Source organism: Marinobacter sp. R17, assembly GCF_003789045.1.
Taxonomy (GTDB): Bacteria; Pseudomonadota; Gammaproteobacteria; order Pseudomonadales; family Oleiphilaceae; genus Marinobacter_A; species Marinobacter_A mangrovi.
Window position 1 is genome coordinate 1 of record NZ_RHGZ01000030.1, and the last position, 57671, is coordinate 57671.

A 57671-nucleotide genomic window follows, 5' to 3' on the forward strand; every position below is an offset into this window, starting at 1 on the left:
CCTGCCGCCAGCGTTCAATCTGAGCCATGATCAAACTCTTCAGTTTAAATCAAGCAGAAGCCGAAGCTTCTAAATCTGCTCAAGACAACACTCAAATTCATCCTCTCAAAAGAGAGTCTGACAGGTCGCTGCCTCGATATCTCTTGCCGAAATACCTCAGTCAGCGCCCACACGAATTACTTGGTCAATTTTTTAAAGAGCCGGGCTGTTGCCCTGTTGAGGCCGCGTATTCTACCGCTTCGCTCAACCTTGTCAACCGTTATTTTTCAGCGCTTTCGATGCTTCCGAAAGCCGCCGAGTCGTGCCGGCTGACCCGTTCAAGGTGGCGCGCATTCTACACTGCTTTGCCACCCTGTCAACCGCTGTTTTTAAGAAATCTGAAACTCGAAATTCTTAAGCAAAACAATCGGTTGCCTTTCGATTCCGAGCCCGCCTCAGTGGCGCACCCCTCGAAAGAGATGCGCATTCTACAGACCCCAGCGGACCTGTAAAGCCCTTTTTAAAGCTTTTTAGTCAAAGTCTCGGTTTTCCGAAAGGAACTGTTCAGAAGACGACCAGATAACCCTCGAATCCGATCAACAAACAACCAGAGCCAAGAGCGATACCGCCATTCGGCGCCCCGCCCTACCTCTCACAAGATGAGGGCGACCTCTTCTCAACTCAATACGACCATAAAAAAGAGGCCATTCCCGATGAAGGAATGGCCTCTTCTATACCAACAAGACGGATTATCCGCCCATCTTCTTTCTCATCAGCCATCGCCAACGGCTAAATGCCTCTACCTATAAAGGCATTCAATCGACAATCACAACCCGGGCAATCTTCTTCTTGCCCGCCTGGATGACGACATCCTCCCCCCGGGCAAACATGCGATCATCTTTCAACTGCTCGCCATTGATGTAAACAGCACCCCGACCGAAGACATCTTTGGCCGCCTTGCCGTTCTGGGCCAGCCCCGCCTCTTTGAGCAGCGACACAATATGGATGCTGTCGCGATCACCCAGAGACACAGAGACCTCCGGCACATTTTCCGGAATCTCCCCCAGCGCGACCTGGTTACCCGCCGACTTATGCGCATTTTTTGCGGCTTCTTCATCATGGAAGCGGGCGATAATCTCTTCGGCCAATACCCGCTTGTAGTCCTGCGGGTTCGCACCACCTTCAACAGCTTTGCGGAACTCTTCCACTTCGGCCAAAGGGCGGAAGCTCAGCAATTCAAAATAACGCCACATCAGACTGTCCGGGATCGACAGCAATTTGGTAAACATCTCACCCGGCGAGTCGTTGACGCCAACGTAATTGCCAAGCGACTTGGACATCTTCTGCACACCATCCAGGCCCTCGAGGATCGGCATCGTCAGAATGACCTGCGGTTCCTGATCGTAACGGCTCTGAATCGTACGCCCCATTCCCAGGTTAAAACGCTGGTCCGTACCCCCCAGCTCAACATCCGCTTTCAGGGCCACGGAGTCATAGCCCTGTACCAGCGGGTAAAGGAACTCATGAATGGCGATCGGCTGATTACCCTCATAGCGCTTGGAGAAGTCATCCCGCTCCAGCATCCGTGCCACCGTGCTCTGACCTGCCAACTGAATCATGTCCGCAGCGGACATCTTGTTCATCCAGTCCGAGTTGAACGCAACCGTCGTCTTCTCCGGATCGAGGATCTTGAAGACCTGCTCTTTATAGGTCTGCGCATTCCGGGATACCTGCTCCGGTGTCAGCGGCGGCCGAGTGGCGCTCTTGCCGGTCGGATCACCAATCATGCCGGTAAAGTCCCCGATCAGGAAAATCACCTCATGCCCCAGATCCTGGAAGTGACGCAGCTTGTTAATCAGGACGGTATGACCGAGATGGAGATCCGGCGCCGTGGGATCAAAACCCGCCTTGATACGCAGACGACGGCCAGACTTCAGCTTTTCGATCAGCTCGTCTTCCGGCAGAAGATCATCAACGCCTCGCTTGATCAGCGCCAGGGCATCATCGATTGCGGTCATTCATCCTTCCTCTATTACCAGTCGGTTTTAACAAAGCTCAACACAACACTGCAGAGCGTTACCTGCTGACTTGATACAGTTCTCACTGTTCAGTTTTTGGCCAGCTCATACTAGAATCCAGCGTTTTGGCCGGCACGGGCGCCGCATTATATCAAGGACGCCCCGGTTTCGCCGGCCGGGATTTGTACGGCTAAAGCCGTTTGCAAGGGCTGTTGCCAGCCGTTTGGCATGCACTATACTTCGGACTAACTTTAACTATTTGGCACAACATCCAGTTGCGTCAGGGAAAACAGGTTTCAACGTGCTCAAGACATTCCCCAAAAAACACCTGATCGCTGCGGGCACGCTCAGCGCCGTTGTCGGCCTCGCTTTTGTGTTGAGCCCAGGCGATCCCGCGGAAGCCGGCCGTACATCGGTATCTCTCGACCAGGCCGATTCCAAACCTGAAGAGAAAGCACAACCCGAGACGGCGCCCGTGTCCGACTCGGTGGTGGCGTCATCGCAACCGGAGGCACAGCGCCCATCGGACAAGCCGGAAGAGATTGCCAAAGCCGACCAGCCAGCGCAAGAGACGGCGTCTGCCCCTGTGACGCCGGCTGAACCGGAGCTGGACTGGCAGCGCTTCACCATTAAAAGTGGCGATTCTCTGACCACGCTCTTCAAGAAAGCCGGATTCAACAGCTCCCTGATGTTCTCGGTGATCCACGGAGAGGGTGACGCGGATAAACTGGAGCGCTTGTACGCCGGCGAATCCATCGCTTTTGCCACCGATGACAGCGGCGAGTTGCAGCAGGTCGAGTTGACCCGCAATCGCCTGGAGTCCCTGCACATCGAACGTCAGGATGAAGGCTTCGCCGGACAGATCGTCACGCGCGAGCCGGAACCCCGCCCGGTTTATCGGCACGGCGTGATTGACGATTCGCTCTACCTGTCGGCTCGCGACGCGGGCCTGGACGACCGGCTGACCATGGAGATGGCAGGCATCTTCGGCTGGGATATCGATTTCGTCTACGACATCCGGAAGGGCGACAAGTTTGAAGTGCTCTACCAGGACCTCTACCTGGACGACGAGAAGATCGACACCGGCAACATCCTGGCCGCCAAGTTCATCAATCGCGGCAAAGAGACCATTGCCCTGCGCTACACCGACGAGAACGGCGACACCGACTACTACACCCCCGATGGCCACAGCCTGCGCAAAGCCATCCTGCGCACGCCGATCAATGCCCGCGTCTCGTCGCCGTTCAACCTGCAGCGCCGTCATCCGGTGCTGGGCGTCGTCCGCCCTCACGAGGGCACAGATTACGCAGCGCCGCCGGGAACGCCCATCAAGGCCGCTGGCAATGGTCGCGTCGTCTCCGCCGGCTGGAAAGGCGGGTACGGGCGCGCCGTCGTGATCCAGCATGGCGACAATATCTCCACGCTGTACGCCCACATGCGCGCCATTGCCAAAGGCATGCGCAGCGGCGTCCGCGTCAAGCAGGGGCAGACCATCGGCTACCTGGGCTCGTCCGGCCTGGCCACCGGACCGCATCTGCATTATGAATTCCGGATTAACGGCGTTCCGCGCAATTCCCGCTCCGTCAAACTGCCGGATGCCAGTCCTGTGCCGAAAGCGGAAATGGCGCGCTTCCAGGCGAAGACCCAAACACTGCTGACCGCACTCAACGAGGCTCGAGGCGAAAGACAGATTGCCCTGGGCCCGGAGAGTGAGTGAATCGATGACCGAACCGGCCTACATCGGGCTCATGTCCGGAACCAGCATGGACGGTATCGATGCGGTGTTGGCGTCATTTCCCGGTGATCGCGTGGACATCCACGGCACCTACTCACTGCCGTATACCGACACGCTCCGCCAGCGCTTGACCCGCGCCTGCCAGAACCAGGCGACGCCGGATGAGGTCGGAGAATTGGACCATGAACTCGGTGCACTTTTCGGCGAGGCAGCGAGTGGTGTGATCGAGGCCGCGGACTGGCCCCGGGCATCGATCGTCGCCATCGGCAGCCATGGCCAAACGATCCGGCATCAGCCGTCGGGCAAGCACCCCTTCACCACACAGATTGGCGACCCCAACCTCATCGCGGAAGCCACGGGCATCACGACCGTCGCCGACTTCCGTCGGCGCGATCTGGCAGCGGGCGGCCAGGGAGCACCTCTGGTCCCGGCCTTCCATCGCGCTTTTTTTGGGAATGACCAGGCAAACCGCTGCATCGTCAACATTGGTGGCATAGCCAACATTACCTGGCTGCCACACGCCGAACCAGACCAGGCGCTGGGCTTCGACACCGGACCGGGCAATGCGCTGCTCGACGCCTGGTGTCTCAAGCAGACCGGACGCCCCTATGACGACAATGGCCACTGGGCCCAAACCGGCAAGATAAACCAGGCCCTGCTTACCGACATGCTCAGCGACGCCTATTTCCGGCGCCCGGCCCCCAAGAGCACCGGCAAGGAACGCTTCAACCTGTCCTGGATTGAGACCGTCATTGCACGCCACCCGGACATCCCTGCCAACGACGTGCAGTGCACGCTGGTGGAACTGACGGCCCGCTCACTCGCCATGCAGCTTCCCCAATCGGCGGATATCTCGTTGTATATTTGCGGTGGTGGCGCGCGCAACCGGTTCCTGATGGAGCGCATCGAGACCGTCCTGCCAGACGCCACCATCGAAACGACGGCCGCCCTGGGTCTGGATCCGCAATGGGTGGAAGGGGTAGCGTTTGCCTGGCTGGCCAAGCGCACGCTGGATCAGCAAACCGGCAACCTGCCGGCTGTGACCGGAGCGCGTGGCGAGAGAATCCTGGGGGCCATTTACCAGGGCTAGAACGCAAAAAGGCCTGCTTCCAAAAGCAGGCCTTTTCAGCGAAACCCAACCGATCCTAGATCGAAAACGACGATCCACAGCCGCAGGTCGTCGTGGCATTCGGGTTCTGGACCATGAACTGCGCCCCCTGCAACCCTTCCTGGTAGTCAATCGTCGCACCGATCAGGTACTGGTAACTCATGGGGTCGACCAGCAGCGTGACGCCATCCTTTTCGATGATGGTATCGTCCTCTTCCTGGGCTTCGTCAAAGGAAAAGCCATACTGGAAGCCGGAGCAACCGCCGCCGGTCACAAAGACGCGAAGCTTCAGATCGGGATTTTCCTCTTCCTCGACCAGCTCCCGAACTTTGGCCACAGCGTTGTCGCTGACAAACATGGGTGTGGCTACCTGTTCCTGAACTGCACTCAAGGGTCGCCTCCTGGGTAAAAAAAAAGCAGCTACCGGTGGATTATCCAATTCCCGACTAAAACAGTCAATTATTCAGACCGCTCCTCCGCGGATTCGGCGTCCGCCTCATTCTGCGACGCCGGATTGGCTTCCAGTGCCTCCCGCGACTGGCGCAGCAGGCCGACCGGCTCCTTCTGGTGGACCAGGTTGCCGTTGACTTCGGCGCCCATCGCCATCTGGATCAGGCTGTAGTAGACATTCCCGTTAATGGAGGCTTTCTGGGCCAGTTCAAGGTGCTCCGAAGCGTACACATCGCCGTGTACCGTGCCGTTGATGATCACGTGCGGAGCGACGATATCACCCTCCACCGCGCCGATTTCGGAAACACGCAGGATGGCCGAGGTGCCCTCCTCAGCCATCACCTTACCGCGGACGCGTCCGTCGATATGCAGACCGCCGGAGAATTCGACATCGCCGGAAATCGCGGTCTTGCTGGAAATCAGGGTATCGAAATGCCCCGTGGTCGGTTTACGCGATTTCTGCTTCTTGTTGCCGAGCATGCCTTATTTCTCCATCACCGATTGCCATTCAAACGTTCGTTCACTCTGGGTCGCCTTTCGCCCTTCCGCTTTCGCCACCACTTGCACTTCCAGCGGCTCGAAGCCATCGGGCAGCGTCATGACACCCTCAATATCCTGGAAATACCGGTATCGAAACCGGATCCCCAGGTCTTCGATATCTTTCGACAAGTCGCGTAGCGCCACCACCTGCCGTTTGCCGTCCTGCTCGCCGATGACGTTCACCGCCACGTTGCCGGCAATATAGCTGCGATTGTCACCCACCTGCGTCAACACCAGCTTGAAACGAACCGCCCGGTCACCGGGGCGCTGCTCCAGCTCCAGTCGCTGGATCGTCAGCCCGTTGTCGGATTCCGACGGCGCCATGATGTTCTTGTAGAACGTCAGATCCGCCTTGACGGAACTCAGCCGGTCTTCCAGTCGCGAGATCGTATGCCGCGCCTGGGACAGAGCTTGCTGATCAATCTTGCGACCACGCTCCAGGTTGATCATCTGCTGCTGCAGGTCCGTTTGCTGCGTGCGCATGGCCGAGAGCTCACCGCTCAGATCCGGCCCGGGTTCGGCCTCCGTCGTAAACCGGAAACCACCTTGTGCCATACCGGCAAGATAGCCCACACCCGCGAAAATCAAACTGACGACCAGCAGAATCAACCATCGCTTATACCGCTGCCCCGGCTGATAGCGGACAACAATGTACTCACCCTGTTTCTTGCGATCGGAAGCCAACGATCGGCCTCCGTTACGGCAACAGGGCCGGCGCTGCCAGCCCCGCGGTTTCTTCGAGACCGAACATGATGTTCATGTTCTGGACCGCCTGGCCGGCCGCGCCCTTGACCAGATTATCGATCACCGAGGACACGATGATCACCGGGCTGTCCTCCTGACGGTGCAGGGCCATCCGGCAATGGTTGGCACCGCGTACACTGCGGGTTTCGGGATGAGCACCGAACGGCATGACGTCGACAAACGGCTCGTTTTCGTAGCGCTTCTCGAACAGGCCCTGCAGGGTGTCAAAGGACACCGGATCCCGCACTTCCGCATACAGGGTGGCTTCGATGCCACGGATCATCGGCAGCAGATGCGGCACGAAGGTCACGCCAACGTTGCCACCGGCGGCCAGCTCCAGCCCCTGACGGATTTCCGGCAGGTGGCGGTGGCCGGAGGCGCCATAGGCCTTGAAGCTCTCGCCAATCTCGCCATGCAGCATGCCGATCTTGCCCTGACGACCGGCACCGCTGGCGCCGGACTTGGCGTCCGCCACCAGGTGAGCGGGATTCACCAGACCGTTCTCCAGCAGCGGCAGGAAACCCAGCTGGACCGCGGTGGGATAACAGCCGGGATTGGCCACCAGCTGGGCCTCGCGAATCTGCTCCCGGAATACCTCCGGCAGACCGTAGACGGCTTTTTCGGCCCAGTCGGCCGACTCATGGGGCATGCCGTACCACTTGGCCCAGACGTCCAGGTCCCGGATCCGGAAGTCCGCGGACAGGTCGACGACCCGCGTGCCAGCAGCGATCAAACCGGGCACCATGCGCATGGCCACACCGTGAGGCGTGGCAAAGAACACCAGGTCGCATTGAGCCAGGGCGGCTTCGTCCGGCTCAGTGAAAGTCAGATCAAAGTAGCCGCGCAGGTTTGGGTACATATCGGCAACGGGCTGGCCTGCCTCGGATCGCGAGGTGGTCATGGCCACTTCCACGTCCGGATGGGTTGCCAGAATCCGCAGCAGTTCCACCCCGGTGTACCCGGTTCCGCCGACAATACCTACCTTGATCAATGCTCTGTCCTCCTCGCTGCCCGGTTGCAGGGCGACCGTCTTGAATCGGCGGACAGTCTAACATGATATTGATCAGGCTTTTGGCACGCTGTGTAGCGCCAATTACAATAGAATAAGTCATTGTTACGTTTGACATACACACGGCCCCGGAGTCCGTCAGCCGCCCCACAACCAGAACAGGAAGGCCTCGCTGGCAGCCGGGACGCCCCTACAAAAGGCATTCCTACGCATGAGCAGACTGAGGCAACGCATTGTTGACGAGCTGATCCCCCTTTTCCGGAGACGCTTGTCGGGCGTGGATGCTTTGCCCCAGCTGTCCATCCTCGGGCTGATCTCCGGGATTATCACAGGCCTGGTGATCCTGCTGTTTCGTCTGGCCATCGAGTGGCCGCTTTCGGAATTCCTGCCGGGCGGGCACAACGAATCGTTCGAGAGTCTGGACTGGGTCGTTCGGGGCTTGCTGCCACTGTGCGGCGCCCTGCTGCTGGGCCTGTTGATGCACGGGCTGGTCATTTCCGATCGCAAGGTCGGCGTCACCTACGTCATGGAACGCCTGAACTACCACCAGGGTTACATTTCCCTGCGCAGTGCCATCGTGCAGTTCATTCTCGGCGTGGGCACCGTGGTTACCGGCCAGTCATCCGGCCGGGAAGGCCCGGCGGTGCATCTTGGGGCGGCTTTCTCCAGCCTGCTGGGTCAATGGATGAAGCTGCCCAACAACAGCATCCGTACCCTGGTGGCCTGTGGCTGTGCGGGGGCCATCTCCGCGTCGTTCAATACGCCGATCGCCGGCGTCATCTTCGCGATGGAAGTGGTGATGATGGAATACACCATTGCCGGATTTACCCCGGTGATCCTGACTTCGGTCAGTGCCGGGGTGGTGACCCAGGCCGTTTATGGCTCGGCACCGGCGTTTACCGTGCCACCACTGACCATGAACTCCCTGCTGGAAATCCCCTGGATCCTGGTGATCGCCGTGGTCATCGGCGTGGCCTCGGCGGGATTTGTCCGTCTCCTCGTGCTGTCCACCCGCTTCAATGACAAGCCGATCCTGTTGCGCATGGCGGCCGCCGGCCTGCTGATGGTGCCGGTAGCCATCCTGGTGCCGGAAATCATGGGCATCGGCTATGACACCGTCAGTGAGACCATCCACGACCAGATCCCGCTTCTGCTGCTGCTCGCCATCGCGCTGACCAAGCTGGTGATCACCGCCATTACGATCGGCCTCGGCATGCCCAGCGGCCTGATCGGCCCGACGATTTTCATCGGTGCCACGCTGGGCGGCGCGATGGGCCTGGTGGGGGCCGCCGTGGCGCCGGACATCGCCTCCAGTACCGGGTTCTACGCCATGCTGGGGATGGGCGCGATGATGGGATCCGTCCTGCAGGCGCCGTTGGCCGCGCTCATGGCGCTGATTGAGTTGACTCGCAACCCCAACATCATCCTGCCGGGCATGCTGATCGTGACCGTCTCCAGCCTGGTGGCCAGCGAAGTGTTCGGTCAACGTTCGATCTTCCTGTCGGTGCTTAAGAGCCAGGGATTGAGCTACCAGAACTCGCCGGTGATCCAGGCACTGCGTCGGGTCTCTGTGGGCGCCATCATGGAGCGCAGTCTCCGGCGGGTGCAGCGCCGTATCGGTCCGGAGATCGCCAAGGAAATCCTCAAGACCGAACCCCGCTGGCTGATCGTCGATGGCCAGAATGGGCCCACCGCCCTGCTGCCGTCGGTGGACCTCGCGCGCTATCTGGAGGATCATGCCGAGAAGCTGGAGCCGGACCCGGAGGATCCCGAGAAAAATCCCGAGATCGACCTGATGGAAATTCCGGCCAACCGCCGGGATCTGGCGCCGATTCCCTATCAGGCAACCCTTGAGGAAGCCATGGCCCAGTTCAACGACAGTCGGGCCGAAGCGCTCTACGTGCAGCGCCATGTGGCCCCCATGATTCAGCGGATCATCGGTGTCGTACTGAAATCGGAAATCGAACACTACTACCAATACCGTAAGGAATAAGCCTCCATGCTTTGGGTTAAAGCCTTCCACATCATTGCGGTGGTGTGCTGGTTCGCCGCTATTTTTTATTTGCCCCGACTGTTCGTCTACCACGCCAGCTGCGAGGACGAGGCAGGTCGCGAGCGTTTCAAGATCATGGAACGCAAGCTGTACCGGGGCATCGGCACCCCGTCGATGATTGCGACGATTGTGCTCGGCCTGTGGCTGATCAGCTACAGCCCTTCGGCCTATTTAAGCCAGGGCTGGCTGCATGCGAAACTGGCGCTCGTGGCGCTACTGGTCGTCTATCACGTTTACTGCGGCCACCTGGTCAAGGTTTTCCGGGACGATGCCAACCAGCGGAGCCACGTGTTTTATCGCTGGTTCAATGAACTGCCGGTGCTGGTTCTGGTCGCCGTGGTGATCCTGGTCACCGTCAAGCCGTTCTGATTCACTGAAACATTCAGGTCACGCTATGCATCAACGCCCCCACGTCCTCATTCTCTCGGGTCTCGATCCGTCCGGCGGTGCCGGCATCCAGGCCGACATCCAGGCGGTGACCGCACTCGGTTGCCACCCGCTGCCGGTCATCAGTTGCCTGACCGTCCAGGACACGTGCAACGTCCACGGCGCCGAGGCGATCGATCCGGCCCTGGTTCGCCAGCAGCTGGAATGCCTGGCGAAGGACGTTCCCATCCACGCGGTGAAAACCGGGGCGCTCGGCAGCGCGGCCATCGTCGACGTACTGGTGGATTTCATGCGGGACCGCACGGGGATTCCCCTGGTGGTCGATCCCGTCATCAAGGCCGCCGGCGGCGGTGACCTGGCCGACGATGAACTGATTCAGGCCATGACCGCTCGCCTGTTCCAACTCGCCGACGTCATCACACCAAACGGCATCGAACTGGCCCAACTGGGCGAGGATGACGATACCGAAGCTGCCGCCAGAAGATTACTGGAAGCCGGTTGCCCCGCGGTCCTCGCGACCGGCGGCCACGGCACCGGCCCGCAGATCATCAACCGGCTATTCCGGGCCGGTACGGATACGAAGGAATGGCACATCGATCGATTGGGCGGTGAATACCATGGTTCCGGCTGCACGCTGGCTGCCGGCATCGCCGCCGGTCGCGCCAAGGGCCTGTCGCTGGAAGACGCGATTGAACGCTCCCAGTATCTGGTCGCCCGGGCCATCGACCAGGCGCTGACCGTGGGCAAGGGCCAGCCAGTGCCGGATCGCAGTGTCGCGATGGTGTCATCATGAACCCCGGGGAAACGCTTCGACCGGGGCTCTATGCCATCACCGATCCCGACCTGTTGCCGGGCGACCAACTGGTGCCGGCGGTCGAAGCCGCCATCCGCGGGGGCGCGGTGCTGGTCCAGTACCGCGACAAACAGGCGACGGATACGGAGCGCCTGATGCGGGCGCGGGATCTGGTCAGCGTCTGCGCCAGCCACCAGGTTCCCCTGCTGATCAATGACGACGCTGCCCTGGCAAAACGGGTGGGCGCGGCCGGCGCTCATCTCGGCCAGGAAGATGGCAACATCGCCGAAGCCCGCGCGCTGCTGGGGCCGGACGCCATTCTCGGCAAGACCTGCCACGCCAGCCTCGAACTGGCTCAGGCAGCCCGCGAAGCCGGGGCCGATTACCTGGCCTTTGGCCGTTTTTTCCCATCCATGACCAAGCCAGGTGCGCCGGCAGCGACGCCGGACATCCTGCAACAGGCGCAGTCGTTGGGACTTCCCCTGAGTGCCATCGGTGGCATCAGCCTGGAAAATGCCCCGCTATTGATTGCCAAGGGCGCGGACCTGCTGGCTGTCATCGGTGGCCTGTTTGGAACCGATGACATCGAAACCCGCGCCCGTGCCTTTACCGACCTTTTTGCCAAGACCACCGAACAGGAGTCCTCCTGATGACCCAGTCCGAAACCCTTTTCAAAAACGCCCAGCAGTACATCCCCGGCGGCGTGAACTCGCCGGTGCGGGCGTTCAAGGGCGTTGGCGGCACCCCCATCTTTATCAAGACCGCCAAAGGCGCCTACCTCTATGACGAGGACGACAATCGCTACATCGACTACATCGGTTCCTGGGGGCCCATGATTCTCGGCCACCGCGACCAGCGGGTGATTGATGCACTGCACGCCCAGATCGACGTGGGCGTGGGCTACGGCGCGCCGACGGCGATCGAAACCGCCATGGCCAAGAAAATCTGCGAGCTGGTGCCCTCCATCGACCTGGTGCGCATGGTCAACTCCGGCACCGAAGCCACCATGAGCACCATTCGCCTGGCCCGGGGCTACACCGGTCGGGACAAGATCGTGAAGTTTGAGGGCTGTTACCACGGCCACGTGGATTCGCTGCTGGTTAAAGCCGGTTCCGGCGCCCTGACGCTGGGTGTGCCCAACTCCCCGGGCATTCCCGCCAGCCTGGCCGAACACACGCTGACAGTGCCGTTCAATGACATCGAGAGCGTGCGCAAGGTGTTCGCCGAAATGGGCGACGAGATTGCGGCCGTTATCGTTGAGCCGGTCGCCGGCAACATGAACTGCATCCCGCCGGTACCGGGGTTCCTCGAAGGACTGCGCAACGTCTGCGACCAGCACGGCAGCGTGCTGATTTTCGACGAGGTGATGACCGGCTTCCGCGTCTCCCTGGGCGGCGCCCAGGAGCACTATGGCGTCACCCCGGACCTGACGGCACTGGGCAAGGTGATCGGCGGCGGGCTTCCGGTCGGCGCATTTGGCGGCAAGCGCGAGATCATGTCACACATTTCACCGCTGGGCCCGGTTTACCAGGCGGGCACCCTGTCCGGTAACCCGCTGGCGATGCGCGCGGGCCTGACCACGCTGGAAGCCATCTCCGAACCCGGCTTCCACGATCGCCTGACCGAGAAGACCAACACCCTGCGTGACGGTTTCAAGCGTGCCGCCAATGCCGCCGGTGTGCCGCTCGTCGTGCAGAGCGCCGGGGCGATGTTCGGCTTCTTCTTCACCGACCAGAATCAGGTGAACACCTTCGAGGATGTCATGCGTTGCGATGCGGAGCGTTTCGGTCACTTCTTCAACGGCATGCTCAAGGAAGGCGTTTATCTGGCGCCTTCGGCCTTCGAAGCCGGCTTCACCAGCGCCGCGATGAGCGACGAGGACATCGAACACACCCTGACCGCCGCCCGCAAGGTCATGGACACCCTGTAAATCTCAGAACCTCAAGGGATGGCCGGCCCCGCCGGCCATCCCTTGTCACACCGGGCCAGTTAAGCGACCCGCATCACATCTCCACCCTCAAGGCCTGTCCGGCTCAAGTAATCCGCCCGCCTTTGCTGAATACTGACTTTGTCCGTCAAAGCAGTCTGCGACCGTCTGTCAGAACACAACAACAAGGCGATCAGAGGTACGCAGGCGGCGCCATAAAGCCGCTACCGATCGTTCGCCCACTGGCAGATTCTGCAGTTTGGCTGGGTCGTTCCGCTCGTCCGGAGCCGGTCCGACCCCGACACCAAGACAACAACAAACACACGGTAGGAACGACGACAATGAAACACTGGTTCAAGCTGCTCGCCCTGACGGGCGCGCTGGCGTGGTCCATGCCGGCTGCGGCCTGGTGGTGGGACTCCACGCCCTCTGACTACGCAAAAACACGCTACCCCATCGTGCTGGTCCACGGCATGTTCGGTTTTGATGATATCGCCGGCTACGACTACTGGTACGGTATTCCGGAAGATCTGCGCGACAACGGCGCCAAGGTGTTCCTGACCCAGGTACCTGCCCTGGATACCTCCGTCGAACGCGGCGAGGCCCTGCTGCCGCAGATCGAAGCCATTGCGGCGGTCTACGGCAAGGTGAACCTGATCGGCCACAGCCACGGCGGGCCCACCGCGCGCTATGTGGCCCGCGTGCGTCCGGACCTGGTGGCTTCCGTGACCACGGTCGGTTCGCCTCACAAGGGCTCTGCGGTCGCAGACCTGATTGCCGGTTCGCCGGTTGAAGGCCCGGTAGCCGGACTGGCCAATGCCTTGGGCGGACTGATCGACCTGCTGTCCGGCGGCGGCTATAACCAGGACTTCAGTGCCAGCGTGGCGTCCCTGTCCACCGAGGGCAGCGCCGAGTTCAACGCCTTCGCACCAGCCGGCATTCCTACGTCGGCTTGTGGCGAGGGCGCATACAGCGCCAACGGCATGCGTTTCTATTCCTGGGGTGGCACCGGTCATCTGACCAATGCGCTGGATCCCTCCGATGCCCTGCTGCTGGTCACCGCCGCGGCGTTCGGGACGACCGCCAACGACGGTCTGGTCGGACGCTGCAGCAACCATTTCGGCAAGGTGATCCGCGACAACTACTTCATGAATCACCTGGACGAAGTGAATCAGGCTTTGGGTCTGCACAGCCTGTTCGAGACCGATCCCAAGACGGTCTACCGGCAACAGGCCAACCGCCTGAAGAACGCGGGCCTCTGATCCCCGCGGGCCGGCAGCCTCCGGGCGGCTGCCGGCCTTTCCCGTCCCAGCGAATCCCTCCTCTTATTTCAAGCGTACCCAATCCTGTTAAACGATCGTAATTTTGGGGCAGGAACTCCCGTAATGTCGCATGCGTTACAAATAGGAAAGTGACGTAATGGCCGGTATATCGAACCAATCAACAGATAGCCAGCCGTTGGCGACACACAACAACATCGGATGATGAGAGGAGAAATCCAATGAAAAAGAAGTTCGTACAGGGTTTCGCGATCTCCGCCATGACGGCCGCTCTTGCCGCCTGTGGCGGTGGTGGTAGCAGCGACGACGGGGCAGCCACCGGTACGGTGTCAGTCGGCATGACGGATGCGCCCGTCGATTCTGTCCAGGAAGTGAACGTCACGGTTACGGGTCTAGTGCTGCAACCGTCAGGCGATGGTGGCGAAAGACGCACCTTCACACTCGACGAGCCAGCCCATATCAACCTCCTTAACCTCCAGAACGGCAACATTGCCCAACTCGTCACCAACGAGGAAGTTCAGGCCGGTGACTACAATTGGATGCGTCTTGAATTGGCAGAAGACACCATAGACAACTTCTCAGTCGTTCCAGATGGAGGAGGCGAATACGCGCTGAAGGTGCCGTCCGGCCAGCAACGCGGCTTGCAAACGTCTGGCTTCACAGTACCCGCAGGTGGTACGGCGAACTTCACCATTGATTTCGACGTGCGGAAGTCTTTGACTGAGAAGAGCGACAATGAATATATCCTGCGCCCGACGTTGCGCCTGACCGACAACACCGAGGTCGGTACAATTTCCGGCTCGGTTGACCCCACCCTCGTCTCTACCGCCTGTAGCGATACTGTAGATACCAGCGTGTACGCGGGTAATGTATACATCTACAGTGGTGCTGATGCCACCACAGACGACTACGGTAGTGATAATGAGCCGATGGTCAGTGTACCGGTGGACACCTCATCCGGCGATAACTCCTATACCGCAGCCTTCATTCCAGAAGGCGATTACACCGTGAGCTACACCTGTGATATGGAAGAACAGGACGCTGACGGCAATGAAATTGACGAGGACATTGCATTCCACGACACGCAGAATGCCACTGTCACCGCGGGCGAAACCACAACGGTCGATTTCGTTAACCCATAACGAAAGCGTATTACTCCAGATCGAGGTCGGTATCCTCACCGGCCTCGACCTCCACATTCACCGGATCGAGGAAGGACAGGGACTCGTCCGCCTCGACATCGTCCTTGTCACAGCTGTAGCTGACCGTGTAATCCCCTTCGTTGAGCAACGATGCCTTGTAGCGATAGACGCCCGGGTTATCACGGTTGTTGACGGGGACCGCCGCAACCGGTTCGGTCGCACCTCCCAGGTCATCCGGCTCCACGTCCGCCCCTTCGTAGACATACACCAGCCCGGCGAAGTCGCCGACGCTGGCGCAGCGCGTCTGGAGGATGGTTGATTCGTCGACGGTTCCGGAAATGGAACCGACGTTGTCGTCCTTGACCAGCCGAAGGACCGGCTTGAGGAAATAGGTGGACGGGTTGAGCGTTGGCGCCACGACGGATTTGCGGACGTCGAAATCCAGCGTCATGGACACCGACTTATTATCCCCGACGCTGAAACCGGCATTCACCTTGAGGCCGGACTGGTCGCCGGACGGGATCACCAGTCCATAAGTGCCACCGTCATCGCCGGTGACGTATTGATCGCTGCTTTGCTGGCTCAGGATCAGACGCACCCACTCATAGCTGGCGGCCGGCACGCCTTCATCATTCAGTAGCGTTTCGACATCGCCATTCTGCAGGTCGAGCAGATCGATCGGCTGCGGGTCATCAAAATTAATGGTGATGCTGTCGTCGTCTGAGGGTTTGAGCTCGACGCCCGTGACTGTAATGACGACTTCCGCCAGATCATCCACCGGCGCATCGGCCAGCTTCAGGGTCAGGGAGCCGTCCTCATCGGAGCCGACCGTACCAAATTCCCATTCACAACCACCCAGCCCCGCCAAGGCGGCCACCATCACCACACCGCAACACGTCCGTTTCTGCATCACACCCTCCTGAATCCCTGGGCTCGGCGGTCTGCTTACAGTGCGGCGGCCCGCGCTTCAGCCTGCTCGGCACCGGCCACGTTGCCGGAGGCCCGGCGGATGTCCGCCAGCATATGCCAGCCCGTGCGTTGGAGCCCGGTATCCGATCCCGCCAGCGATAATCCCTTCAAGGCAAACTGTTCGGCCTTGCCCAACTGGTTTTCTGCTTTGTAGGCGTACGCCAGCTTGAAATAGACCTTGCTGGAGCGCGGCGAGATGCGTTGCGCCCGTTCGAGCTGACTGATGGCCGCCCGGGTATCGCCCTCCGCGAGCATCACATCGGCTTTCTGGACCAGGCTGGCTGCCGCCGGTGAGATGGCTTCGCTCTCGTCCTGGTAGCTCGGCGCCGGCTTCGACGCTTTGGACTCCGGGCTTTCCTGCGGCTGTTCCGAGGCGCGCGGCGCCGCTTCCGGCTCGCTGGCGGTGGGCGGCGGTGGCGCGTTGTCCTGGGACTGTCCAGCCGGCACGTAAATGGAACCACCCGGTCCACTGGCGCAACCGGCCAGCAAGGTCATACCCAGGCACAAACCGGGAAACAGTCGTTTATGCATCATTCAAAGAGTCCTTCAAACCAGCTCCGGACCCGACGCGTCAGGTCGCCGGAGCAATTGACCGTGTCTTTGGGCTCGCTGCCAACGATAAAGGGCACGAACCGCGCGTTGTCACAGGATTCACTGGTCAGTGCCTGTTGCTGACCGTCCACCCATTCATACTTTACATCAGTCGGCACGACGGGCGAGAACCCATACTGGGGAATCCGGGACATGATATTGGCCCACACCGGCAGGGCGCCGGTGGCACCGGTCAGGCTGGTCGGGCCGTTGTCATCCCGACCGACCCAGGCGACCGTGACCAGGTCGCCGCTGAAGCCGGCGAACCAGCTGTCGCGACCGTCATTGGTGGTGCCGGTCTTGCCCGCCAGCCCCAGATCGGAGGACAGGTAACGATAGGCGGAGCGACCGGTGCCCTCGCGCATGACTTCCTGCATCGCGTACTGCACCAGATGGACCGCGGCCGGGTCGACCACCTGATCGACTTCGAGCCCGTAACGGGACAGGATCTTGCCGTCGGACGTCATCACCTCGCGGATGGTACGTAACGGCGTATTAAAGCCGGAGGTGGCCAGCCCCTGATACATCGATGCCACCTCGACCGGCGACAGGTTGATCGCACCGAGCAACATCGACGGGTAGCTCTGGACCGGCTCGTTGAGCCCCAGCTTGTGCAGGTTATCGATCACTTCGTCGATGCCGACGTCCAGCCCCACCCGGACCGTCGCCAGGTTATAGGACTTTGCCAGCGCCCGGTGCAGCGGCACCATGCCGTGGGACTCATGCTCGTAATTCTCCGGCGACCAGCGACGGCCGTCGTCGAATACCAGCGTGAAGGGTTCGTCCTTGATCGGCGTGATCAACGTGTACTTGTCCGGATGGCTCAGTGCCGTCAAATAGATGAACGGCTTGATCAACGAGCCAATCGGCCGACGCGCATCGACGGCCCGGTTGAAGCCGGCAAACTTGGGTTCCCGACCGCCCACCAGCGCCAGCACCTCGCCGCTGTCCCGCGAGGTGACCACCGCGGCGGATTCCAGCGTCTTGTCCTTGCCGCCGCCATCGAGCCGGTCCAGCGTCTTGCGCACGGACTGCTCGGTGATGCGCTGGATCTCGGGATTCAGCGTGGTGAAGATGCGCAGGCCGGCACTCTTCAGGTCCTCGTCCTTATATTCCCGGGCCAGGTGACGACGCACCAGATCCAGATAGGCGGGATACCGAGCGCTGCTGTAAGACGGCTTGTTGACCACATCCAGTCCGCGCTGTTTGGCCTTGGCAATCTTGTCGGCCGACACCTTGCCGGTCTGGGCCAACAAATCCAGAACCAGATTGCGACGCTTCAGCGCCCGCTGCGGATGGCGCCGGGGATCGTAGTAGCTGGGGCCCTTGATAATCGCCACCAGCAAAGCGACCTCGTGCAAATCCAGATGACTGAAGGATTCCCCGAAATAGAACTGACTGGCCAGACCGAAGCCGTTGATGGAGCGGGCACCGGCCTGTCCCAGGTACACCTCGTTGAGATAGGTCTGCAGGATTTCCGGCTTGTCGTAGTGCAGTTCCAGCAGCATGGCCATAATGGCCTCGTTGCCCTTGCGCACCAGCGTCTGCTCGCGGCTGAGGTAGAGGTTCTTGACCAGCTGTTGGGTCAACGTACTGCCGCCCTGCACCACATGCCCGGCACGCACGTTCGCCCACATGGCCCGGGCAATGGAGAGCGGCGCGATGCCCCAGTGCTGATAGAAGTCCCGGTCTTCGGTCGCCAGAAGGGCGGGTACGAAAAAGTCCGGGGCATCGGACAGCTTGATCAGGATGCGGTCCTCCTTATGGGCAGGATAGATACCGCCGATCTGTATGGGCTCCAGGCGCACCACCGGTGAGTCCGGGCCTGCGGTCACCCGGAACTGCTGGACGCGATCGCCGCTGAGATTGAAACGCAGCCGGCGAGCGGGCTCCTCACCATCCGAGAAACGGAAGGCACGGGTGTAGATCTCGAAGGTGCGTCCGTTGCGACTGTAAGTGCCGGGCTCCCGGGCCGAGCGGACCGGCGTATACCCCAGTTGCGAGAGCTCGTTGCTCAGGCCCACCGTGGTCACGGCGGCGCCATCGTAGAGCTCCAGCGGACGGGCATAGACCCGCGAGGGAATTTCCCAGCGCCGGCCCTCGAACTTCGAGGTCACGACCGCGTCCAGGTACACCGTCCAGCCCGCCAGTACCACGAGACCGACCAGTCCCAGGCGCCAGAAAACACGCCAGAAACGGGAGCGAAAACCCTGCTTTGACGGGGACTTACGTTGTTTTTTCTTACTGTTACCGCGACCGCGGTTTTTCGGGGATGATTTGGCCATGGCGCGCATTATAACCAGACCGCCTCACGGGAAGCCCACAGGTTGTGAAACTGTAATACAGGGAAGCACAGAGCGGGTCAGAGGCGCTCCGCCCTCCCGTCGCCGCGCCTTTCTGTGAATCGCCCACTGTCATTTGGGGACTGGAACGCTATCATAGGTCGCGACACGTCAATGCAGACCCCGACGCAAAGGAGAGACCCGTGAGCAATGACCTGATCAGTGCCCTCCAGGACCCCGCCCGCTATGACCACCCGGTGGACGACTTCAAGGTCCTGGAAACCCACATTTCCTGGGTCATCCTCACCGGTCCCTACGCCTACAAGATCAAGAAGCCGATGGATTTCGGCTTCCTCGATTTTTCATCCCTGGATCGCCGCAAGCATTTCTGCGAGGAAGAGATCCGCCTTAACCGTCGATTGGCGCCGGATCTGTATGAGGCCGTGGTCCCCATTACCGGCAGTGCGGAAAACCCAACCCTGGGCGGCGACGGCGAACCGTTCGAGTACGCGATCCGCATGCGTCAGTTCGACCAGGCCAACCTGCTCGACGCGATACAGGAAAAAGGCAACCTGACCAGCAAGGCGATGAAGGATCTGGCGCGCCAGACGGCCCAGTTTCACCGGGATCTGCCACGGGTACCGGACGACAAGCCACTGGGCACGCCGGAAGCGGTCTACGCGGCCATGCAGGAGAATTTCGATCAGGTCCGCCCTCTGCTGGACGATGCTGACCTGCTCAAGCAGGTGGATGAGCTGGAAGCCTGGACCCGCACCACCTTCAATCGCCTGGAAGACAAGATCGCCCAGCGCCGCAGCGACGGGTTCGTGCGGGAGTGCCACGGCGACCTGCACTTGTCCAATATCACCTATTACGACGGTGACGTCACCGTCTTCGATTGCATCGAGTTCAACGAGCCCTTCCGCTGGATCGATGTGATCAATGACGTCGCCTTCCTGCTGATGGACCTGGAATCCCGTGGTGAAAACGGTCTCGCCATGGACGTCCTGAACACCTACCTGGAATACAGCGGTGATTACGAGGCCCTGCCACTGTTGCCACTATACAAGGCTTACCGGGCCATGGTTCGGGCCAAGATCGCCCTGTTCACCCGAGGCAACGAGGGGCTGAGCGAAGCGGACAAGGCCGGATTACTGGATACGTTCCGCAGCTACGCGCAGCTGGCCGACAGTTACGGCACCTGCCCGAACCCCTACCTGCTGGCCACAACCGGCCTCTCCGGCAGCGGCAAGACAGTGGTCAGTGGTGCCCTGGCACGGGAGTTGGGACTGATCCGTCTGCGCTCTGACGTGGAGCGCAAGCGCCTGCACGGACTGAGCCCCCTGGACAACAGCCGCTCAGGTATTGGTGCGGATATATACAGCGCCGAATCCAACCAGAAAACCTACGATCGTCTGGCCGCCCTGGCGCAGAACATACTGCTCTCGGGCTACCCCGTGATCATCGATGCGGCCTGCCTCAAGCACGCCGAGCGGGCGCGGTTCGACGATCTGGCGGCGGAACTCGGTATGCCGTTCGCCCTGATCGATTGCCAGGCGCCGGAAGCCCTGCGTCGCAAGTGGATCCGGGCCCGCAATGACGATGCCTCCGAAGCCACCGAGGCGCTGCTCGACAAGCAGCTCACCTGGCTGGAGCCGATCGCGGAAGACGAAAAAGCGCACACCGTCCACGTGCACACGGAAGAGGACCGAGTTGCGGAGAGTCTGGCCGACCGCATCCGGAGCCATTTCTCGCTCGCGTGACCGGCGGACGCCACTACACTGATGACAAGCCCATGAGACAGGAGTCGGATCCATGGAAGACACGGTACGCGTACTCGATCACCCGCTTTACCAGACCCTGCGCAATGAGAACATCCAGGCGTTCAACGAGGCCAAGGGCGGCCTCGACACCTATCCCAGCTTTTCCCATGGGGACTTTCGTGGCCTGGACCTCAGGGGCATCGACGTGGCGGGCCTCGACCTGAGTCACGCCTATTTTCGCGGTGCCGACCTGCGAGGCATCGACTTCAGCCGGGCCAACCTGGAAGGCGCCAGCATTGCCGGCGCCAAGATCTCGGGCTGCCTGTTTCCCATTGAGCTGCATGCGGACGAGATCGTGATGTCGCTGAATCATGGCACCCGCATGCGCTACAACATGACCAAGTAATCCAACGACCCAGCATCATGCCGGCGACCATCACGCTCATCGATGACCTGGCGGAGAACGAATGCCGCCAGTTCGACCTGCCCGACACGACCTTCGGTGGCTTTGTGGTCCGCCATCGCGGACAGGTCTACGCCTACCATAATGTGTGCCCTCACCTGGGCATTGCGCTGAACTGGCTGCCGGACCAGTTCATGGACGCGGACCGCTGCTTCATCCAGTGTGTCAATCACCACGCGCTGTTCACCGTCGATGACGGCCATTGCATTACCGGCCCCTGCGCCGGTGACAACCTGACCCCGCTCACCGTCGAACGGCAGGACGGGATGCTGTTGATCCACGTCGGCTGACGTTCAATCCAGCACCACCGGCAACGGTGTTTCCAGCGCCAATGACGTCGGGCTCAGATTGGCCCGCCAAGCCAGGATTTTCACTCCGTTCTGCGCCGCTTCGCGCAGCAGCCGACCGTATTCCGGGTCGATATGATCGGCCGGCGCGACGCTCTCCACCCCGGTATGGTTGACGCAGAAAAACAGCACCGCACGGTCGCCGGCGGCGGCCTGCGCCATGAGCTCCCGCAGGTGTTTCTGGCCCCGGGTGGTCACTGCGTCCGGAAAATACCCCCGCCCGCCCTCGCCGAGCGTCACGTTTTTCACCTCCACCCAGGCATCGGGTTGGTCGGCGTGGCCCGACAGGTGCAAATCGATACGACTCTTTTCACTGCCGTAACGGACTTCGCTGCGCAGCTTTGAATAACCCGCCAGCGCATCGATCCGTCCCGCCTCAATGGCGGCACGGACCTGATGATTGGGACGGGATGTGTTGATCAGCGCCAACGTCTCCGGCGCGACCTCCACCAGCTCCCAGGTGTATTTGAGCTTGCGCTTGGGATCGTCGCTGTAAGTCAACCAGACCCGGCTGTCCGGCGCCTTGCAGCCCAGCATGGAGCCGGTATTGGGGCAATGGGCCGTCACCACCCGGCCATCGTCCAGCGCCACATCCGCCAGAAACCGCTTGTAACGCTTGATCAGCCGCCCTTCGATCAACGGCGCAGGAAATTCCATGATTCTCTCCAACAGTCAAATTGGGCTTCAGCAAACACGAACGAGTCATCCGGGCGAGAGCCGATCCTTGCCCCACCACGATGAACCTTTGAAAATCAGCGCCCTATCATACCGATTCCACCTCCAGCGGACAGGTTGCGCAGCCTTGACGTGCAGGACTAGCGCGACTCAGGTGAATCTGCTATTTTCCGCAGATTCATTGAGTCCCGCATCCAGTCTGAGGCAAGGGGCGAAGGCACCCGACAAAAAATGCTACGCTGGTACTCAGGCAAACAGGCCGGGACGGGTGACAGGAATCTGGGGTGACTGCCCACGGCAGCCGCCATGCCCTAAAGGCCGGGCCTCCGGACCCATGGTGGTCGGAGCCTCCTTGGAGTATTGAGAAGAGGCTGGTTTCTATGCCGAATATCGAAGAAAAAGCCCGCGAGCGGTTCACTAACTTCACGCCTTACGAAATGAAGAAAGGCGAGGAGTACATGAGTGAAGACATGCTGGAGCACTTCCGCCAGCTGCTACTTCAATGGAAGCAGGAACTGATGGAAGAAGTTGACCGCACCATGCATCACATGCAGGAAGATGCGGCCAACTACGCCGACCCCAGCGACCGGGCCACTCAGGAAGAGGAATTCAGTCTGGAGCTGCGCACCCGCGACCGGGAACGCAAGCTGATCAAGAAGATTGACCAGACCATCGATCGCATCGACAAGGACGACTACGGCTTCTGCGACCAGTGCGGCGTGGAAATCGGTACTCGCCGTCTGGAAGCTCGTCCGACAGCGACGCTCTGCATCGACTGCAAGACGCTGGCGGAAATCCGCGAGCGCCAGACCGGAATCTGATCCAGCCAACACCAGGACGCCGGGCGCCAGACGTCCGGCGCTCTGCTGATTCATGACCTCAGTCTACCGGGGGCGTTTTGCCCCATCCCCAACCGGACCGCTGCATTTTGGCTCCCTGGTAACCGGGCTGGCCAGCTATCTCGAAGCACGCACCCATTCCGGCACCTGGCTGGTTCGCATTGAGGACCTGGACCCCCTGCGTGAACCGCCCGAAGCTGCCGGCCAGATCCTGCACAGTCTCGAGTGTCATGGGCTGCACTGGGACGAAAGCGTGCGCTTTCAGTCGGAACGTCATGAAGCCTACGCGGCCGCCATCCAGCAGCTACTCGACGACGACCGGGCCTATGGCTGCGCCTGCTCCCGCAAACAACTGAGCGCGCATAACGGCCATCACCCGGACGACTGCCGCAACCGCAAAGCCATGCCCGACGGCCCTCACGCCGTACGTCTGAAGCTTGACGACTGTACCCTGAGTTGGCGCGATCGATTGCTGGGCCCGCAAGCCCAGGTGCTGCGCGCCGAGCGCGATGATCCGGTACTGCAACGCAAGGAAGGATTCTACGCCTACCAGTTGGCAGTGGTGGTGGACGATATCGACCAGGGCATCACCGACATCGTGCGGGGCTCGGACCTGCTGGAGACCACCGCCGCGCAATTGAAACTGTTCGACTGGCTGGGTGCCACCGCGCCCGATTTCCTGCACATTCCGGTCGTCCTCAACGCCAGCGGGCAGAAACTGAGCAAACAGACCCACGCACCGGCCCTCGACGACGACCAGCCCGGCGCCAATCTCTGGCACGCCCTGCAGGCGCTGGGGCAGGAACCACCGGCAACACTGCTCGGAGCCAGCCCCGACGCTATACTGGAATGGGCGCAGCCCCACTGGTCGGCGGAGCGTTTGCCATTGCAATCCGGGCTGGCACCTGCTCCGGCCTGACAATACAAGGGGTTGCGTGGTATAACGCGACACTCGGTAACCGCAGGGAACAATGCCCGATGTATATCTACCGACTGGTCTTCCTGCTTGTGTTGGCCGTTTACATCTTTTCCCCCAACATCCTCGACTGGTGGATTGAGCCCGGCAGTGCGTGGTACCGCCCGTTTATTGCCTGGGCCGGCTTGATTGCCGTGGGGTTCTGGCTGGAATGGCGACGCGATCCCAATGAGTTTTAGTCTGACCACGCTGATTCTGGTCAGCCTCGCCTATCTATCCCTGCTTTTCGGTATTGCCCATATCACCGAGCGCGGCCTGATTCCGGCCCGCTGGGTCCGACACCCGCTGGTCTACATCCTCAGCCTCGGCGTTTACGCGGGCATCTGGGCGATCTACGGATCGGTCGGCATGGCCAGCGTGTTCGGCTTCGGTTACCTGGCCTACTACATCGGGATCAGCGGGGCCTTCCTGCTGGCGCCGGTACTGCTCAACCCGATCCTGCGCATCGGGCGGACCTACCAGCTGACCTCGCTGGCCGACCTGTTTGCCTTCCGCTACCGAAGCCAGTGGGCCGGAACATTGGTGACCCTGCTTTCCGGGGCGGCGATCCTGTCGTTGCTGAGCATGCAGATCAAGGCGGTCGCCGATTCCGCGGCCCTGCTGTCCCCCGGCGCCTCGCCCCATATGATCGGCCTGCTGTTCAGCCTGGCGATGGTGCTGTTCACCGTATTGTTCGGTGCCCGCCGTGAGCAGGGGCAGGACAGCCACCAGGGCCTGGTCGTCGCCATCGCGTTCGACTCCCTGATCAAGTTGGTGGCCCTGCTGTTCCTCGGCGGTCTGCTGTTGTTCTCGGTGTTCGATGGCTTTGGCGGACTGGAAATCTGGCTCAACCACAACGTGGCGCTGGCCTCCCCGTTCGGCATCAAACTGGACGACGGCAGCTGGCGGGCATTGATGCTGATGTCCTTCGCGGCGGCGCTGGTCCTGCCACACATGTACCACATGATCTTCAGCGAAAACCCCAGCCCGCGAGCACTGGCCAAAGCAAGCTGGGGGTTGCCGCTGTACCTGCTGTTACTGGCAATCCCGGTGCCGCTGATCCTGTGGGGCGGGCAGGCCCTCGATGCGCCGACCGAATCGAGCTATTTCGCCCTGGGCGCCACCTTCGGCCTGGGACATCCGGCCCTGACCCTGGCCATGTACATCGCCGGGCTCTCCGCCGCCAGCGGCCTGATGATCGTCAGCACCCTGGCCCTGGCCGGTATGGTGCTCAACCATGTGGTCCTGCCCCTGCGGCCGCCGCGGGAGCGGGCGGACATCTACGGCTGGCTGCGCTGGGTCAAGCGGATACTGGTGGCAGTCATCATCTTTGCGGCACTGGTGTTCTATGAAGGGGTCGGCTCCAGGCTGGACTTCGCGACGCTCGGCATCCTCGCCCTGGCCGGCGTGCTGCAGCTGCTGCCCGGCGCGCTGGGCGTCATCTACTGGCCGGAGGGCAACCGCAAGGGGCTGATCGCCGGGTTGCTGGCAGGCGCCGGCATCTGGGCCCTGACGCTGGTGCTGCCGTTCTCGGTCGATGCCGACATCCTGACGCTCGTCGGGCTACCTTCGGTCTCCGTGTCCAACTCCCATATCTTCGCCTTTGCCAGCCTGACCGTGAACGTCAGTGTTTTTGCCCTGATCTCGCTGCTCACGGAAACCTCCAGCGAAGAAGACAGCGCAGCCCAGTCGTGCTCACTGGGCGCGCTGTCGCGTCCACAGCGTCGCGAGCTGATGTCCGGCTCATCCGATGAGTTCAAGCAGCAACTGGCCACACCTTTGGGCCAGGCCGTTGCCAGCCGGGAAGTGAACCGTGCCCTGTTCCAGCTGCGCCTGCCCAGCATAGAGTACCGTCCCTACCAGTTACGCCGCCTGCGCGACCAGATCGAAGTGAACCTGTCGGGCCTGATGGGGCCGTCGGTGGCCCAGGACATCGTCAAGCACCACCTCGGCTTCAAACCCCAGGCCGGCGGCCGCACCGGGCAGGACATTCACTACATTGAGAAGGCGCTGGGGGATTACCAGAGCCAGCTCACCGGTCTCGCGGGCGAGCTGGACAACCTGCGCCGCCATTACCGCCAAACGTTGCAGAACCTGCCGATCGCCGCCTGCTCGATCGGCGACGACGGCGAAATCCTGATGTGGAACCACGCCATGGAAGAAGTCACCGGCATAGCCGCAGACGATGTGGTGGGCGCCCGGCTGACGGCTCTTCCGGACCAGTGGCAGGAAATGCTGGACGATTTCGTCAGCGGCGAGGAACTGCACCGTTACAAGCACCGACTCGACATGAAGGGCCGCCCGCGCTGGTTCAACCTCCACAAATCGACCCTGAGCGGGCCAGACCATCCGGAAGGCGGCAATGTGGTGCTGGTCGAGGACCAGACCGAAACCCGCCTGCTGGAAGACGAATTGATGCACAGCGAACGCCTCGCCTCGGTCGGCCGCCTGGCCGCGGGGGTGGCGCACGAGGTGGGCAACCCGGTCACCGGGATCTCCTCTCTGGCCCAGAACCTGAAACTGGAGACCGACAACCCGGACATCCTGTCCACAGCCGACCAGATCCAGCAGCAGACCCGTCGCATCTCGCGCATCCTGCAGTCGCTCATGAACTTCGCCCGCTCCGGCAACCACGCACCGGCCAACCGCTACGAGCCGGTGGAACTGCGCCGCTGCATCGATGAGTCCCTCAACCTGGTATCGCTCAGCGGCAAGGGGCGCAGCCTGCAATACAGTAACGATTGCCCGGCCGGACTCCAGGTGCTGGGCGACGAACAGCGGCTGGTGCAGGTCTTCGTCAACCTGCTGGCCAATGCGCGCGATGCCTCACCGGAGGGCAGCTTGATCCGGATCAGTGGAAAGCAGGAAGCCTACTCCGCTATCATCGAAGTCGTTGATGAGGGTGCAGGCATTCCTGCAGACCAGCTCGATCACATCTTTGAGCCTTTCTATACGACCAAGGCGCCCAACGAAGGCACCGGTCTTGGGCTCTCGCTGGTGTACAGCATCGTTGAAGAGCATTACGGTCATATCCAGGTTGAGAGTCCGGTCGCGAAAGACGGCAACGGCGGCACGTGCGTGCGGCTGAGCCTGCCGGCTTTCGAAGAGGACACAGACACCCTCCAAGAATCATGAAAGAGGCGGTTTCCCGAGGCATGCATCGTATCCTGATCGTAGAAGACGAAGAGATCATTCGCTCAGCCCTGCGCAAGCTGCTGACCCATGCCGATTACGATGTCTCCGACGCTGGCTCTGTCGATGAGGCCCGCTCCCACTATGAACTGGACGGCTTCGACCTGATCATTTCGGACCTGCGCCTGCCCGGTGCTGCCGGCACAGAGCTGATCCGCCTGGCACCCAACACCCCGGTGCTGATCATGACCAGCTACGCCAGCCTGCGATCGGCGGTGGATTCCATGAAGCTGGGCGCGGTGGAGTACATCGCCAAGCCATTCGATCACGACGAGATGCTCGCGTCGGTCGAGGACATCCTCAAACGTACCGCCGTCCGCGAGCCGGAAGCGTCCGGCGAAGACGACGCCGAGGACGAACCGCATACGGCGGAGGGCGATCCCTCCCGCATTATGTATGGCCAGTGTTCGGCCATGCAGCACGTCTTTACCCTGATTCGCAAGGTCGCCCCTACGGAGACCACGGTCCTGATCCAAGGTGAATCCGGGACCGGTAAGGAACTGGCGGCCCGCGCCCTGCACCAGCTCAGCCCGAGAGCCCGTCAGCCGCTGATCTGCGTCAACTGCGCCGCCATACCGGAAAGCCTGATTGAGTCCGAACTGTTCGGTCATGAGAAAGGCGCCTTCACCGGCGCGGTCTCCGCCCGCACTGGCCTGATTGAGGCGGCCGACGGCGGCAGCCTGTTCCTGGATGAAATTGGCGAACTGCCGGCAGAGGCCCAGGCCCGGCTGTTGCGCGTCCTGCAGGAAAGCGAAATCCGCCGGGTGGGTTCGACCCAGAGCCGCAAGGTGGATGTGCGCATGATCGCAGCAACCCACCGGAACCTGCGTGCCATGACCAAGACCGCCGAGTTCCGGGAGGACTTGTATTACCGCCTGAACGTCATGCAGATCCGCATTCCGCCTCTGCGGGAACGCGATGGCGACATCCTGGGCCTGGCCAAACGCTTCCTGCAACGCCAGGGCCAACGCATGGGCAAGCCAGACATCAGTCTCAGCCCGGAAGCCATGCGCGCGCTGGAACAGCATCGCTGGCCCGGTAACGTGCGGGAGCTGGAAAACGCCATCGAGCGGGCCACCATCCTCTGCGATGACGGTATGATCACCCCTTACCTGCTCGACCTGGATACGGATGGCACCGATGTTCACATCCCTGCCGGACTGCTGGAAGAGGAAGACCCGACGCCCGCACCGGACCCGCAGTCCTCAAACGACCTCTCTCTGGAAGACTACTTCCAGCATTTCGTGCTGGAGAACCAGGACAAGATGAGCGAGACCGAACTGGCGCAGAAACTCGGCATCAGCCGCAAGTCCCTCTGGGAGCGCCGTCAGCGCCTGGGCATCCCGCGCAAGAAAAGCTGATCCGCGCCGGCGATCGCCTCCGTGCCGGCAAACCTTTCCTTACTGTAATCCACCGTCAGGAACTGCCGCGTCCTTCGGCCTGTCGATCAAGACAGACTGGCCCACGGCGGTTGTGTCTTGCGCTCGCCCCGCTTTCGAGCAGTAAGGACGAACTGGCTAACCGGGACGCATTGACTACTCTTTAGTCAAGACACCCATTGCCACCCGTGACCCGTCAAAGTGTGAACTGCGCCTCAGCTGTTACCCGGTGTTACCTGGGGGAACAGACTCGGTCTGAGAACTGAGACCGAAGTAACACTCAGATCTAAAAAACCCCGCCCTTCGGAAACCACTTATTCATAACCCATTGTTAATAAAGGATTACCAAAAACTGGCACGCGCACTGCAATCTATATGAGCGAACAACAACAAGAATTGAATGACGCAGCGTCAAAACAAAAACAAAAAGCTGCAATGCGCTCATCAACAAAAACAAGAATTGAGCGCGAGCGAACTGAGTGTTTTGGGTGCTGAGCTTTTTAGTGGTGCCTGACTGTTGCGAGTTGCACGTGAAGAAAAGAATCGTCTTCCAGACGGCCCTATCACTTGCTCAAATCTCGCGAAAAGTCATTGCCGCTCTCTGTGGTCAAAGCGTTCCGCTCGCATCATTCGCTCCTGGCTTGGAGCTTGCGTTCAACTGTTTTAGAGCGCGCCACAACAACAACAATGCAGATCGTCTACTCTTCTCGGCGGGTTCGTGTTTCGCGTTCCCGCCTTTTGATTTTCTGGGGCCTTGAATCGGCCCCGACTTTCCTGACACCCCGGCTCCCGAATGGTTGTTCGCCTTAACTGCAACAAACCGGTAAACTCCCAGCCTAATCTCCTTGTCGTCGAACCTGCAGACCGGGTTTCTGTACGGCCAGTCCAGGCCGCCCGACGGAAATCTCCAGGCAGAGCACTCACACGACCTAACCATCAGAATCTGTATCGATGTTAGATAAGATAAAGTCCAAAATTTTCGGGAAAGGCAAAAAACAAAAATCCGCCTACCAGCGTCAGGTCATTCCCCGCGACCAGCATTCCGTCTCACGCACCCTGATCAGCGACCCGGCGAAGAAGGTCCTGAACCGCCTGAACAAGGCCGGATTTGAAGCCTATCTGGTCGGCGGCGGCGTCCGCGATATCCTGCTGGATGGCCACCCCAAGGATTTTGACGTGGCCACCAACGCCACGCCGGAGGAAGTCCGGGACCTGTTCCGCAACTCCCGCATGATCGGTCGCCGTTTCCGCATCGTGCATGTCCTGTTCGGCCGGGAAGTCATCGAAGTCACCACGTTCCGTGGCAATGCCACCGAAGCCGACAGCGATGACGATGATGAACGACGCTCCAACGAACACGGCCTGCTGCTGCGCGACAACGTCTATGGCACCATGGAAGAAGATGCGCTGCGCCGCGATTTCACGATCAACGCCCTCTACTACAGCATGGAAGATTTCAGCGTTATCGATTTCACCGGTGGCGCCGCGGATCTGCGTGAACGCCGGCTGTCGTTGATCGGCGATCCGGAAACACGCTACCGGGAAGATCCGGTCCGCATGCTGCGGGCCATTCGTTTTGCGGCCAAGCTCGACTTCAGCCTGGCGCCGGAAACGGAAGCCCCGATTCGCGAACTGGCACCGCTGCTGACTCATATTCCGCCGGCCCGCCTGTTCGATGAAGTGCTCAAGCTGTTCTCCGCCGGTTACGGGGCCACCACCTACGACCTGCTTCAGGCCTATGGCCTGTTCGCACCGCTGTTCCCGGCCACCGCGGTCGCCATTGAACACGGCGAGCCGGACGGCGTGATCCGCCGCGCGCTGGAGAACACCGACCGCCGCATCAACCAGGGTAAGTCCGTTACACCTTATTTCATGTATGCCGCGTTGATCTGGCCGGCTCTGCAGGCCGAGTGGAAGCGCCGTCAGGATCAAGGCGAGGCAGCCCAACCGGCCCTGCATGCCGCCATCGCCCGCGTGATTGGGCAGCAGGTGCAAGCGACCGCCATTCCGCGTCGCTTCTCCGGCCCCATGAAAGAAATCTGGGAACTGCAGATGCGCCTGCCCCGTCGCAACGGCAAGCGCGCCTTTGCGACGCTGGAACATCCACGCTTCCGGGCCGCCTACGATTTCCTGCTGGTGCGTGAAGCCGCCGGCGAGGATACCGAAGGCCTCGGACAATGGTGGACCGATTTCCAGAATGCCGATGAGCGCGGTCGCGAGAACATGCTGTCGGAGCTGGGCCCGGCCGGCCCCCGCAACCGGCGCCGCAAGCGTCGCAAAAAGCCCCAGTCCAAGGACTGACCATGGGTATGGTTGACGCCTACATCGGACTGGGCAGCAACCTGGCCGATCCGCTGAGCCAGCTGGCCGGCGCCCTGGCGCGGCTGGCGGCCCTGCCCCGGACGCACCTCGTCGCCCAATCCCCTTTCTATGCCAGCCGCCCGGTGGGCCCCCAGGATCAGCCCGATTTCGTAAACGGCGCCGTCCACCTGCAAACCGAACTCGCCCCCCTGGAACTGCTGGACGCCCTGCAGAGCATCGAGCAGGCCCACCAGCGCGAACGCATCCAACGCTGGGGGCCGCGTACGCTGGACCTGGACCTGCTGATCTACGGCACCCAGACCATCAACAACGACCGACTGACCGTTCCCCATGTCGAGCTGGTCAACCGGGATTTTGTCCTGCAGCCCCTGCTGGATCTGTCCCCGAACCTGCAACTGCCGGATGGCCGCCGCGTCGCCGACCTGCGCCAACAGTGCGTGGACAACGGATTACGCCGCCTCCACCCTGTCCCGGGCAGCCTTGCCTCCTCAGGGGGTGACGATTAATCTAGGGACTTCCCCGGACAATCCCGGCGCCTCCTCCATAATCCACCCATAAGGCAAGGATTCTATGGCTGTCACCATCAACACGCTGCGTGAACGCAAGCAGAACCACGAAACCTTTTCCGTACTGACGGCATACGATGCCACTTTCGCCCAATTGATCAGCGAAGCCGGTGTTGATGTCATGCTGATTGGCGATTCCCTGGGCATGGTGTTGCAGGGGAACGACAGTACGATTCCGGTGACCATGGAAGATATGTGTTACCACACCCGCGCCGTCGCCAAGGGCAACCGGGGCGCACTGATCATGGCGGACATGCCGTTCATGAGTTATGGCACCACCGAAGCCGCCCTGGAGAATGCAGCCGCCCTGATGCGCGCCGGCGCCCACATGCTCAAGCTGGAAGGGACCGACTGGATGAAAGACACCATCCATGCCCTCAGCGAGCGCGGCGTCCCGGTTTGCGCCCACCTGGGCCTGACGCCGCAGTTCGTGAACAAGTTTGGCGGTTTCAAGGTGCAGGGTCGCGGTGACGCCCAGGCGGACGCCATGGTCGAGCACGCGCGCCTGCTGGTGGATGCCGGCGCCGACGTCATCCTGCTGGAATGCGTGCCGGCGGCGCTGGCGAAACGCATTACCGAGAGCGTCAACGCACCGGTGATCGGCATCGGCGCCGGCTCGGACACCGACGGCCAGGTCCTGGTCATGCACGACATGCTGGGAGCCACCACGGGCCGCACGCCGCGGTTCGTCAAGAATTTCCTGGCGGAGGCCGACTCGATCCAGGGCGCTTTCGAGGCCTACGTCGCCGCCGTCCGGGACAGACGCTTTCCTGCTGAGGAGCACACGTTCAAGTCATGAGAACGGTACACACCATCAAGGAGCTCCGCGCGCTTCTGAACAGCCATCGCCAGCACGGCCACCGTGTTGGCCTGGTGCCCACCATGGGCAACCTGCACGCCGGCCATATTTCGCTGGTGGAAAAGGCGCTGTTACAGGCCGATGTGGTGGTCACAAGCATCTTCGTCAATCCGATGCAGTTCGGCGCTGGCGAGGATCTGGAAACCTACCCGCGCACCCTGCGGGAAGACCAGGAAAAACTCGAGGCGGCCGGCAATCACATCGTGTTCGCCCCCAGCGTCGAAGAGGTCTATCCGCATGGTCTGGTCCAGCAGACCCAGGTCTCGGTCCCAGTGGTTAGCGAAGGCCATTGCGGTGCCAGTCGGCCGGGCCATTTCGACGGCGTATCCACCGTCGTCTCCATGCTGTTCAACATGGTCCAGCCCGATGTGGCAGTATTCGGCGAGAAAGACTTCCAACAGCTAGCCGTGATTCGCAAGATGGTCGCCGACCTGTTCATGCCGGTGGAGATTGTCGGCGCGCCGACCCACCGCGAAGACGACGGCCTCGCCCGCAGCTCCCGCAACGGCTACCTGAACGAACAGGAGCGGGCCATCGCCCCCACACTGTTCCAGACGCTGCAGGCCACTGCCCAGGCGCTGAAGGACGGCGACCGCGACTTCGCCACGCTGGAGAGCGACGCGCAAACCCGCCTGACCGAAGCCGGCTTCCGGCCGGACTACTACAACATCGTAAACAGCCTAACGCTGAAGCCGGCAAAGAAGGACGACACACAGATCACCATCCTCGCTGCCGCCTTTCTGGGAACCACTCGACTGATCGACAACCTATCCATTCATCGCTAGTCGCGGGGTCGGGTCAGCAACGATCCGGCGCCGTAACGGCAACCCACCAGGGAGAGGACATGAGCACGAGCAAGCCAGGCCTGACCGAAAAACCGGAATGGAAAACCCTGATCGACCATCAGGCCAGCCTCAAAGACACGCACATGCGGGATCTGTTCGACCAGGACCCGGAGCGTTTCCAGAACTACTTCACCACCGCCGCCGGCATCTCCCTGGACTATTCGAAGAACCTGATCACCCGCGAGACCATGCCCCACCTGATGGCGCTGGCCCGGGCCTGCAAGGTGCCGGAACAGATCGAAGCCATGTTCCGCGGCGACAACATCAACACCAGCGAAAACCGCCCGGCCCTGCACACGGCCCTGCGCAACCTGAGTGATGAACCGATGCGCGTCGGCGACCAGGACATCATGCCGGAAGTCCGCTCAACGCTGGCGCGAATGGAAGAGTTCGTGTGGCGCATTCGCAGCACCCAGTGGCGCGGGTTCACCAACAAACCGTTTACCGACGTGGTCAGTATCGGCATCGGCGGCTCTTTCCTCGGCCCCAAACTGGTATCTGCTGCGCTCAAACCTTACTGGCACGGCCGCCTGAACTGTCACTACGTGGCCAACATCGACGGTAGCCACATCACCGAAGTCCTACGCCACATCAATCCGGAAACCACCCTGTTCCTGATCCAGTCCAAGTCCTTCAAGACCCAGGAAACGCTGGAAAACACCAAGGTGGCCCGGGAATGGTTCCTGCACAACGGTGGTGACGAAGCCCTGATCTCCAAACACTTCGTCGCGGTCACCGCCAACGAAAAAGAAGCCATCGATTTCGGCATCGCCGAGGAAAACATCTTTCCCATGTGGGACTGGGTCGGCGGTCGCTACTCGCTGTGGTCGGCTATCGGTCTACCCACCGCGCTCACCATCGGCATGGAAAACTTCCGCTCGCTGCTGTCCGGCGCCCACGCCATGGACCAGCACTTCAAGAACGCGCCGCTGGAAGAAAACCTGCCGGTCATCCTGGCGCTGCTCGGCATCTGGTACGGCAACTTCTGGGGCGCCGACGCCCACGCCATCCTGCCGTACGACCATTACCTCCGGGGCCTGCCGGCTCACCTGCAGCAGCTGGACATGGAAAGTAACGGCAAGTGCGTCACCCACGATGGCACGTCCGTGAATTACGAGACCGGCCCGATCATCTGGGGCGGCGCCGGCGCCAACGGCCAGCACGCCTATCACCAGCTGCTGCACCAGGGCACCCGCATGTCACCGGCGGACTTCATCATCCCGCTGCGGACCCATAACCCGGTGGCCACGCACCACGCCATCCTGTTTGCCAACTGCCTGAGTCAGGCCCAGGCGCTGATGCGCGGCAAGAATCTCGACGAGGCGCGGGCGGAACTGCGCGATCAGGGACTGGATGAAGCCGCCATCGAAAAGCTGGCGCCGCATAAAGTGATCCCGGGCAACAAACCGTCGAACACCATCCTGTTCGAGCGCAGCACACCGCGCACGGTGGGTGCCCTGGTCGCGCTTTACGAGCACAAGACGTTCGTTCAGGGTGCAATCTGGGATGTGGATTCGTTCGATCAGTGGGGCGTGGAGCTGGGTAAACAGCTGGGGCAGGCTATCCTCGACCGCCTGCTCGCCTCCAGCGATGACAAGCAGACCGACAGCTCAACCGACGGCCTGATCGATCTGTTCCGACGCAAGCACAAAGACGACGCCTGACGCCTGGCGTCCAGTTGGAAACGCTCAGGGGCGCGGTGAAATCGCCCGCCCCTGCCAGCTAAAGGGGATGGGCCACAGCTTCTGGTCCCCGGTGTATTCGGCCCAGAGCTGCTGGTAGGTCCTGTTCTTTTGCGGATGCTCAACGGCCGGGGCAATTTCAGCCAGAGGCCGCAGCACAAACGCGTTGGTGAGGATTTCGCCGCGCGGCAACTCCACACCATCGATCACACCCACCCGGTCATCGTAGGTCAGGATATCCAGATCCAGCGTGCGCGGACTGAATTTCGGCATGCCGGGCCGGCGCCCGTTGTCCACTTCCAGGCCCTTGAGAAAGCGCGACAGCGTGGCAATGGATTCCCCGGTGCGAATCCCAACCACCAGATTGTAAAAGGGGCTCCCGTCGAAGCCGACCGACTCACTCTCGTAGACGGACGACACGGCGAACAGCTCGTAACGCTCGGACAGGGCGTTCAGCGCCGCCAGCACGTGGCGCTCACGGTCCACATTGCTGCCGATACCGAGGTAGACGGTCGCTGCAAAAGACACTAACGCGCTCCCCTCTCGATGCGCACCCCGACACTTCGGGCATCCGGAACGGCGCCCGGTTTGCGCAGGCGCAGACTCAGCCAATTGACGCCGTGGCGCTTGCGAATCTCGGCGGCCAGGGATTCCGCAGCGGCCTCCAGCAGTCTGGGCTGATTGTCCCGGAACCACTGGCGGATGGTTTCGCTGGCAGCGGCATAATCCAGCGCGTCCGCGACATCGTCGCTGACGCCAGGCGCCCGATTATCCCAGGCCATTTCCAGATCGATTTCCAAGCGCTGCAGGATGTGCCGCTCCCATTCGTAGTCACCGATCACGGTTTCCACGACGAGCCCTTCGATAAATACCGTGTCTGTCACGGGTAAGTCGCCCTCATTAAAAACTTGCGGCCTGCCTCACATTCCCATTAACGTGATTTCAGACCATTCTCCGACGCACGCACGACGTGCGGGGGAGCGATTCTCGCACAATCGACTGTTCGACGTCTCTGCCCATGCCCGAAACCGCACTGACTGTGATCACCGGTATCTTCGCCTACCTCATGGGCTCGATCCTGTTTGCACCGCTGATCTGCCGCCTTTGGCGATTGCCGGATCCACGAGCCCTGGGCTCCGGCAATCCCGGCGCCACCAATGTCTATCGTGCCGGCGGTTGGCTGCCTGCCCTGGTCACGCTGGCGCTGGATGCCCTCAAGGGCGCTATCCCGGTCTGGATAGGCACCGCTTTTGATCTCGGCCCGGTCGCACTGGCCGTCGTTGCTCTGTGCGCGGTCACCGGCCACATGCTTCCCCTGTTTGCCCGCTTCCAGGGCGGCAAGGGCGTGGCCACCGCACTGGGTGCCGGCCTCGCTCTGGCGCCGCTCACCACCGTGATTCTGGCCAGCCTGTGGAGCCTGATGATGTGGCGCTGGCATATTTCGTCGCTGGCGTCCGTGACTGCGGCCGTTGCCGGCCCCATCATCAGTACGCTGCTGGAACCTGACGCCCTGCCCCTGTTCGGGCTCCTGACCCTGCTGATCCTCGTGCGTCACCGGGACAATCTGATCCGCCTGGCGCAGCGCCGGGAACCGCCGGTGTAAGTCCCGACTTACTCTTTCAAACCGTTAACGCAGGGTGTTTCCAGTGACGGCAATGTATTCATCGGCCAGCGCGGAACCGCCACAATCCGGTCCCCGTCCCGCTGCCCGGCCAGCAGCCGCTGACAGCCGGCATAGGCAATCATCGCCCCATTATCGGTGCAGAACTCCGGCCGGGCGTAGAACACTTCGGCCCCCAGCTTTCCAACCATGGCCTCCAGGGCCGCCCGCAGACGCCGATTGGCACTGACGCCCCCGGCCACCACCAGACGCTTGCAGCCCGACGCTTCCAGCGCACGGCGGCATTTGATCGCCAGGGTATCGACCACCGCGCTTTCGAACGCCAACGCGATATCGGCCCGGGTCTGGTCATCCAGACCGCCATTGGCCTCGGCGTCATTCACCGTGTTGAGCGTGTAGGTCTTCAGGCCGCTGAAGCTGAAATCCAGCCCCGGCCGGTCGGTCATTGGGCGCGGAAACCGGTAGCGACCTTCCCGGCCCTGCTCGGCCAGCTTCGCCACGCGCGGACCGCCCGGGTAGTCCAGCCCAAGCATCTTGGCGGTCTTGTCGAACGCTTCGCCGGCAGCATCGTCCACGGACTCGCCCAGCAATTCGTACTGCCCGATGCCGTCGACCCGAACCAACTGCGTGTGGCCGCCGGAGACCAGCAGGGCCACAAACGGAAACGCCGGCGGATTGTCTTCCAGCATCGGCGCCAACAGGTGCCCTTCCATGTGGTGGACGCCCAGCACCGGAATATCCAGCGCCATCGCCAGCGCATGTGCCACCGAACCACCGACCATCAGCGCGCCGATCAGCCCCGGACCCGCGGTGTAGGTGACCGCGTCCAGATCGTGACGGGTACAGCCGGCCTCGGCCAGCACCTGGTCACACAGCGGCAGCAGCTTGCGGACGTGATCCCGGGAGGCAAGCTCCGGCACCACACCGCCATAGTCGGCGTGCATGTCGATCTGACTGAACAGCGCATGGGACAGCAGGCCACGCTCGTTATCGAACAGCGCGACACCGGTTTCATCGCAAGAGGTCTCGATTCCAAGAACCAGCATATTGAACTTCCACAAGGGCGCCCCTATATACGGGGCAGGTAAAAATGACGCCGTATTTTACCAGATCAGGGCCAGCGCGGCCGCTGTGGTTTTCCCTGGCCTGTCGCGGCCGTGATGATCGAATTGAACGCTTTACAACCAGCCAGATAAGACGCTATCATTGCCGCCCTTAAGGAGCCTCTGATCAACTCCGAATCACCTCTGCGTGCTCTGAAGGCTGTGGCTGCAAGGCGTGGCTCGCCGGTAATGGCCGTAGCCCTTGCCAAGAGTCGCAACGCAGCAGATGCAGCCTTCAGAGCGCGCCCTGCGGGGCATTCAGAGCGACCCACACTCCGCGTTGCGACTTTTTGAAAGGCAACCAGCCTTACTGCAAAGTCGCGCCTTGATTGTGAATCGCTCTGAATGCCAGAGGGGATCCGGAGTTGATCAGAGGCTCCTTGAATCTGCGCTGGTCGAGTTTTAGACAATTCTCGTCTGATCTGCGCGAGATCAAACGAATCATCAGCGCCAGGCACGGGCCTTGAGCCCGCGCGGGAACTGAACTCAAACCGAATCGATCTTAAAGGTAGGTGATTTTCGAATGCCAGCTGTTAAAGTGAAAGAGAATGAGCCATTCGACGTAGCGCTGCGTCGCTTCAAGCGGTCTTGTGAAAAGGCCGGCATTCTGTCCGAAGTGCGTCGTCGTGAGCACTACGAGAAGCCGACTGCCGTTCGTAAGCGTAAAGCTGCCGCTGCCGTCAAGCGCCATCTCAAGAAGCTTCAGCGGGAACAGCGCAAGTTCGAGCGTCTGTACTGAGTTTCAGACCGCCCGGATTTGCCGCTTCACACCCCTGACCGGCACGCCGGTCAGGGGTGCATGCATCCGATGCCGTCGAGGCCCTGCTTCGGCGGCATTTTTTGGCTTGTGGGTGCCCTCTTTTCGTCCTGACTCCGCGCCATAGCAAAGCGCAATGACCCCGCTCACGGGCCAACTGGCAACCCGAGCGATTTGGTCTAGTCTCTTGATGCTGAGTTTTACAACGCCGGAGATGTCATGAGCGGCCTGATCCCTCAACGCTTTATCGATGAGCTTCTGGACCGGGTTGACCTGGCCGAGCTGATTGGAAGCCGGATCACACTGAAGAAGGCCGGCGGTAACTACAAGGCCCGCTGCCCCTTCCACGACGAAAAGACGCCATCGTTCAACGTTCGCCCTGACAAGGGGTTCTATCACTGCTTTGGCTGCGGCGCCCATGGCGACGCCATCAGCTTCGTCCGCGAATACGACAATCTGGGATTCACCGAAGCCGTCGAGGAACTGGCACGTCGCATGGGCCTGGAAGTGCCCTACGACAAAGCGGCCCGCCAGGAAATGCAGCAGGTGCGGACGCTGACGGATGCCCTGGAGTTTGCCAACCAGTTCTATCGCGACGCCCTGAACCAGCCGGGCGCCGCCCTGGCGAGGGACTATCTGCGCCAACGCGGTCTCGATGCGGCCACAATCGAACAGTATCAGATCGGTTTCGCCCCGGGTGACGGCGCTGCCCTGCATCAAGCGGCCGAGCCGGCGCTGCGCGGACCGCTGATCGAAACCGGCACGGTGTCGGACAAATACGGACGACCGCGGGATCTGTTCCGCAACCGGATCATGTTCCCGATCCGCAATACGCGGGGTCGCACGATCGCGTTCGGCGGCCGCACACTGGGCGACGACAAGGCGAAGTACATCAACTCGCCGGAATCGGACGTGTTTCACAAGAGCCGGGAAATCTACGGCCTGTTTGAAGCACAGAAAAGCCTCCGGCGACTGGACCGCCTGCTGGTGGTCGAGGGCTATATGGACGTCATCGCCCTCGCCCAGCACGGCATCCATGAAGCAGTGGCGACATTGGGTACCGCCACGAACCAGGACAGCCTGCAGGCGCTGCTGCGCCATGTTCGGCACGTGGTGTTCTGCTTCGATGGCGACAACGCCGGCTTCCGGGCCGCCGATCGTGCCATGGACAACGCCCTGGAACTGATGGCAGACGGTCTGCACCTGCAGTTCCTGATGCTGCCCGAAGGCGAGGACCCGGACACGCTGGTCCGCAAGGAAGGCGCCGAAGCCTTCCGCCAGAGAATTGAGGGCGCCGCGCCACTGTCGCGCTTCCTGCTCGATCGGCAGAGCGAGGGCCTGGACCTGAACCTGCCGGAGCATCGCGGGGAGCTGCGGGCACGGGTCGAGCCGCTGCTCAACAAGATGCCGCGCAGCACGCTGCGCGATGCCATGTGGCACGAAATGATGCGCCTGTGTGGCCGCCGCGAATGGCAGCCACGACGGGATGGCAATGGCAACAAGGGGAAAGGCTTCCGGGGTAAAGGATTCAAGGGCCCGGAGCGCATCAGCGAAGAACCCGTTGAAGTCCGCCTGAGCCGAGACAGCAGCCTCAGCCTCGCCCTGATCGAAGCGCCGGATCTGGCCGAAGAAGTGCTGGAAGCCGCTCGCCAGGATCGCAGCCTGCGACAATCAGGCCGCCTGGCGCACTGGATTCGCGAGTCGAATCTGAAGCAACACCGGGACGTCATTACCGCGCTGGCTTTTGACAGTCGGGCCCGGTCACAGTTTTACCACCTGTTCGACGGCATCGAGCATGTCCCCGAACGGGAGAACACCATCGCCTCGGCCAGGGAAATCCTGACACCGAACCGGGAAGCCGTTCGAAAGCAGAGAATCGCAGCGCTGATCAAGCGCAAGGCCGCCGGCGAGTTTACCGCGGAAGATCACCGCGAACTGAAGCGCCTGAGCAGTGGTGAAGGCGGTTGAACCTTTTCGCAAATGCCCAATCGAAAGGCATTGTGGAGGTTACTTACTGGGGTTTCTCTTGAAACAGGGAGGCCGTGCCACAACTTAAGCTTTGTGGCAGAGAATTTGAGCGACAGCTATAATGGCTGTTTATCTTTTCATCTTTTTACCAGCGAGTCCATAGGGTGTCTATGTCAGGCAGCAATTCGCAGAAGTCCCGTTTGAAAGATCTCATTGCCCGCGGCAAAGAGCAAGGTTACCTGACCTACGCCGAAGTCAATGACCACTTGCCTGAGGATATAGCGGATCCGGATCAGGTGGAAGACATCATCCGGATGATTAACGACATGGGCATCCAGGTATCCGAGGAAGCCCCGGATGCCGATACGCTGCTCATGACCGATGGCGACACCGCAGCAGATGAAGCGGCGGCGGCGGAAGCGGCCGCGGCGCTGGCTGCCGTGGAAACCGACGCTGGCCGCACGACGGACCCGGTGCGCATGTACATGCGCGAAATGGGCACCGTCGAGCTGCTGACCCGCGAAGGTGAGATCGTGATTGCCAAGCGCATCGAGGAAGGTATCCGCGATGTGATGGCTGCGATTGCGCACTTCCCTGGTACGGCTGCCACTGTCATTCAGGCTTACGACCGCATTATCGAGAACGAAGGCCGGCTGAGCGACATCGTCACCGGCTTCCTCGACCCGGACGACGCCGAGCCCTTCATGGGCGAGGACACCAGCAGCACCAATGACGAGTCCGCGTCCTCCAGCGATGACGACGACGATTCCGAGGAAGAAACCGACAACGGTCCGGATCCGGAAGAAACCCGCCTGCGCTTCGAACTGCTGCGTGAAAAGCTGGACGTTGCCGAGAAGGCGCTTGAGAAGCACGGTCGGGATTCCGAGAAAGCCCAGGACGCCCTGAACGAGCTGGGACAGGTCTTCGCGCCGTTCAAGCTGGCCAACAAGGCCTTCGAAGAACTGGTGAACGTCATTCGCTCCACCAACGAGGCGGTTCGCGAGAACGAGCGCGCCATCATGGCCATCTGTGTGCGCGAAAGCCGCATGCCGCGCAAGGACTTCATCAAGTCCTTCCCGGGCAACGAGACCAATCTGGCCTGGGCCGAAGAGGCCGCCAAAGCCAAGGGTGCCCACGCTGAGCGGATTGCCGAGCGCCTGGACGAAATCGTACGGATGCAGAAACGCATTGCGAACGTCCAGAATGACGTCAACCTGACCGTTCCGGAAATCAAGGAAATCAACCGCCGCGTGTCCATTGGTGAGGCCAAGGCCCGCCGAGCCAAGAAGGAAATGGTTGAGGCCAACCTGCGTCTGGTCATCTCCATCGCCAAGAAGTACACCAACCGCGGTCTGCAGTTCCTGGATCTGATCCAGGAAGGCAACATCGGCCTGATGAAGGCGGTGGACAAGTTCGAATACCGTCGTGGTTACAAGTTCTCGACCTACGCCACCTGGTGGATTCGTCAGGCGATCACCCGCTCCATCGCGGACCAGGCCCGGACCATCCGGATCCCGGTTCACATGATCGAAACGATCAACAAGCTCAACCGGATTTCCCGCCAGATGCTGCAGGAAATGGGTCGCGAACCGACGCCGGAAGAGCTGGGTGAGCGCATGGAAATGCCGGAAGACAAGATCCGCAAGGTCCTGAAGATCGCCAAAGAGCCGATCTCCATGGAAACCCCGATCGGTGACGATGAAGACTCCCACCTGGGCGATTTCATCGAGGACATCCAGGCGCTGTCGCCGGTGGATTCCGCCACGGCCGAAGGCCTGCGCGAAGCCACCCGCTCCGTCCTGGCCGGCTTGACCGCGCGGGAATCCAAGGTGCTGCGGATGCGTTTCGGTATCGAGATGAACACCGACCACACGCTGGAAGAAGTCGGCAAGCAGTTCGACGTCACCCGCGAGCGGATCCGTCAGATCGAAGCCAAGGCCCTGCGCAAGCTGCGTCATCCTTCGCGCTCCGATCACCTGCGCGGCTTCATCGACGACCACAACTCCTGATCGAGCTTTCGCCGGGCCGCCCTCGCGGCCCGCGCAACAAGCTCTGGCGGGCGCCCTGTACGATGAGTATAATGGCGCCCGTTTTTAGTTTCCCTCCGGGCCTTTAGCTCAGTTGGTTAGAGCAGTCGACTCATAATCGATTGGTCGCTGGTTCAAGTCCAGCAAGGCCCACCATTTCCCGCTCTCATCAGATCTCCCCTGTGCATGCGAGCATAACTTGGCCGCTTTGGCCAATCTTTGGTAGCGATTGCGAGATTAAATGTCCGCAGAAATTTGGGAAGCCAAAACCTCGACAGCAACAAGGCTATAACCCTGCGATACGGCGAGGAATGGGGTATGAGGCGGAGTTCCATAAAAAGGGGTCAACACCTATCGCTTTGCACATTTACCGCCGAATAGAATGTTCCTACTCGATACAAGGACTCTCGGTGATCAACCCCTGATAGGGAGTTGCTAATTATCAGTCAGATTGGCTTCCGATTTTGACTGCAAAGTCGTATACAAGAATTGCTCCTGAATCTTGGACTGTTGAGCTTGGCCAACACCAGACATCGGGCAAGGAACTCCGCTCAAGCTCAAAGACCGCCAACATAAGTAGCAGCCTATCTTGCGATCTTATCGCTGGCACAACCGATGCCAAAAGATTCAAATCCAAGCCGAAAATCTCGACTACAAACCGAGCCGGAGAACCTTCAAAACTTCCAGAAGGCGTCACCTCTTCGTCGTACCGGATGAAGCCCAGTATATGGCCGTTTTTATCTGACTGAGGCTCTGTAAACCTATCAGTCCCTTGTATTGCTACTAGGCCCGGTAGATGCGTCAAATCTACACCGTCATTCATCGTTATTGAGACAGGATGGGTAATAAGACAACGGCCAGACACCGCCACTGCCTTTTCGTAGGTTTTGTCTGGCGAAAGAGCAGGCCTCATGTTTCTCAGCTCAATTTGGTCTACCCGGACATCAAGTTCGATAGTAGCTTCCATTTCAACATCCCCATCTCCCGTTCCAGTCGATTACAGCATGCTTACAGCTCCTGAAACCAGCGCTCTTCCGAAGTTGAGGCATTATCCTTCTGGGCAATACCGTGACGCGCCTCAGCCAGTTGGATAACCTCGGATCGAATAGTACTTTCACCGACCACCAAGGACGAACAGGACTGCGGAATCACGCGACCTTGATCCAAGACAGCTTCCTTTTGAACTCAGGAAAAAACCGTCGCGCTCTGCTCGTTAAACCTCTTATTTATGGTTTCGATCTCACTGCCTAAGTCGGTGTCCAGAATCATTGAACCACTACAAAGCATCTGTCAACTATCAAGCCTGAGGAGACGCCAAACCCACCCCATCAAACGGCGTTGCCATCAACGTATCCAGCAGCGCCTGCCCGGCAACGGACAATCCGCGCTCCGACGACTGCAGCACGCCGATCGGCCGCTCGATCACCGGATCTCTCAGTGGCAGGCAGCGCGCCCCCAGGGCCTGCATCTGGCCGATGCACAAGGCCGGTACGGCGCTGACGCCCAGGCCGGCGGAGACCATTCGGCCGACCGTTGAAAGCTGGTGGCTTTCGAGTTCGACGGGCAATGTCTGGCCCTGAGCGGCCAATGTCTCTTCCAGCATATATCGCACGGCCGACGGGCGTTGGAGCGCAATGAAGGGTTCTTTCAGGAGCTGGTCCCAGGCCAGATCGTGACTCTCCGCCAGCGGCGAGTCCGACGGTACAACAGCGACGAAACGATCCATATAGAGCGGCGTAAAGGTCAGCCGTGAGGCGGCTGCAGGCTCGAAGGCAATGCCCAGTTCGACCTGTCCAATCTGGACCCGGTCGATGACGTCTTCGTTGATGACATCCTGGATGGTCACACTGATCTTGGGGTAGCGGGCCCGGAAATCCTTGAGGATGCCGGGCAGCAGGTTGCCGGCAAAGGACGGCATGGCCGCTACGGTCACACGACCCAGCTCCAGTTCGAAGCGCTGACGGATCTCGTCCCGGGCGTTGTCCCAGTCCGCCATCAGGCGGCGCGCCAGGGGTAACAGCGCCTCCCCTTCGGGTGTTAGACGAACGTTCCGGGTGGTCCGGCTGAACAGGGCGCCGCCGAGGCTCTCTTCCAGTGCCTTGATCGACAGGCTGAGCGCGGACTGGGACAGATGCAGCCGTTCGCACGCCTGGGCAAAACTCAAGGTCTGGGCTACCGCCAGGAAAGCCCGAAGTTGTTTCACCGTCATGCGATCACCCCGCTGCTAACTGATTGACCTCATTGTATTGCCGGCCTTTTGTTTTATAAAACCAATCAATTCATCAATATTACAAACTTAACAAATCAACGGCAGGCCGCGAGACTCTGTGCAATACAGCAACAATAAAACAGAGGAGGCGGCACTATGGCCGGTTTCGATAAACGCGTGAGCTCCTATGAAGAGGCGATGGCCGGCCTGGAAGACGGCATGACCTTGCTCGCCGGTGGCTTCGGGCTCTGCGGCATCCCGGAAAACCTCATCGCCGAGATAAAACGCAAGGGCACCCGCGACCTGACCGTGGCCTCCAACAACTGTGGCGTCGACGGCTTTGGCCTGGGCCTGCTGCTGGAAGATCGCCAGATCCGCAAGATGGTTGCGTCCTATGTGGGCGAAAACGCGCTGTTCGAGAAGCAGTTGCTGGACGGCGACCTGGAAGTGGAACTCACTCCCCAGGGCAATCTCGCCGAGCGCATGCGCGCCGCCGGCGCGGGCATTCCCGCCTTTTACACCGCCACCGGTTACGGCACCCGCATCGCCGACGGCAAGGAGACCCGCCTGTTCGGGGATCGCCATTACGTTCTGGAAGAGGCTCTGCCCGGCGATTTCGCCATTGTGAAGGGCTGGAAAGCCGACACCTACGGCAACGTCATCTACCGCCATACCGCTCGCAACTTCAATCCGCTCGTCGCCATGGCGGGCAAGGTCACGGTGGTCGAAGTGGAAGAGATCGTCGCTCCCGGCGAACTGGATCCCGCCGCAATCCACACGCCCGGCATTTACGTGGACCGACTGATCTGCGGGACGTTCGAGAAGCGGATCGAGAAGCGGACCGTCCGCGGCTGAGCCGCCTGAAACGTCCATTTTCCGCCGCCCCAATCAGAACAAGAGGAACAGACCATGGCACTGACCCGCGAACAGATGGCGCAACGCGTCGCCGCCGAACTGGAAGACGGCTTCTACGTCAATTTGGGCATTGGCATCCCGACGCTGGTGGCCAATTATGTCCCCGCCGGCATCGAGGTGATGCTTCAGTCCGAGAACGGCCTGCTCGGCATGGGCCCGTTCCCCACCGAGGAACAGGTCGATCCGGACATGATCAACGCCGGCAAGCAGACCGTGACGGCCCAGCCGGGCGCTTCCATTGTCGATTCCGCCGACTCCTTCGCGATGATCCGGGGCGGCCACGTCGACCTGACCGTGCTGGGTGCCTTTGAAGTGGACGTCCAGGGCAACATCGCCTCCTGGATGGTGCCGGGCAAACTGGTGAAAGGCATGGGCGGCGCCATGGATCTGGTGGCCGGGGCCGAGAACATCATCGTCACCATGACCCATGCGTCCAAGTCCGGTGAACCCAAGTTGCTGCAGGCATGCACCCTGCCCCTGACCGGCGCGGGTTGCATCAAGCGTGTGCTGACGGATCTGGCCTACATCGAGATCGAGAACGGCCAGTTTGTCCTCAAGGAACGGGCACCCGGGGTGAGTGTCGAGGAAATCATCCGGAAGACCGGCGGCGAGCTGGTGGTCCCCGACTCTGTGCCGGAGATGACCGTCGCCGGATAACCGGTTTTCCAGACGACAGAACCACCCAAGCCCCGCCTGCGGGGCTTTCTTGGTTTCGTCACCCCTGTCTTTGCGAGTCCGAATAACGTCACAAACACAATAAACGGAGTATCCATTCAATGCTCAATCGCGCATCGAAACCCTTCGTCCGGCTGGTCGAACGCTACCTGCCTGATCCCTTCATTTTCGTTCTGCTACTGACCCTGGTGGTCTTCGTCGCCGCCATGGGCGTGGAAGGTCAGTCGCCTGAGGCCGTCGTCACCATGTGGGGTAACGGCTTCTGGAACCTGCTTACGTTCTCCATGCAGATGCTGCTGGTGCTGATCAGCGGCTACATGCTGGCCAACACGCCGCTGGTGAAAGGCATCCTGGACCGGATCGCCGGCCTGGCCCGGTCCCCCGGGCAGGCTATCCTCCTGGTTACTTTCGTCGCCCTCACCGCCAGCTGGATCAACTGGGGCTTCGGCCTGGTGGTCGGCGCCCTGTTTGCGAAGGCACTGGCCCGTCGTATCCAGGTGCACTACCCGCTGCTGATTGCCAGTGCCTACTCGGGCTTCATCGTCTGGCACGGCGGTCTGGCCGGCTCCATTCCACTGACCATCGCCACCGAGGGTCATTTCGCCGAGGACATGATCGGTGTAATTGGCACCGGCGAGACCATTTTTTCCTTCTTTAACCTGGCGATCGTGGTGGCGCTGTTTGTCCTCGTCCCGATCGTGAACCGCCTGATGCTCCCGCCACAGAGCGAGAGCATCTTCGTGGATCCGAAAAAACTGGACGACGGTAGCGACGAAGCGGTCTCCATCACCCGTCCGGCGGAACACCTGGAAAACAGCCGTCTGCTGGCGTGGCTGGTCGGTTTTGCCGGCCTGGCGTTTACCTTCCAGTATTTCGTCAAAGACGGCGGGCTGAACCTGAACATCGTGAACTTCATGTTCCTGTTCCTCGCCATCATCCTGCACCAGACCCCACGCCGCCTGCTCATCAGCCTGAATGAAGCGATCAGCGGCGGAGCCGGCATCGTCATCCAGTTCCCGTTCTATGCGGGCATCATGGCGATCATGACCCAGTCCGGTCTGGCCGGGACCATTTCCAGCGGTTTCGCCTCGATTGCCAGCGCCGACACCCTGCCGTTCTGGAGCTTTATTAGTGCGGGCGTGGTCAACATCTTCGTACCGTCCGGTGGCGGCCAGTGGGCCGTGCAGGCTCCGGTGATGATTCCGGCCGCCCAGCAGCTGGGCGCCGATATTCCCCGTGTCGCCATGGCCGTGGCCTGGGGCGATGCCTGGACCAACCTGCTGCAGCCCTTCTGGGCGTTGCCGGTACTGGCCATCGCCGGCCTGAAAGCCAAGGACATCATGGGCTACTGCCTGTTGCTGCTGATCATTACCGGTGTATTGATCAGCCTTGGGCTGACGTTCCTGTAGGCCTTGCCCTCCAAGCCATCAAAGCCCCGCACGGCGGGGCTTTTTTGTGGGCATCAGTTGGGACTGGAGAAGCGCGCCCGATAATCGGTGGGCAGGATCGACAGGTACTTGCGGAAGGTGCGACGAAGCTGCTCATCCGACGAAAAGCCGCAGCGAAAGGCGATGCTTTTCAGGGGCAATTCCGTGTCCTGCAACAGGCGGCGCGCCTTGTCGAGACGCGAGCGCTCGACAAACTCCAGGGGACTCATCCCGGTCTCCTTCTGGAACAGCCGCGTGAGATGGCGCAGGCTCATGGCGGCTTCCTCAGCCAACTCCTGGGACGTAAAGGGCGTCTCCAGATGATCCAGGATCCAGGCCTGAATGCGCCGCACGGCGGAGGACTGGGACATCTGACTGGCCAGGTCCGCACTGAACTGGGATTGCCCGCCCGGCCGCTTGAGGAAGATCACCAGATCCCGCGCCACTTCCAGCGCCAGCTTGTGACCGCAGTCCCGCTCCACAAAGGCCAGCGACAGGTCGATCGCCGCACTCACGCCGGCCGACGTCCACAGGTTGTCCTGCTGGATGAAGATCGCATCCACGTCCACCTCGATCGCCGGAAAGCGCTGCTCCAGCCGCTTCGACATGCGCCAGTGGGTGGTCGCCCGCCGGCCATCCAACAGTCCGGCTTCCGCCAGGAAGAAGGTGCCCGTACACAGCGCCGCGAACCGTTTGATCCGCGGCGCACTGGTTTTCACCCAGTCGATCACACCCTGGGCGTTGGCCATGGAGCCTTCGATATCATGGGCGCCGGCCACCAGGGCGGTATCGGGCAGATCGTCCGGATCGAGTCGCTGGGCGGCTTCCAGCGTCATGACCGTGTCGGATACCACGGGTCCGGCGATCGCGGCAGCCACCCGGATGTCATAGAACGCGGGCATTCCCTGGCTTTCCAGGTGCTTGTTAGCATAGGTGAACACCGTCAGCGGGCCGATGGCCTCCAGTGATTTGAACCCCGGATAGATGACCAGATCAACGCGGTGTCTCTGGCGTTCGGACATGCAAAACCTCTTCACTGAAGGACGGATGGCGCGCCGTGTCCAAATTTACAGGCGATGTGTCCCTGATCCGGGGCAATTCGACGGGCAGACGGCGGAAGTGTGCATTATCCTAATCGAATTGCATGGCACATCGAAATTGAGGAGAACCGACAGATGAAATCCCGCGCGGCCGTTGCCTTTGGCCCCAATAAGCCCCTGGAAATCGTTGAAGTGGACGTGGAACCACCCAAGGCGGGCGAGGTGCTGGTTCGCATTGTCGCTACCGGCGTGTGCCACACCGACGCCTACACCCTGTCCGGCGCCGACCCGGAAGGCCTGTTCCCGACCATTCTTGGTCACGAAGGCGGCGGTATCGTTGAAGCCGTCGGTGAGGGCGTGACCTCCGTCGAAGTAGGCGATCACGTGATTCCTCTCTACACCGCCGAGTGCGGCGAGTGTAAGTTCTGCAAATCCGGCAAAACCAACCTGTGCGGCTCGGTCCGGGCCACCCAGGGCAAGGGCGTGATGCCGGACGGCACCAGCCGCTTCAGCTACAAGGGCGAGCCGCTGTATCACTACATGGGCACCTCCACCTTCTCGGAATACACCGTGCTGCCGGAAGTGTCGCTGGCGAAGATTCCCAAGGAAGCGCCGCTGGACAAGGTGTGCCTGCTGGGTTGCGGCGTGACCACCGGTATCGGCGCGGTCCTGAACACCGCGAAAGTCGAGGAAGGCGCCACCGTCGCCATCTTTGGTCTGGGCGGTATCGGTCTGGCCGCGATCATCGGTGCCAAGATGGCCAAGGCCGGTCGCATCATCGCCATCGACATCAACCCGGCCAAGTTCAAGATCGCCGAAGAGCTGGGCGCCACCGACTTCGTCAACCCGAACGACTACGACAAGCCGATCCAGGAAGTCATCGTCGAGATGACCGACGGCGGCGTCGACTACTCATTCGAGTGCGTCGGCAACGTGAAGCTGATGCGCGCCGCTCTGGAGTGCTGCCATAAAGGCTGGGGCGAATCCATCATCATCGGCGTCGCCGGCGCCGGCGAGGAAATCAGCACCCGCCCGTTTCAGCTGGTCACCGGCCGGGTCTGGAAGGGCTCCGCCTTCGGCGGCGTCAAGGGCCGCACCGAACTGCCGGGTTACGTGGAAAAAGCTGAAAAAGGCGAGATCCCGCTGGACACCTTCATCACCCACAACATGAAGCTCGAAGACATCAACGAAGCGTTCGAGCTGATGCACGAAGGCAAGAGCATCCGGACGGTGATTCACTACTGATCCATCGCCCCACCCCGGGCTCCGCCTTTCGGCGGCCCGGGGCCTCTCTCCCCCAACGTTTTCCCGGCAACACTGCCCTTACCCACTTCTGTTTTATTTGGTAACCAAACGGGATTGGGCAATCCACTCGCCACACCGCCCCCCTATAATGACCCCAATCTTCGAACAGGGATGGTTCCATGAAAACATTGGGAATGCTGTTTTTTCTGTCTTTCCTCCTCGTCGGCTGCGGTGGTTCATCGTCAGGCGACACATCAGATAACACCTCGGCCAGTTCGGACTCCGATCCCATCACCGGCGGCGATTGGTACCAACCCGTTCCACTGGCGACCTGGCAGTGGCAGCTCCAGGGCACGGTGGACACGGACTACGACGTGGAAATCTACGACATTGATCTCTTCGATTCGGACGTGTCGCTCATCCAGTCCATCCAGGCCACCGGCAAGAAGGTCATCTGCTATTTTTCAGCCGGCTCCTATGAAAACTGGCGCGACGATGCCGGAGACTTCGAGGCCGCCGATCTGGGCAACAGCCTGGATGGTTGGGACGGCGAACGCTGGCTGGATATCCGCAACGAGAACGTGCGCGAGATCATGGCGGCGCGGCTGGATCTGGCGGCCGATAAGGGCTGCGATGGTGTCGAACCGGATAACATGGACGGCTACACCAACGATCCCGGCTTCGATTTCACCGCCGCGGACCAGCTCGCCTACAACCGCTGGATCGCCAACGAGGCCCACCAAAGAACGCTGGCCGTGGGTCTAAAGAACGATCTGAACCAGATTGACTCACTGGTAAATTATTTTGATTTCGCGGTGAACGAAGAGTGCTTTGAGTACAGTGAGTGCGATCGGTTGCAGCCGTTTATCGATGCCAACAAGGCCGTGCTCAATGCCGAGTACCAGGATCAGTACGTCAACGATGCCACCGCTCGGGCGGCCCTGTGCACCGATAGCGTCAACCGCCAGTTCAGCACGCTGGTGCTGCCACTGGACCTGGATAACAGCTTTCGATACAGCTGCAACTGAAGCGGCCCGGGAAAACGCTGAAAATAGGCTATTCCCCGAATTGACCGGTTTCGGCTGGAGGCAGAAAATTAGCCTCCTACCGAAATGGACATTCACCCAGCCGAAGCGATTGCCATGCCTGATATCCGAATTCAAACGCCGCTTTTCCTGACCCTGTGCGCCCTGCCCACCCTGGCGCTCGGCCAGGCCACGCCGGAACTCAACACCATCACCGTCACCTCCGGTCGCCTGGAACGCTCGCTGTATGACACACCGGCCGCCATGTCGGTCGTAGACCAGTCGGAGATCCAGGACGGCCAGCAGCGCCTGAAGCTGGACGAGTCACTGGGACAGGTGCCCGGCGTGTTTCTGCAGAACCGGGAAAATTTCGCCCAGGGCGAACGACTCTCCATTCGCGGGTTCGGAGCTCGCGCCCCATTCGGCGTGCGCGGCGTCACTGTTTTGGTGGACGGCATCCCCTACACCCTGCCCGATGGCCAGGCCCAGCTGGACGCCATCGACCTGGACAGCGCCGAGCGCATTGAGGTGATTCGTGGCCCGGCATCCGTGCTCTACGGCAACGCAGCAGGCGGCGTGCTCAGCGTTACCACGCCGGACGGTCGCTACGACGAGGATCACACGACCCTGCGCCTGGAAGGCGGCAGTGACGGTTACGGCAAGTTCGCAGCCGGACACAGCGGGCACGATGGTCCCTGGTCCCACAACATCAGTTTTTCCGCTTTGAATTTCGACGGTTACCGGGACCACAGTCACGTGGAGAAGTACCTGCTCAACGGCAAGCTGCGCCGGGACCTGGGCAGTGACCGGGCGCTGACCCTGGTCCTGAACCTGCTCGACAATCCCCGATCAGACGATCCGGGCGCCCTGACCGCTGAACAGGTCGAGGAAGACCGCCAGCAAGCCGGTCGCTTTACCGAGGAGTACGACACCGGACAGACCGTCGACCAGCAGGTGGTGGGCCTGCAGTACGAGGATCTTTCCGTCGGACCGGGCGAGTTCTACGCCAAAACCTTTTATCTGCACCGGAATTTCGACCAGCAACTGCCGTATCCCGGCGACAGCCTGATCAACTACGACCGCGACTACTATGGCGCCAGCACCGAGTACCACCAGTCTCTGTCATTCGGAAGCCTGCCCTTCCGCTACGTCACCGGGATTGAAGCCCGGCGGCAGGAAGACGACCGCGGCCGTCGCAATGTCGCCTTCTCAGGGGAGATCGAAGGCGTCAGCGCCGATGAAGTGCAAACAGCGACCGCACTCGGCCTGTTTGCCCAGGGCGACCTGGACCTGACCGATACCGTGACCGTCTCTCTCGGCGGCCGCTTCGACCGGGTCGACCTGGAAGTGGACGACGATTATCTCGACGATGGCGACCAGAGCGGCGACAAGACCTTCAACCAGTGGAGCGGATCGGCCGGCCTCAGCTGGCGTTACCGGCCCGACCACCAGGCTTACGCCAACATCAGCACTGCGTTCGAGACGCCCACATTCTCGGAGTTCGCCAATCCCAGTGGTGTCGGCGGATTCAATCCCGACATCGAGCCCCAGAAATCCGTCAATCACGAACTGGGTCTGCGTGGGCATTTCGGCTACAACGTCGACTACGACCTGACCCTATTCTGGGTCGACGTGCGTGACGAGCTTATTCCCTACGAACTGGCCGGCGACAGCGACCGCACCTTCTACCGCAACGCCGGCGACACCACCCGCAAGGGCATCGAGATGGCCGTCGGCTGGCGCTTCGCTCCGGCCTGGCGCCTGGAATCCGCGCTGACACTCGCCCGCTATCGCTTTGATGACTATGAATCGTCCGGTAACAACTACGACGGCAACCGCATTCCCGGCCTGCCGGAACAGACCTGGAACAACCAGCTGAAATGGCAGGGCTCTGGTGAGCGTTTCGCCGCGATTGAAGCTCGCTACGTAGGCGATATGAAAGCCGATGACGCCAATACCGTCGACGTGGACGACTACTGGCTCTTGAGCCTGCGGGGCGGCGACGGCTGGTACGTCAGCCGCGACACCCTTTTGCAAGCCTATGCCGGCATCCGCAACCTAACCGACGAGGAATACTTCGCCAACGTGCGCATCAATGCCAGCAACGGCCGCTATTACGAACCGGCCTCGGGACGCACGGTTTACGCGGGACTGGAACTGACGTTCTAGTGTCCCGTCGGGGAAAGGCGCTGATCTAGCGGGTACCGGGCAGGTCGCCCCCGGATTCCGGGATGGTCATCGAACCACTGTGCCGAATCCGGAAGGCCTTGGGCGTAAACCCGGTCAGTCGCTTGAAAAAACGGGTGAAGTAGGCCGGCTCGGAAAACCCCAGCATGTCGGAAACCTGGCTGATGGTGAGATTGGTGTAGGTCAGATTGCGCTTGGCCTCCAGAAGCACCCGCTCGTGCAACAGCTGCAAGGCGCTGGCGCCGGTCTCACGCCGACACAGGGCATTGAGGTGGGCCGCCGTGATGCCCAGGGAATCGGCAAACCATTCGATGGTCGGCTGGCCGAGGAAATGGCTTTCGATCAACGCCTGGAACTGACGCACATGCTCGCCGGACCGCTCCGAACGGGACTCACCCCGGTGCGATGACGTTCCCGTACGAGACACATCCCGTTCGCGCCGGCGCATCAGCTGGCTGACCAGCGCCTGGATCAGTCCATGCAGCGCCATGTCCCGACCGATGCCCGGGTCGCGATATTCCTCGGCGATCTCGTCCACAAGGCGCTGGATGCGCCGGGCCGCCTTTCCCGCTTGCAACGGATAGAAGCCGGGGCGGGTCAGCACCGGCGCTGCGGCGCCCGGCCAGTTGGCCAGATGCTCCGCCAATGGTCGGGCGAGCGTGATGATGTGGCCGTCGATATCTTCACTGAACCGAAAACCATGAATGGTCATGGCCGGGATCACGATGAGCAGCGGACCCTTCAGATCATGTTCCAGCCCTTCCAGTTCCAAAGCGACCTGCCCGGTCTGGATGTACAGCACATGCACCAGATCCGCATGGCGATGGGTGCGGATATGCCAGTCGTGGAGCCGGCTGCGGGCGGCAATGGACTCGCAGTGCAGCAGATCCGGCGTCGGCCATTGCCGGGTCTCACCATAGAGTTTGAAGACGGGGATCCGGTCCATCTCGGGCGCTGCGCCGTCTCTCCTTCCCGCCATATTGCCTCCCGGGATCTTCGATCAACCAATCTCGCAAAAGTCCAATTCTTTGTTCAGATTTTGCCTTATATCGCCACTCATTTCCCGGAAAACTACAAATAACAACGATAGCAAAAACGACCGAGGCACACCGATAAAAACAACAATCGCCATTATTGGCGCCGGACCCTCCGGCCTTCTCCTGGGGCAGCTGCTGCAGCGTCAGGGTATCGATAACGTGATCCTGGAGCGTCGCAGCGGCGACTACGTGCTCAGCCGCATTCGTGCCGGCGTATTGGAACAGGGCATGGTGGATCTACTGCGTGAAGCCGGAGTGAGCGAGCGGATGGGCGCCGAAGGCCTGCCGCACGATGGATTCGAATTAGCCGTCAACAATCGCCGGGTTCGTGTGGACCTGAAAGGACTGACTGGCGGCAAGTCGGTGATGGTCTATGGCCAGACCGAAGTCACCCGCGACCTGATGGAAGCCCGCGAAGCGTCCGGCGGACAGACGATCTATGAAACCGACAACGTGCGGCTTCACGATCTGGAGTCGGCCGCACCCTTCGTCACGTTCGAGAAAAACGGTGAGACTTTCCGCCTGGATTGCGACTACGTGGCAGGCTGCGATGGCTATCATGGCGTCTCACGCCAGAGCATCCCGGAGGATCGCATTCGCACCTTTGAAAAAGTGTACCCCTTCGGCTGGCTGGGTCTGCTGTCCGATACGCCACCCGTCTCCGAGGAACTGATCTACGCCCATCACGAACGGGGCTTTGCCCTGTGCAGCCAGCGCTCAGCCACTCGCAGCCGATACTACGTGCAGGTGCCCTTGACCGAAAAGGTGGAGGACTGGTCGGACGAGCGTTTCTGGGACGAACTGAAACGCCGTATTCCGGACGACGCCGCCGCCAACCTGGTCACCGGCCCGTCCCTGGAGAAAAGCATCGCGCCCCTGCGCAGCTTCGTCGCCGAGCCCATGCAGTTCGGTCGGCTGTTCCTGGTGGGCGATGCAGCGCACATCGTTCCCCCGACCGGCGCCAAAGGGCTGAACCTGGCGGCCAGCGACGTCAACAGCCTGTATCGATTGCTGACAAGGATCAGTCAGGACGGTCGCACCGACCTGATTCCCAACTATTCCCGGGCCTGTCTGAACCGGGTCTGGAAATCAGAGCGCTTTTCCTGGTGGATGACATCGATGCTGCATCGCTTCGAGGGACAGGACGAGTTCGAGTACCGGCTGCGACAGGCCGAACTGGACTACCACATCCAGTCTGAAGCCGGCCTGCGCGTAATCGCAGAGAACTATGTGGGCCTGCCCTACGAATCCATCGAATAATAGACGGCTCAATCCTTCGGGCGCCGCCCCTGACCGAACAGAACGGATTTGCTGTCCTCGTTGACCACCGCCTCCTGGCTGATCTCATCGGCCAGGGCATAGGCGCGCTGCACGGCCGGGCGTTCGCCGATGGCGTCCAGCCAGCGCTTCACATTGGGCAGGGTTTCGATATCCTGCCCCTGTTTTTCCCAGCCCTTGGCCCAGGGGTAGGTCGCCATATCGGCAATGGAGTACTCGCCCGCCATGTAATCGCGATCCGCCAGCAGGTCGTCCAGCACGCCATAAAGCCGCTCGCTCTCTTTGACATAACGGTCTATGGCGTAGTTGATTTTCTCCGGCGCGTACTGCTTGAAATGGTGGTTCTGCCCCAGCATCGGCCCGAAACCGCCCATCTGCCAGTACAGCCATTGCAGGGTATCCCAGCGCTGGCGCAAGTCCTTTGACAGGAATTTGCCCGTCTTTTCCGCCAGGTACTCCAGAATCGCGCCGGATTCAAACAGGGAGAGTGGCGCACCGCCATCCACCGGGTTGTGGTCCACGATCGCCGGGATCTTGTTGTTGGGAGAGATTTTCAGGAAGGCCTCACCAAACTGGTCACCCCGGCCGATGTGGATCGGGATGGTCCGGTATTCCAGACCGGCCTCTTCCAGGAAGATACTGATCTTGTGGCCGTTCGGGGTGGTCCAGTAATAAAGGTCGATCATGATCGGGCTCCTTCATTCGCGGCGTGAGTGCACGCCAAGGACATTCCGATGGGCAGCGTGCGCGGAAAAGTGTCATTGCCCACCAATATAGACGACCGGTCTATTATGCACCAATCGCGTAGGATCGCGTCAACTTTCCTGCTCGTCGGCCGATCAGGTGGCGCCCTCCAACACCCGCCAATTTTGTGACCCAGTTCACACCGGAACCAAAATGAACACGCCGCAACAATTCCATACGCCCCTCGAAGCGACAGATCGCAAATCCATGTAAAAACCCGTTAAATATCTGTTTTTTATGACCTAAACCCGACTTATGTCGGCCTACACTGAAACCACCTTAACGGCGTTTTACACAGCCGCGGCCTCATATGACTAGACGGACTGAAGCAGCTGTCAGTCAGGCCAAACACCCGTGGCCCATTACGGCCTAAGATCACAACAAAACAATAAGTGCACAAATGTCCCATTAAGAATGCCCGACAGGATGCATCGCTGAAGGAACGCACCCCGTAACCCGGGCAGAACAAGAAAACAAATAATGGAGTATCCACATGACACATCAGGCGCCCCAGCCGTCCCGACTCCTGATCTCGGCGGTCACCCTTACCCTGGCCGGTATGGCCTCCACCGCATCCGCCAGTATGGGGAATATCGGTACCACCTACGGCATCCTGCCAACGGATGTCGCGTCTGCCCAGGCCTTGTCCATGTTCAACAGCCAGGTCTCGGCGACTTACTACAACCCGGCTTACCTGGCCAAGGATCCCCGAGGCGAACTGACGTCCGGTTTGATGCACGCTCAACCGGAGCTGCGTGCCAAGTCACCGTACCGGGATGGTGACGTGGTCTCCGATCAGGAAAGTCAGCACGTCCTGATCGGCATGAAAACCAACCTGACCTCTCTGACCCGTTTCGACCACCCGATCTACCTCGGCTTCATGGCCGGCGTTGAGAAGTACGGCAAGGAAATGCTCGCCTTCGAATCCAACACCTCGGAGACTGGCCAGTTCCTGGAATACGGCCGCCAGCCCCTGTTCCTGCTGCTGGGGGGCGCCACCACGCTCTGGCGCGGCATCGATGTGGGCGCTTCGGCGCGCATCACGCTTCACTCCAGCGCGAGCCTGAAGACCACCACCGACCTGGCCGGGAACACGCAGTACGAATCCCTGACGGTGAACGCGAAGCCATCCATCCGCTCCATCCTCAGTACCAGCATCGATCTCGGGGAGACCTTCTGCCCGGACAGCGAGTGCTGGCTGGACGGCTGGGAAACCGCCTTCGCCTATCGCAGCAGTTCCAACACCAACACCGAAGTCAGCGCCAACACCGTCATTCCGGGCCTGATTCCGGAGAGTGCTCCGCTGGTCTTCTCGGTGCTGACCTATGACTCCTATCAACCGTCCATCTACGCGGCCGGCATCCAGTACGGCACCGATTCCTGGCGCCTGGGCCTGACGCTCGAGCAGCAAAACTGGTCGGACCTGGAAGATGAGTTTGACAACGACACGATCAAGGACCAGGCCAATGCCCGCTTCAAGGACATCCTGATCCCGCGGATCGGTGCCGAGTTCAAGTTT

At 61.0% G+C, this 57671-nt stretch carries 52 protein-coding genes and 1 tRNA gene (1 of these 53 running past the window's edge); 36 read left to right on the forward strand and 17 right to left on the reverse strand.

The window, feature by feature from the left end:
• Positions 1-26: 26 nt before the first annotated feature.
• Complete coding sequence (locus EB809_RS17715) at positions 27-491, forward strand: hypothetical protein (protein ID WP_123636177.1); 465 nt, start codon at positions 27-29, stop codon at positions 489-491.
• A 303-nt stretch (positions 492-794) separates the two neighbouring features.
• Here EB809_RS17715 and tyrS read toward each other — a convergent pair whose 3' ends face one another.
• Complete coding sequence (gene tyrS / locus EB809_RS17720; RefSeq protein ID WP_123636178.1) at positions 795-1997, reverse strand: tyrosine--tRNA ligase; 1203 nt, start codon at positions 1995-1997, stop codon at positions 795-797.
• 301 nt (positions 1998-2298) lie between these two features.
• Between tyrS and EB809_RS17725 the strand changes: the two genes are divergently transcribed.
• Positions 2299-3714: an OapA family protein gene (locus tag EB809_RS17725; RefSeq protein ID WP_123636179.1), complete on the forward strand. Its 1416-nt coding sequence runs from the start codon at positions 2299-2301 to the stop codon at positions 3712-3714.
• A gap of 4 nt (positions 3715-3718) precedes the next feature.
• Entirely contained in the window at positions 3719-4822 is a 1104-nt protein-coding gene (locus EB809_RS17730; RefSeq protein ID WP_123636180.1) for an anhydro-N-acetylmuramic acid kinase, read from the forward strand.
• Between the two features lie 55 nt (positions 4823-4877).
• Here EB809_RS17730 and erpA read toward each other — a convergent pair whose 3' ends face one another.
• From erpA to argC, 4 genes are all read right to left on the reverse strand, one after another.
• Positions 4878-5231 (reverse strand): iron-sulfur cluster insertion protein ErpA, encoded by a 354-nt coding sequence (gene erpA / locus EB809_RS17735; RefSeq protein ID WP_123636181.1) that lies wholly within the window; start codon positions 5229-5231, stop codon positions 4878-4880.
• A 68-nt stretch (positions 5232-5299) separates the two neighbouring features.
• Entirely contained in the window at positions 5300-5770 is a 471-nt protein-coding gene (locus tag EB809_RS17740; RefSeq protein ID WP_123636182.1) for a polymer-forming cytoskeletal protein, read from the reverse strand.
• Positions 5771-5773: 3 nt separating this feature from the next.
• Positions 5774-6514, reverse strand: coding sequence for a DUF6776 family protein (locus EB809_RS17745; protein WP_123636183.1), 741 nt, complete (start codon positions 6512-6514; stop codon positions 5774-5776).
• Positions 6515-6527: 13 nt separating this feature from the next.
• Positions 6528-7565 carry an N-acetyl-gamma-glutamyl-phosphate reductase gene (gene argC, locus EB809_RS17750; RefSeq protein ID WP_123636184.1) on the reverse strand — a complete coding sequence of 346 codons (1038 nt, stop codon included), beginning with the start codon at positions 7563-7565 and terminating at the stop codon, positions 6528-6530.
• Between the two features lie 229 nt (positions 7566-7794).
• Between argC and EB809_RS17755 the strand changes: the two genes are divergently transcribed.
• The 7 genes from EB809_RS17755 (at position 7795) to EB809_RS17785 (ending at position 15165) form a co-directional block, all read left to right on the forward strand.
• Positions 7795-9576 (forward strand): chloride channel protein, encoded by a 1782-nt coding sequence (locus tag EB809_RS17755; protein ID WP_123636185.1) that lies wholly within the window; start codon positions 7795-7797, stop codon positions 9574-9576.
• A 6-nt stretch (positions 9577-9582) separates the two neighbouring features.
• Positions 9583-10005: a protoporphyrinogen oxidase HemJ gene (gene hemJ / locus EB809_RS17760; RefSeq protein WP_123636186.1), complete on the forward strand. Its 423-nt coding sequence runs from the start codon at positions 9583-9585 to the stop codon at positions 10003-10005.
• A 25-nt stretch (positions 10006-10030) separates the two neighbouring features.
• Positions 10031-10816 (forward strand): hydroxymethylpyrimidine/phosphomethylpyrimidine kinase, encoded by a 786-nt coding sequence (locus EB809_RS17765; protein WP_123636187.1) that lies wholly within the window; start codon positions 10031-10033, stop codon positions 10814-10816.
• Entirely contained in the window at positions 10813-11466 is a 654-nt protein-coding gene (gene thiE / locus EB809_RS17770; protein WP_123636188.1) for a thiamine phosphate synthase, read from the forward strand. The genes EB809_RS17765 and thiE overlap by 4 nt, the downstream gene beginning before the upstream one ends.
• On the forward strand, positions 11466-12746 hold the full coding sequence (hemL, locus tag EB809_RS17775; RefSeq protein ID WP_123636189.1) for a glutamate-1-semialdehyde 2,1-aminomutase: 1281 nt from the start codon (positions 11466-11468) through the stop codon (positions 12744-12746). The genes thiE and hemL overlap by 1 nt, the downstream gene beginning before the upstream one ends.
• 338 nt (positions 12747-13084) lie before the next feature.
• Positions 13085-14005, forward strand: coding sequence for a lipase family alpha/beta hydrolase (locus tag EB809_RS17780; protein WP_123636190.1), 921 nt, complete (start codon positions 13085-13087; stop codon positions 14003-14005).
• 239 nt (positions 14006-14244) lie between these two features.
• A complete protein-coding gene (locus tag EB809_RS17785) occupies positions 14245-15165 on the forward strand; it encodes a DUF4382 domain-containing protein (protein WP_123636191.1) in 921 nt (306 codons plus the stop codon).
• Between the two features lie 10 nt (positions 15166-15175).
• Here the strand turns inward: EB809_RS17785 and EB809_RS17790 are convergent, their stop codons facing one another.
• Genes EB809_RS17790 through mrcB form a run of 3 tightly spaced genes read right to left on the reverse strand, consistent with a single transcriptional unit; the run spans position 15176 to position 19010 of the window.
• Positions 15176-16075, reverse strand: coding sequence for a DUF4382 domain-containing protein (locus tag EB809_RS17790; protein ID WP_123636192.1), 900 nt, complete (start codon positions 16073-16075; stop codon positions 15176-15178).
• A gap of 35 nt (positions 16076-16110) precedes the next feature.
• The gene (locus EB809_RS17795) at positions 16111-16665 is read right to left on the reverse strand and encodes a tetratricopeptide repeat protein (protein ID WP_123636226.1); all 555 of its coding nucleotides are present in this window, start codon (positions 16663-16665) and stop codon (positions 16111-16113) included.
• Positions 16665-19010, reverse strand: a complete 2346-nt coding sequence (mrcB, locus tag EB809_RS17800; RefSeq protein WP_223808023.1) for a penicillin-binding protein 1B — start codon at positions 19008-19010, stop codon at positions 16665-16667. Before mrcB ends, EB809_RS17795 begins: the two co-directional genes overlap by 1 nt.
• Before the next feature lie 200 nt (positions 19011-19210).
• Between mrcB and EB809_RS17805 the strand changes: the two genes are divergently transcribed.
• From EB809_RS17805 to EB809_RS17815, 3 genes are read left to right on the forward strand one after another with little or no spacing between them, the layout of a single operon-like run.
• A complete protein-coding gene (locus EB809_RS17805) occupies positions 19211-20770 on the forward strand; it encodes an AAA family ATPase (protein ID WP_123636194.1) in 1560 nt (519 codons plus the stop codon).
• A gap of 52 nt (positions 20771-20822) precedes the next feature.
• The gene (locus EB809_RS17810; protein ID WP_123636195.1) at positions 20823-21176 is read left to right on the forward strand and encodes a pentapeptide repeat-containing protein; all 354 of its coding nucleotides are present in this window, start codon (positions 20823-20825) and stop codon (positions 21174-21176) included.
• A gap of 17 nt (positions 21177-21193) precedes the next feature.
• Positions 21194-21523 carry a Rieske (2Fe-2S) protein gene (locus EB809_RS17815; RefSeq protein ID WP_123636196.1) on the forward strand — a complete coding sequence of 110 codons (330 nt, stop codon included), beginning with the start codon at positions 21194-21196 and terminating at the stop codon, positions 21521-21523.
• 3 nt (positions 21524-21526) lie between these two features.
• Here EB809_RS17815 and sfsA read toward each other — a convergent pair whose 3' ends face one another.
• Positions 21527-22237: a DNA/RNA nuclease SfsA gene (gene sfsA, locus EB809_RS17820; protein ID WP_123636197.1), complete on the reverse strand. Its 711-nt coding sequence runs from the start codon at positions 22235-22237 to the stop codon at positions 21527-21529.
• A 398-nt stretch (positions 22238-22635) separates the two neighbouring features.
• On the opposite strand from sfsA, the gene dksA reads away from it, so the two are divergent.
• From dksA to pgi, 10 genes are all read left to right on the forward strand, one after another.
• The gene (dksA, locus tag EB809_RS17825; protein ID WP_123636198.1) at positions 22636-23076 is read left to right on the forward strand and encodes an RNA polymerase-binding protein DksA; all 441 of its coding nucleotides are present in this window, start codon (positions 22636-22638) and stop codon (positions 23074-23076) included.
• Positions 23077-23128: 52 nt separating this feature from the next.
• Positions 23129-24013 carry a tRNA glutamyl-Q(34) synthetase GluQRS gene (gene gluQRS / locus EB809_RS17830; protein WP_123636199.1) on the forward strand — a complete coding sequence of 295 codons (885 nt, stop codon included), beginning with the start codon at positions 23129-23131 and terminating at the stop codon, positions 24011-24013.
• A gap of 59 nt (positions 24014-24072) precedes the next feature.
• The gene (locus EB809_RS20990) at positions 24073-24249 is read left to right on the forward strand and encodes a hypothetical protein (RefSeq protein ID WP_190294953.1); all 177 of its coding nucleotides are present in this window, start codon (positions 24073-24075) and stop codon (positions 24247-24249) included.
• Positions 24239-27184 carry a sensor histidine kinase gene (locus tag EB809_RS17835; RefSeq protein ID WP_123636200.1) on the forward strand — a complete coding sequence of 982 codons (2946 nt, stop codon included), beginning with the start codon at positions 24239-24241 and terminating at the stop codon, positions 27182-27184. Before EB809_RS20990 ends, EB809_RS17835 begins: the two co-directional genes overlap by 11 nt.
• A 20-nt stretch (positions 27185-27204) precedes the next feature.
• On the forward strand, positions 27205-28602 hold the full coding sequence (locus tag EB809_RS17840; protein ID WP_123636201.1) for a sigma-54-dependent transcriptional regulator: 1398 nt from the start codon (positions 27205-27207) through the stop codon (positions 28600-28602).
• 969 nt (positions 28603-29571) lie between these two features.
• A complete protein-coding gene (gene pcnB, locus EB809_RS17845) occupies positions 29572-30921 on the forward strand; it encodes a polynucleotide adenylyltransferase PcnB (RefSeq protein WP_123636202.1) in 1350 nt (449 codons plus the stop codon).
• An 8-nt stretch (positions 30922-30929) separates the two neighbouring features.
• Positions 30930-31448 (forward strand): 2-amino-4-hydroxy-6-hydroxymethyldihydropteridine diphosphokinase, encoded by a 519-nt coding sequence (gene folK, locus EB809_RS17850; protein WP_123636227.1) that lies wholly within the window; start codon positions 30930-30932, stop codon positions 31446-31448.
• Positions 31449-31512: 64 nt separating this feature from the next.
• On the forward strand, positions 31513-32307 hold the full coding sequence (gene panB / locus EB809_RS17855) for a 3-methyl-2-oxobutanoate hydroxymethyltransferase (protein ID WP_123636203.1): 795 nt from the start codon (positions 31513-31515) through the stop codon (positions 32305-32307).
• On the forward strand, positions 32304-33152 hold the full coding sequence (gene panC / locus EB809_RS17860; RefSeq protein WP_123636204.1) for a pantoate--beta-alanine ligase: 849 nt from the start codon (positions 32304-32306) through the stop codon (positions 33150-33152). Before panB ends, panC begins: the two co-directional genes overlap by 4 nt.
• Positions 33153-33211: 59 nt before the next feature.
• Entirely contained in the window at positions 33212-34876 is a 1665-nt protein-coding gene (gene pgi, locus EB809_RS17865; protein WP_123636205.1) for a glucose-6-phosphate isomerase, read from the forward strand.
• Positions 34877-34900: 24 nt separating this feature from the next.
• On the opposite strand, the gene folK (EB809_RS17870) is transcribed toward pgi, so the two are convergent.
• Both folK (EB809_RS17870) and folB read right to left on the reverse strand, forming a co-directional pair.
• Complete coding sequence (gene folK, locus EB809_RS17870; RefSeq protein ID WP_123636206.1) at positions 34901-35422, reverse strand: 2-amino-4-hydroxy-6-hydroxymethyldihydropteridine diphosphokinase; 522 nt, start codon at positions 35420-35422, stop codon at positions 34901-34903.
• Positions 35422-35778, reverse strand: coding sequence for a dihydroneopterin aldolase (gene folB / locus EB809_RS17875; protein ID WP_123636207.1), 357 nt, complete (start codon positions 35776-35778; stop codon positions 35422-35424). The genes folK (EB809_RS17870) and folB overlap by 1 nt, the downstream gene beginning before the upstream one ends.
• A gap of 134 nt (positions 35779-35912) precedes the next feature.
• On the opposite strand from folB, the gene plsY reads away from it, so the two are divergent.
• Positions 35913-36497: a glycerol-3-phosphate 1-O-acyltransferase PlsY gene (gene plsY / locus EB809_RS17880; RefSeq protein ID WP_123636208.1), complete on the forward strand. Its 585-nt coding sequence runs from the start codon at positions 35913-35915 to the stop codon at positions 36495-36497.
• A gap of 8 nt (positions 36498-36505) precedes the next feature.
• On the opposite strand, the gene tsaD is transcribed toward plsY, so the two are convergent.
• On the reverse strand, positions 36506-37561 hold the full coding sequence (tsaD, locus tag EB809_RS17885; RefSeq protein ID WP_123636209.1) for a tRNA (adenosine(37)-N6)-threonylcarbamoyltransferase complex transferase subunit TsaD: 1056 nt from the start codon (positions 37559-37561) through the stop codon (positions 36506-36508).
• Positions 37562-38141: 580 nt separating this feature from the next.
• Here tsaD and rpsU point away from each other — a divergent pair.
• The 4 genes from rpsU (at position 38142) to EB809_RS17905 (ending at position 42526) form a co-directional block, all read left to right on the forward strand.
• Positions 38142-38357: a 30S ribosomal protein S21 gene (gene rpsU, locus EB809_RS17890; RefSeq protein WP_004578868.1), complete on the forward strand. Its 216-nt coding sequence runs from the start codon at positions 38142-38144 to the stop codon at positions 38355-38357.
• A gap of 237 nt (positions 38358-38594) precedes the next feature.
• The gene (dnaG, locus tag EB809_RS17895) at positions 38595-40343 is read left to right on the forward strand and encodes a DNA primase (RefSeq protein WP_123636210.1); all 1749 of its coding nucleotides are present in this window, start codon (positions 38595-38597) and stop codon (positions 40341-40343) included.
• Between the two features lie 170 nt (positions 40344-40513).
• On the forward strand, positions 40514-42352 hold the full coding sequence (rpoD, locus tag EB809_RS17900; protein WP_123636211.1) for an RNA polymerase sigma factor RpoD: 1839 nt from the start codon (positions 40514-40516) through the stop codon (positions 42350-42352).
• A gap of 97 nt (positions 42353-42449) precedes the next feature.
• Positions 42450-42526, forward strand: a tRNA-Ile gene (locus EB809_RS17905).
• A 286-nt stretch (positions 42527-42812) separates the two neighbouring features.
• Here EB809_RS17905 and EB809_RS17910 read toward each other — a convergent pair.
• Both EB809_RS17910 and EB809_RS17915 read right to left on the reverse strand, forming a co-directional pair.
• Complete coding sequence (locus EB809_RS17910) at positions 42813-43337, reverse strand: hypothetical protein (protein ID WP_123636212.1); 525 nt, start codon at positions 43335-43337, stop codon at positions 42813-42815.
• 330 nt (positions 43338-43667) lie between these two features.
• Positions 43668-44579: a LysR family transcriptional regulator gene (locus EB809_RS17915; protein WP_123636213.1), complete on the reverse strand. Its 912-nt coding sequence runs from the start codon at positions 44577-44579 to the stop codon at positions 43668-43670.
• Positions 44580-44735: 156 nt separating this feature from the next.
• Between EB809_RS17915 and EB809_RS17920 the strand changes: the two genes are divergently transcribed.
• The 3 genes from EB809_RS17920 to EB809_RS17930 all read left to right on the forward strand — a co-directional run bounded on the left by EB809_RS17920 (position 44736) and on the right by EB809_RS17930 (position 47578).
• A complete protein-coding gene (locus EB809_RS17920) occupies positions 44736-45434 on the forward strand; it encodes a CoA transferase subunit A (protein WP_123636214.1) in 699 nt (232 codons plus the stop codon).
• Between the two features lie 54 nt (positions 45435-45488).
• On the forward strand, positions 45489-46151 hold the full coding sequence (locus EB809_RS17925) for a CoA transferase subunit B (protein ID WP_123636215.1): 663 nt from the start codon (positions 45489-45491) through the stop codon (positions 46149-46151).
• A gap of 119 nt (positions 46152-46270) precedes the next feature.
• A complete protein-coding gene (locus tag EB809_RS17930; protein ID WP_123636216.1) occupies positions 46271-47578 on the forward strand; it encodes a short-chain fatty acid transporter in 1308 nt (435 codons plus the stop codon).
• A 53-nt stretch (positions 47579-47631) separates the two neighbouring features.
• On the opposite strand, the gene EB809_RS17935 is transcribed toward EB809_RS17930, so the two are convergent.
• On the reverse strand, positions 47632-48618 hold the full coding sequence (locus EB809_RS17935) for a GlxA family transcriptional regulator (protein WP_123636217.1): 987 nt from the start codon (positions 48616-48618) through the stop codon (positions 47632-47634).
• A gap of 153 nt (positions 48619-48771) precedes the next feature.
• Here EB809_RS17935 and EB809_RS17940 point away from each other — a divergent pair, with 153 nt between their 5' ends.
• From EB809_RS17940 to EB809_RS17950, 3 genes are all read left to right on the forward strand, one after another.
• Positions 48772-49881, forward strand: coding sequence for an S-(hydroxymethyl)glutathione dehydrogenase/class III alcohol dehydrogenase (locus EB809_RS17940; protein ID WP_123636218.1), 1110 nt, complete (start codon positions 48772-48774; stop codon positions 49879-49881).
• Between the two features lie 179 nt (positions 49882-50060).
• Complete coding sequence (locus EB809_RS17945; RefSeq protein ID WP_123636219.1) at positions 50061-50909, forward strand: endo alpha-1,4 polygalactosaminidase; 849 nt, start codon at positions 50061-50063, stop codon at positions 50907-50909.
• Between the two features lie 114 nt (positions 50910-51023).
• Positions 51024-53075 carry a TonB-dependent receptor family protein gene (locus EB809_RS17950; protein ID WP_123636220.1) on the forward strand — a complete coding sequence of 684 codons (2052 nt, stop codon included), beginning with the start codon at positions 51024-51026 and terminating at the stop codon, positions 53073-53075.
• Between the two features lie 25 nt (positions 53076-53100).
• Here the strand turns inward: EB809_RS17950 and EB809_RS17955 are convergent, their stop codons facing one another.
• On the reverse strand, positions 53101-54072 hold the full coding sequence (locus tag EB809_RS17955) for a helix-turn-helix domain-containing protein (RefSeq protein ID WP_223808024.1): 972 nt from the start codon (positions 54070-54072) through the stop codon (positions 53101-53103).
• Between the two features lie 133 nt (positions 54073-54205).
• Between EB809_RS17955 and pobA the strand changes: the two genes are divergently transcribed.
• On the forward strand, positions 54206-55390 hold the full coding sequence (gene pobA, locus EB809_RS17960; protein ID WP_123636229.1) for a 4-hydroxybenzoate 3-monooxygenase: 1185 nt from the start codon (positions 54206-54208) through the stop codon (positions 55388-55390).
• An 8-nt stretch (positions 55391-55398) separates the two neighbouring features.
• Here pobA and EB809_RS17965 read toward each other — a convergent pair whose 3' ends face one another.
• Complete coding sequence (locus EB809_RS17965) at positions 55399-56094, reverse strand: glutathione S-transferase N-terminal domain-containing protein (protein ID WP_123636221.1); 696 nt, start codon at positions 56092-56094, stop codon at positions 55399-55401.
• Between the two features lie 551 nt (positions 56095-56645).
• Here EB809_RS17965 and EB809_RS17970 point away from each other — a divergent pair.
• Positions 56646-57671: the 5' portion of an aromatic hydrocarbon degradation protein gene (locus tag EB809_RS17970; protein ID WP_123636222.1), read on the forward strand. It continues 306 nt past the right edge of the window; the window shows 1026 of its 1332 coding nt (coding positions 1-1026); its start codon is at positions 56646-56648; its stop codon lies beyond the right edge, outside the window.

What these genes read in the sequence shown, in the direction of transcription:
- EB809_RS17810 (WP_123636195.1), top strand. Translation starts at nt 20,823, where the DNA reads ATGGAAGACACGGTACGCGTACTCGATCACCCGCTTTACCAGACCCTG.
- EB809_RS17790 (WP_123636192.1), bottom strand. Translation starts at nt 16,075, where the DNA reads ATGCAGAAACGGACGTGTTGCGGTGTGGTGATGGTGGCCGCCTTGGCG.
- EB809_RS17925 (WP_123636215.1), top strand. Translation starts at nt 45,489, where the DNA reads ATGGCACTGACCCGCGAACAGATGGCGCAACGCGTCGCCGCCGAACTG.
- hemJ (WP_123636186.1), top strand. Translation starts at nt 9,583, where the DNA reads ATGCTTTGGGTTAAAGCCTTCCACATCATTGCGGTGGTGTGCTGGTTC.
- EB809_RS17740 (WP_123636182.1), bottom strand. Translation starts at nt 5,770, where the DNA reads ATGCTCGGCAACAAGAAGCAGAAATCGCGTAAACCGACCACGGGGCAT.
- EB809_RS17945 (WP_123636219.1), top strand. Translation starts at nt 50,061, where the DNA reads ATGAAAACATTGGGAATGCTGTTTTTTCTGTCTTTCCTCCTCGTCGGC.
- EB809_RS17765 (WP_123636187.1), top strand. Translation starts at nt 10,031, where the DNA reads ATGCATCAACGCCCCCACGTCCTCATTCTCTCGGGTCTCGATCCGTCC.
- gluQRS (WP_123636199.1), top strand. Translation starts at nt 23,129, where the DNA reads ATGACCTCAGTCTACCGGGGGCGTTTTGCCCCATCCCCAACCGGACCG.
- pgi (WP_123636205.1), top strand. Translation starts at nt 33,212, where the DNA reads ATGAGCACGAGCAAGCCAGGCCTGACCGAAAAACCGGAATGGAAAACC.
- rpoD (WP_123636211.1), top strand. Translation starts at nt 40,514, where the DNA reads ATGTCAGGCAGCAATTCGCAGAAGTCCCGTTTGAAAGATCTCATTGCC.
- rpsU (WP_004578868.1), top strand. Translation starts at nt 38,142, where the DNA reads ATGCCAGCTGTTAAAGTGAAAGAGAATGAGCCATTCGACGTAGCGCTG.
- panC (WP_123636204.1), top strand. Translation starts at nt 32,304, where the DNA reads ATGAGAACGGTACACACCATCAAGGAGCTCCGCGCGCTTCTGAACAGC.
- pcnB (WP_123636202.1), top strand. Translation starts at nt 29,572, where the DNA reads ATGTTAGATAAGATAAAGTCCAAAATTTTCGGGAAAGGCAAAAAACAA.
- EB809_RS17780 (WP_123636190.1), top strand. Translation starts at nt 13,085, where the DNA reads ATGAAACACTGGTTCAAGCTGCTCGCCCTGACGGGCGCGCTGGCGTGG.
- EB809_RS20990 (WP_190294953.1), top strand. Translation starts at nt 24,073, where the DNA reads ATGTATATCTACCGACTGGTCTTCCTGCTTGTGTTGGCCGTTTACATC.
- thiE (WP_123636188.1), top strand. Translation starts at nt 10,813, where the DNA reads ATGAACCCCGGGGAAACGCTTCGACCGGGGCTCTATGCCATCACCGAT.
- EB809_RS17835 (WP_123636200.1), top strand. Translation starts at nt 24,239, where the DNA reads ATGAGTTTTAGTCTGACCACGCTGATTCTGGTCAGCCTCGCCTATCTA.
- dnaG (WP_123636210.1), top strand. Translation starts at nt 38,595, where the DNA reads ATGAGCGGCCTGATCCCTCAACGCTTTATCGATGAGCTTCTGGACCGG.
- EB809_RS17930 (WP_123636216.1), top strand. Translation starts at nt 46,271, where the DNA reads ATGCTCAATCGCGCATCGAAACCCTTCGTCCGGCTGGTCGAACGCTAC.
- EB809_RS17910 (WP_123636212.1), bottom strand. Translation starts at nt 43,337, where the DNA reads ATGGAAGCTACTATCGAACTTGATGTCCGGGTAGACCAAATTGAGCTG.
- EB809_RS17955 (WP_223808024.1), bottom strand. Translation starts at nt 54,072, where the DNA reads ATGGCGGGAAGGAGAGACGGCGCAGCGCCCGAGATGGACCGGATCCCC.
- folK (WP_123636227.1), top strand. Translation starts at nt 30,930, where the DNA reads ATGGTTGACGCCTACATCGGACTGGGCAGCAACCTGGCCGATCCGCTG.
- EB809_RS17755 (WP_123636185.1), top strand. Translation starts at nt 7,795, where the DNA reads ATGAGCAGACTGAGGCAACGCATTGTTGACGAGCTGATCCCCCTTTTC.
- dksA (WP_123636198.1), top strand. Translation starts at nt 22,636, where the DNA reads ATGCCGAATATCGAAGAAAAAGCCCGCGAGCGGTTCACTAACTTCACG.
- EB809_RS17915 (WP_123636213.1), bottom strand. Translation starts at nt 44,579, where the DNA reads ATGACGGTGAAACAACTTCGGGCTTTCCTGGCGGTAGCCCAGACCTTG.
- tyrS (WP_123636178.1), bottom strand. Translation starts at nt 1,997, where the DNA reads ATGACCGCAATCGATGATGCCCTGGCGCTGATCAAGCGAGGCGTTGAT.
- EB809_RS17935 (WP_123636217.1), bottom strand. Translation starts at nt 48,618, where the DNA reads ATGTCCGAACGCCAGAGACACCGCGTTGATCTGGTCATCTATCCGGGG.
- EB809_RS17940 (WP_123636218.1), top strand. Translation starts at nt 48,772, where the DNA reads ATGAAATCCCGCGCGGCCGTTGCCTTTGGCCCCAATAAGCCCCTGGAA.
- plsY (WP_123636208.1), top strand. Translation starts at nt 35,913, where the DNA reads ATGCCCGAAACCGCACTGACTGTGATCACCGGTATCTTCGCCTACCTC.
- EB809_RS17795 (WP_123636226.1), bottom strand. Translation starts at nt 16,665, where the DNA reads ATGCATAAACGACTGTTTCCCGGTTTGTGCCTGGGTATGACCTTGCTG.
- panB (WP_123636203.1), top strand. Translation starts at nt 31,513, where the DNA reads ATGGCTGTCACCATCAACACGCTGCGTGAACGCAAGCAGAACCACGAA.
- EB809_RS17730 (WP_123636180.1), top strand. Translation starts at nt 3,719, where the DNA reads ATGACCGAACCGGCCTACATCGGGCTCATGTCCGGAACCAGCATGGAC.
- EB809_RS17815 (WP_123636196.1), top strand. Translation starts at nt 21,194, where the DNA reads ATGCCGGCGACCATCACGCTCATCGATGACCTGGCGGAGAACGAATGC.
- sfsA (WP_123636197.1), bottom strand. Translation starts at nt 22,237, where the DNA reads ATGGAATTTCCTGCGCCGTTGATCGAAGGGCGGCTGATCAAGCGTTAC.
- tsaD (WP_123636209.1), bottom strand. Translation starts at nt 37,561, where the DNA reads ATGCTGGTTCTTGGAATCGAGACCTCTTGCGATGAAACCGGTGTCGCG.
- EB809_RS17840 (WP_123636201.1), top strand. Translation starts at nt 27,205, where the DNA reads ATGCATCGTATCCTGATCGTAGAAGACGAAGAGATCATTCGCTCAGCC.
- EB809_RS17965 (WP_123636221.1), bottom strand. Translation starts at nt 56,094, where the DNA reads ATGATCGACCTTTATTACTGGACCACCCCGAACGGCCACAAGATCAGT.
- EB809_RS17785 (WP_123636191.1), top strand. Translation starts at nt 14,245, where the DNA reads ATGAAAAAGAAGTTCGTACAGGGTTTCGCGATCTCCGCCATGACGGCC.
- EB809_RS17715 (WP_123636177.1), top strand. Translation starts at nt 27, where the DNA reads ATGATCAAACTCTTCAGTTTAAATCAAGCAGAAGCCGAAGCTTCTAAA.
- EB809_RS17920 (WP_123636214.1), top strand. Translation starts at nt 44,736, where the DNA reads ATGGCCGGTTTCGATAAACGCGTGAGCTCCTATGAAGAGGCGATGGCC.
- hemL (WP_123636189.1), top strand. Translation starts at nt 11,466, where the DNA reads ATGACCCAGTCCGAAACCCTTTTCAAAAACGCCCAGCAGTACATCCCC.
- mrcB (WP_223808023.1), bottom strand. Translation starts at nt 19,010, where the DNA reads ATGGCCAAATCATCCCCGAAAAACCGCGGTCGCGGTAACAGTAAGAAA.
- EB809_RS17950 (WP_123636220.1), top strand. Translation starts at nt 51,024, where the DNA reads ATGCCTGATATCCGAATTCAAACGCCGCTTTTCCTGACCCTGTGCGCC.